The following is a 55,728-nucleotide window of genomic DNA, read 5'->3' as shown; positions in this document are numbered from 1 at the left end:
CCGCCGAAGGAGACGGGCAGCGAGCCGTCGACCTTGAAGACGAACGGGATGTCCTGGAGGGCGAAGGACTCGATGCTCTGCGGGAGGTCGCTGTTGGCGACCTCCATCACCACGGGCCTGCGCTGGAGTTGCCAGGTGGCGGCCATCCGCTGGACGGCGTGTACGGCGTCCTGGGCGGGGGTGAGGGAGCGGGCCGTGTCGGGGATTCCGGCCCGGCGGCGGCGCAGGAGTTCGCTGGTCCAGGGCCCGGGGAGGGTGAGGGTCCACTCGACGGGGAAGCTGGCCTCGCTGGAGGCGAGCCAGATCCCGCTGGCCTGCTGGCAGTTGGCGGTGCGGCCGAGCTGCGGGACGAACTGCCGGCCGACGCCGACCGAGCGGTCGCCGGCCTTCTCTATGACCATGGGCTGGAGCACCCAGGCCAGCGGGCGCTGCGCGGTGCGTTCGAGGTGCTGCGCGAGGGAGCGGCGGACCGGGGTCCAGTCCCAGGGGGACTTGCTGATGAACTGCTGAAGGCTCTGCTCTACGGAACTGGCTCCGGTTCCGGCGATGTTGCGGATTGTTTTCTTCCCTTTGGTCCGCACGAGGCCGTTGAGATAAACGCGGGCCCAGTTTCGCTGGTCCCGCCGGGGTAAGGACTCGAAGAGAAGAGAGATCAGGACATCGATCAATTCGGAGATTTCCTTCGTGGAATCCTCCGGCAGGACAACGCGAGCCATCTGGGCCTCCCCCGCGACCAGCAGCTAGATCCAATACCCTACTTGACCGCGGAGAACGGCCGTAGGCCCCGGCGGCTACTTCCTGAGGTCGCTGGCAGATTCGAGCCGCTCTTCCTCTACCACGAGGGGGATGGGGATCTGGTTCGCCGCATAGTAGATCGCGATCAGGAAGTGCGCGACAAGGGTGAGCGGTGCGGAGAAGAACGCCAGGACGACGGTCAGCGGATAGGCGATGGCACCGAGCCCGAAGCGCACCCTCGTCGCGCGGGCGCCTTCCTTGTCGACCTGCTCGTGGAAGAGGTGCCCGACCCGGGTGACGTACCACCAGAAGGCCAGGAACGCCAAGGCGTAGGCCACGGTGACGAGGCTGTAGAGGACGGCGGCCTGATTGGCCGAGCCTTCTTCCATGAGGTGTTCCGCGAGGACGTTGGTGGTGTAGGGAATCACCGATACCACCATGAGCACCAACAGATTCAGGAACAACAGCGGACGGTCGACCCGCTTGAGGTGACTGAAGATGGTGTGGTGGTTCACCCACATCACGCCGATGATGAGGAAACTCACCACGTAGGCGGCGTAATGCGGCCACTGTTCCCGGACTCCGTGCCAGAACTCGGATCCCGTTTCCTCCGGAACCTTCAATTCCAGGACGAGGATCGTAATGATGATGGCAAATACACCATCACTGAATGCCTCGACCCGCCCGGTTTCGCGCTCCATGGCCTCCCCTTCACCACTTCTTGCATATATCTACTTGCATATATCTACGGCGTTCCACACATACGGGGAGGGCGTACATTACCCGCCCTCCCCGCACACGCTACCCAGATTTCTGCGATCAGCCGCCGAACCCGGCCGTCTGCCGCCAGATCCGGCCATCGCGAACCACAAGTGTCCCGAACGCGTGCTCCGGTTCGCCGTTGAGGTTCATGATCGCCCGGTAGAAGATGGTGTCGTCCGTCTCGATGTACTCCTGGAGTTCCACCAGGGTGGGCTTCACGGTGAGATAGCCCGTGAACGTCTCGCGCACGGCGTCGATGCCCACCGAGACGCCTTCGAAGCGCAACAGCACCGCGTCGTCGGTGTAGTTCTTCATGACCGCCTCGATGTCCAGGGCGGCCAGGGCTTCCATCTGGCGCACGAACACCGGGTGCAGCGTGGAGATGTCGTACTTGGCCATGTCGACTCCGTTCGTTCAGCTGGTGGAGGTGGGTACGTCGGGTGGTGCGGCAGGTGGGGCGCAGGACTGCGTGTTGCCGGCGAAGGGCAGCCGGACCACCATCCGGGTCTCGCCCGGACGCGAACGGGCCGTGAGGGACCCGCGGTGGCGCTGGGTCACGATGCGGTAGCTGAGGTGCAGCCCCAGGCCCGTGCCCTTGCCCACGTCCTTGGTGGTGTAGAAGGGTTCGAAGATCCGCGGCAGGGATTCCTCCGGGATGCCGCGTCCGGTGTCGGTGATCTCCACGACCATGCAGACGCCCTCGGCCCGGGCGCGCAGGGTGAGGGTTCCCGAGCCCTCCATGGCCTCGGCCGCGTTGTCGACCAGGTTGGTCCACACCTGGTTCAACTCGCTCGGATAGCCCGTCAGTTCGGGCAGACCGGATTCGTACGCCCGCACGATGCTGATGCCGGCGAGCTTGGCACGCAGCACGACCAGCGTGTTCTCCAGTCCGTCGGTGACCTGGAAACGCTGCTCGGGGGCGCGGTCGAGATTGGCGTAATCCCGGGTGGCGGAGACCAGTTGGGAGATCCGCGGACCGGCCGCCCGCAGCTCCGCGGCGAGCGAGCGGACCTCCAGGAGGGCCGCCAGGTGGTCGAGTGCGACCGGAAGGGACGACTCCCCCACCCCCTGCAGCCGATCCAGCAGCCAGCCCAGCTCCAGGCCGAGGTCCGAGACGCCCGAACCGAGCAGGCCGGGCCGCTCCGTGCCCGCCTCCTCGGCCCAGTCGGTGATCTCCTCCTCGGCGTCGGCCTGGGCGAGCGGGTCGGTGGTCACCGGCGGCGGCAGCTTGTCCAGTTCGTCCGTCAGCCGGTCGAGGGCGGAGCGCTCCGCGCCGGTGGCGGCGGCGCCCCAGGCCTGGGCGGTGCGGGTGAGCCGGTCCAGGGCGGGGGCCAGTTCCTGCGCCGCCCGGGCCACGGCGGCCGCCGGGTTGTTCAGCTCGTGGGCGAGGCCGGCGGCCAGGGTGCCGAGCGCCTCCACGGTGGCCCGTTTGCGGGCCTGCACCTCGGAGGACTTGATCCGCCAGGCCAGCACGGGGATCAGGACGGCGGCCACCCCGTGGCAGCGGGTGAGCATCTCGAAGAACACCGGCTTCGTATACGCCACGACGGTGGTCGACGGCCCGCTCGCGGCCGCGGTGGCCACGTAGGCGCCGTCGGTCAGCAGGGGCAGCTCACCGGTGAACCGGTGGGCGGCGGACGGTTTGCCGTCGTGGTCCTCGGCGGCGGCGCTCTCCTCCTCGGTGGAGTGCCGGGTGAGCACCTCCTCCCGTCCGTCGACCACCTTGGTGACGACCAGCCCGCCCGAGAGCAGGACGTGGAACCCGGTCGCCTCCTCCCCGTCGCGGAAGAGGACCTCCCCCTCGGCGAGGACCCGGGGCTCGGAGACCGACACCAGCCAGTCCAGCTGTTCCTCGGTGATCCCGGCGAAGATCTCCAGCCCGCGCAGGGCGGACCTCAGCTCCGCCCGGTCGGTGTCCGCGGCGTTCACGCGGAGCTCCCCTCGGTCCGGGTACGGGCGGCCAGCCGCACGGTGGCCACCAGGGCCAGCGCGCACACCGCGGCGACGGCCGCCATGAAGCCGACGGAGGTGCGGTGCAGGCCGTGGACGTTGGTGAGCATCCCGGCGAGGACCGCCGGCACGCTCATCGCCAGGTACGCGAACACGTAGACGGCGGCGGTCAGTTCGCCGCGGCGGGCCGGGTCGGCGAGGCCGCTCAGCGCGCGGAAGGAGCCGAGGAACGCGGCGCCCCAGCCGCTGCCGAGCACCGCGGTGGCCACCAGGAACACGGCGGCCGAGCCGACGCCCAGGGCGAGCAGCACCAGGCCGAGCCCGGCGAGCAGACCGCACAGCCCGAGCACGGCGGTGCGCAGGGCCCCGGCGCCGCCCAGCATCAGCTGGGCCGCGGTGGCCGCGCCCGCGAGCAGCGCGACCGTGCCGCCGCCGACGAGGTAGTTGGCGGACTCCAGGAGCGAGAGCGCCAGGTGCGGGCCGAGGGAGAGGTAGAAGCCGCCCACCGACCAGACCGCGACGATGGTCAGGATCAGGACGGCGAACGTGCCGCGGGAGCCGGCCGGCACGTGGATCCGGTGCGGGACCACCCGGAAGCGGCCCCCCGCCCCCGGTGCGCTCTCCCGCATCCGGGCCACGCCCACCAGGGTCACGGCGAAGGCCCCGATCAGCAGCAGGTAGCTCAGGACGGTCGGCGCGGGGGCGTACTGGACGAGGAGGCCGGCCCCGATCCCGCCGAGCCCGATGCCCACGGTGGGCCCGGCGCTGTTGACCTGGGCGCCGAGCGCGGGCCGGGAGGCGGGGCTGAGCTCCAGCAGGGCCGCGCCCATCGCTCCGGTGGCCAGGCCCACGGCCAGGCCCTGCACGGCGCGGGCGGCGAGCAGCAGCCCCAGCCCCTGGGCCCCGGCGAACAGTGCCATCGAGACGATCGCCAGGACCAGCCCGGCGGCCAGGACCGGCCGCCGGCCGAGGGTGTCGGACAGCGACCCGAACAGCAGGAGCCCGGCGAGCACGGTGACCGCGTACAGCGCGAACACCACCGTGATCACGCCGGAGGACAGCCCCCACTTCTCCTGGTAGAGCACGTACAGGGCGGAGGGCACGGAGGAGGAGAGCATCAGCAGGACGAGGACCGCGCCCACCACCCAGAAGCCGGAGCCTCTGGGTGCGCCGGCCGCTGGTGCGGCTGGGTGCACGCCGACCCCCGTGGTCGTCTTCGATGTGTCGGCCACTGCTTGTTCAACTCCCCCGTGATGGGCCCCTGAGAGGGCCCGTGATGTGCGGGTCAGGCGAGGGCCTGGGCCCTTGCCAGCGCGCGGGCCGTGAGCACCCCCGCGAGGTGGCCGAGGTACTCGGCCGAGGTGCCGCGCCCGGGGACGAACAGCTCCCGGGGCTCGGCGCGGAAGGCCGCGAGGACGGCGTCCGTGGTGTACGGACCTGCGCGCAGCCTGTCTTCGACTCCGCGCAGGCGCAGCGGGCGGGCGGTGGCGCCGGTGACGGCGATGCGCGGCCCGTCGGCTGTGATCCGTACGGCGGTGGCGCACACCGGGTAGCGGGTGGCCCGGTCGGCCGTCTTCTCGAAGGCGCCGGCCCGCCCGCCTTCGGACACCAGCAGCGCGGTGACGACCGTGCCCGCGGGTGCGCCGGAGGCCGCGAACTCCTCGGCGGGTACGGTCGACGGTCCGCCGGGGCCGGCCAGTTCGACCAGGGCGCCGGCGGCGATGGCGGCCACCGGCAGGTCGGTGGCCCGTCCGCCGGCGGCGAGGTTGCCGCCGACGGTGCCGAGGTTGCGGACCTGGGGGTCGCCGTTGGCGCGGGCCGCGGCGGCCAGCTCGGGTGCCCCGGCGCGGACCAGCGGGTCCGCGGAGAGCTCGGCCAGGGTGGTGAGGGCCCCGATCCGCAGCCCCCCGGGGCCGCGGGCGGTCCCCCGCAGCTCCTCGAGCCGGCGGATGTCGACCAGCAGCCGGGCCCGGTCGGCCCCGGCGCGCAGGTCGGGCAGCAGGCTCTGGCCCCCGGCCAGTACCCGGGCTCCGGGCGTCCCGGCCAGCAGGGTCAGCGCCTCTTCGAGGCCGACGGGCCGGACGTAGTCGAACTCGGTGAGGATCACTGGGCTTCCCCTCTCAGGCGGCGCCAGACCTTCTCGGGGGTGAGGGGCATGTCGATGTGCCGGACGCCCAGGTCGGACAGGGCGTCGACGACGGCGTTGACCACGGCCGCGGCGGGCGGGACGGTGGCGATCTCGCCCGCGCCCTTGGCGCCGAGCGGGTTGTGCGGGCTGGGCGTGACCGTCTTGTCGAGGTCGAAGAACGGCACGTCCGCCGCGCGCGGCAGGGCGTAGTGGCCCAGGTCGGAGCTGATGAGCAGCCCGTTCCCGTCGTACTCGGCGGCCTCCATGAGGGCCTGGCCGAGGCCGTGCACGATGCTGCCCTCGATCTGCCCGAGGACGACCTTGGGGTTGCCGATGTGGCCGGCGTCGTCGACGGCCGTGTAGGACACCACCTCGGTCTCGCCGGTCAGTTCGTCGACCTCGACGACCGCGACGTGCGTCCCGAAGGGGTAGTTGAAGTCCGGCGGGTCGAAGTGGGTGGTCTCGTCGAGCGCGGGCTCGATCTCCGGGGGCAGGCCCCAGCCGTACCACATGGCCATCGCCAGCTCGGCGAAGGTCTTGGCGTTGGCCTCGTTGCCCTCTTCGTGGACCTTGCCGCCCGCGTAGACGACCTTGTCCTCGGGGACGCCCAGGAAGACGGCGCCGGCCTTGACCAGCTTGCTCTTGATCTTCCGGGCGGTGAGCGCCACGGCGGGCGCGGCCATGCTGTAGGAGCGGGAGCCGTAGGTGCCCTGGCCGTAGGGGGCCTTGAGGGTGTCGCCCTCGTGGACCTGGACCTGGGCGGGGTCGATGCCGAGCTCGTCGGCGGCGACCTGGGCGAAGACGGTGCCGTGGCTCTGGCCGGTGGAGGCGGAGCCGACGGTGACGGTGACCTCGCCGGTCGGGTGGACGCGGATGTTGGCGCTCTCCCAGGTGCCGCCGAGCATGCCCTCCTGGGACATCCGGGTGGAGGGGCCGACTCCGCAGATCGCCACGTAGGTGGCCAGGCCGACGCCGAGCCGCTTGCCGCGGGTGCGGGCCTCGGCCTTGCGGGCGGCCATGCCGGCGTAACCCGACAGCTCGATCGCCCGGTCGAAGTTCAGCTGGTAGTTCCCGGAGTCGTAGGTCCAGCCGAGACCGTTGTCGTACGGGAACTTCTCCTTCGGCACCAGGTTCTTTCGGCGCACGTCCGCCGGGTCCATGCCGATCTCGCAGGCGTACCGGTCGACGAGCCGCTCCATCAGGAAGGCCGCCTCGGCGCGCCCGCTGCCGCGCTGGGCACCGAGCGGGACGGTGTTGGTGAAGACGGCGTAGACCTCGCAGAAGGCGGCGTCGATGTCGTACATCCCGCTGATGGAGCGGCCCATGAGGGCGGTGGCCACTCCGGGGCCGATCGTCGACGGGTAGGCGCCGAGGTTGGCGTGGCTGGTGCAGCGCACGGCGGTGATGCGGCCGTCGCGGGTACCGGCCAGGGTGACGTGCTGGCGGTGGTCGCGGCCCTGGACGGTGGAGTTCATCAGCCCGGTGCGGGTGTCCACCCACTTCACGGGGCGCCCCAGCGCCTTGGACATCAGCAGGACCAGCGGCATGTCGGGGTAGAGGTAGCCCTTGGTGCCGAAGCTGCCGCCGACGGTCGGGGCGATCACCCGGAGCTTGTTGAAGGGGATGCCGAGGACCAGCGCGGAGAGCAGGAAGCGGTGGTTGTGCGGGCCCTGGGTGGAGGCGTAGAGCGTGTACTCGCCGGTCGCCGCGTTGTAGTCGCCGACCGCGCCGCGGGGCTCGATGGGGCTGTTGATGGTGCGCTGGTTGACCAGGTCGAGCTCGACGGTGACCTCGGCCTCGGCGATGGCCGCGTCGGTGCGGTCCTTGTCGCCGCAGGTCCAGTACGCGTTCAGGTTGCCCGGGACGGCCTCGTGGAGCTGGGGCGCGCCGTCTGCGAGGGCCTCGTCGGCCCGGGTGACCACGGGCAGCGGCTCGTACTCGACGTGGATGGCGGCCAGCGCCGCGGCGGCCTGCCGCGGGGTCTCGGCGACGACCACGGCGATGGGGTCGCCGACGTGGCGGACGGTGTCGCCGGTCAGGACCGGGCGGGCGCCGGGAAGTCCGTAGGGGTGGGGCGGGAAGTGGCTCTCGACCCCGCCCGGTATCCAGATGCAGGGCAGCGGCATGACGTCGGTGAAGTCGGCCGCCGTGGCCACCTTCAGCACTCCGGGCAGCTGCTCGGCCGCCTTGGTCGCGATGGACAGGATCTTCGCGTGGGCCACCGGGCTGCCGAGGATCGCCATGTGGGCGGTGCGGGGCAGGTCGATGTCCGCGACGTACGTGGCCTCGCCGCGCAGCAGCTGCGGGTCCTCGCGGCTGTCCAGCGGCTGTCCGAGGACGCCGTTGCCGGGGAGGGAGGCCTCCCCCGTCACTGTGGTCATGTCCCTCACGCCTCCTGTCCGACAGCGCTGGGCGCGGAGGTGCCGGCGGGCGTTTCGGCGAGCGCGGCGGGCGCTTCGGCGCGGGCGGCGGCGCAGGCGCGCTGCACCCCGCGTACGACGCTGTGGTAGCCGGTGCAGCGGCAGAGGTTGCCGGTGAGCCACTCGCGGATCTCGGGTTCGGTGGGGGCCTCGCCGCCGGCGGTGGTGTCGACGAGCTCGCCGAGGGCCATGACCATGCCCGGGGTGCAGAACCCGCACTGGGTGCCGTGCTCCTGGCGCAGCGCCTCCTGCAGGCCGGTCAGTTCCCCGCCGGGGACGGTGACGCCCTCGATGGTGGCCACGTCGGATCCGGCGGCGGACGCGGTGAGGACCAGGCAGCTCTTGACGGACCGGCCGTCGAGCCGGACGACGCAGGAGCCGCACTGGCCGGTGTCGCAGCCGACCTTGGTGCCGGTCAGTCCGAGGCCGTCGCGGAGCCGTTCCACGAGCAGTTCGTTCGGCTGCGCCGAGAACTGCTCGGGTCTTCCGTTCACGTTCAGTGTGATATCCATGCCAGCGCCTGCGCTTCCGTGAGCGGCCGGTTGAAGAGGGGCCCGCCGGGCTGCTGGAGAATTCCCCCGGAGTGCAGCGGGCCGGTGTCCACGGGTGCGAATCCGAGATCCGTGATGATTCCCGCGACGATTTCCTTCGATTTCCCGTCGTCGCCGGCCGTGTAATGCGCCAGGCGCTCACCGGATGCAGTACCGGCGACGGCGAGGGTTTCGAAGTGCATGGTGTTCAGGGATTTCACGACCTGGGCGCCGGGATACCACTCGGCGACCAGGTCGCTGGAGCCGCGCCCGCCGAGGTTCGCGGGGGCGCCGGCGGTTCCGGTGAACGCGTTCGTGGCGTCCACCAGCACCTTGTCCTGCACCACGTGCGGCGGCAGGAGCCCCCGCACGCTGTCGAACGGCACCATCAGCACCAGGAGTTCGGCCTGTCCGGCGGCCTTGGCGGGGTGCGCCGCCGAGGCCGCCGGTCCCAGCTCGGCCACGAGCGGGCCGAGGGCGTGCGGGCCCCGGGCGCCCGCGAGCACGACCTCGTGGCCCGCCGCCACGAGGATCCGTGCGAGGACCGTACCGATCCGCCCGGTGCCGATGATGCCTGTCCGCATTGACGCTCCTCAGTTTCCGGTGCCGGTTCCGAGCAGGGGTCAGTCCATGCCGATCCAGACCGACTTGGTCTGGGTGTAGCTCTCCAGGGATTCCGGTCCGCACTCGCGGCCGTAACCGGAGGCCTTGTAGCCGCCGTAGGGCACGGAGGGGTCGTACTGGTTGTAGCAGTTGACCCAGACCGTGCCCGCCTTGATCTGGGAGGCGACCCGGTGGGCGCGCCGCAGGTCCTTGGTGTGGACACCGGCGGCGAGGCCGTACGCGCTGTCGTTGGCGATGCGCACGGCGTCCTCCTCGGTGTCGAAGGGGATGATCGACAGGACCGGGCCGAAGATCTCCTCCTGGGCGATCCGCATGCCGTTGTCGACGCCGGTGAAGACGGTCGGCAGGAAGTACAGGCCCTGGCTCGAGGCGCCCTCGGGGGTCCACCCGGTGCCGCCGGTGCGCAGCATCGCGCCTTCCTTCTCGCCGATCTCGATGTAGGAGCTGACCTTGTCGAACTGGCCGCGGTGGGCCAGCGGCCCGAACAGCGTGGCCGGGTCCCGCGGGTCGCCCGGCTTGAGGGCGGCGGCCCGGCGGACCAGGCGTTCGACCATCTCGTCGTGGATGGGCCGGTGCAGGAGCAGGCGGGAGCCGGCGGTGCAGATCTCGCCCTTGTTGTAGTAGATGCCGAAGAAGGCGAGTTCCTCGGCCGCGTCGAGGTCGGCGTCGGCGAAGACGATGTTGGCGGACTTGCCGCCGAGTTCCATCGTCACCTTCTTCAGGGTGCCGGCCGCCTTGCGGATGATGGACTGGCCCACGGAGGTGGATCCCGTGAAGGCGATCTTGTCGATGTCCGGGTGGTCGGTGAGGGTCTCCCCCAGTTCCACGCCGGGGCCGGTGATGACGTTCAGCACGCCGTCCGGGATCTCCGCCTCCTGGAACAGCTCGGCGATCTTCAGGGCGGTGAGCGGGGTCGCCGGGGAGGGCTTGTGGACGACCGTGTTCCCGGCCGCCAGCGCCGGTGCGATCTTCGTCATCGACAGCAGCAGCGGGAAGTTGAACGGGGTGATGGCGCAGACCACGCCCAGCGGTTCGCGCAGGGTGTAGGCCAGCTGTCCGCCGGCCGGGGCCCGCGAGGAGCCGTCGACGCGGGTCACCGCGCCGGCGTAGTAGTGCATGAGCTGTGCGGCCATGGGGGCGTCGACCGTGCTGGAGAAGGCGAACGGCTTGCCCATGTCCACGGTCTCCAGCATGGCGATCTCTTCCAGGTCGCGCTCGATGAGCTCACCGACCCGGTTCAGCCGCAGCGCACGCTCCTGCGCGGAGAGTCTGCTCCACGGACCTTCTTCGTAGGCCTTGCGGGCCGCGGCGACGGCCGCGTCCGCGTCGGCCGCGGTGGCCTGGGCCACCGGCACGATCTCCTGGCCGTCGACGGGGCTGATGTCCGGCTCGGTACGGCCGTCCTGGGCGGAGACCCATGTGCCGCCGATGAACAGCTTCCCGGGGTTGGCCAAGGGCTGGTCGCTGAGCGCGCGCTTGGTCATGGCTGCCTTCCGGTGTCGGATGCGGGGGCGGAACTAGCCCTTCGCGAGCTGCGTTAAGAACGTCTCCGCGAGGGCTTTGGAGGAGTACGGGTTCTGGCCGGTGGTCAGCTTGCGGTCCACGACCACGTGCGAGTCCCAGATCGCCTCGGCCTTCTCGTAGCGGGCGCCGAGCCGGGTGAGCTCGACCTCGAGGATCAGCGGGAGCCGGCCGGCCATGTTGGTGACGAGCTCCTCGGCGTGCGAGAAGGCCGTCATCCGATAGCCCTCGAAGGGCCAGCGGCCTTCTGCGTCGCGCAGGGCGAGCAGGGAGGTGTGGCCGTGGCACACGGTGGCGAGCGGCTTGTCCTGGGCGATGACCCAGCGCAGGATCTGCGCGAGTTCGTCGGACTTGGGCAGGTCGCCGATGGCGCCGTGGCCGCCGCTGACGTACACGCCGTCGTAGTCGGCGATGTCCTTCTCGGTCAGGGACTCGAGGGCGAGGGGCGACCCCAGCTGCGGGGTGTTCTCGATGACGCGGACGTATTCGGCCGCGTTCGCCGCGTCATCGTCCGGGGAGCCCTCGGGGCGGACCCACTGGAGGAACTGGGGGTCGATGCTCGTCCGGTCGACGGTCGGCGCCCGGCCCCCGATCGTCGCCACGTCCACGGTGTGGCCGGCGGCCTTGAACAGCTGATAAGGAACGACGAATTCCTCGGCCCAGAATCCCGAGGGGTGCTGTTCGCCGTCCAGCAGATGGAGCGTGGCCTTGGCCGTCATGACGACGAGAATCTTCATGATTCTCTCCTTGTTCTGGATTCGCTGCCGATTCAACACGGCCCCTCCTGGGGGGCGTAAGGGGGCGGCGTCAGGCACGCGATACTTCGTCACGTGCGTCCAACGCCGAGATGATGGTGCGGAATTCACCGACCAGGGGATGGTCGGGATGGGCTTCTGCGAAAATGCGCTCTCCGTACAGCGCCGCCATTTCCGGTGAGTACGGAAGGATTCCGGCCAGTGGAGCGCCGTAGACCTCCTCGGTGCGCCGCCGGGCCTCGTCCCGGTCGATGCCCACGGGTGCCATGCTCAGCACCAGGGTCCGCCGGCAGGCCAGCCGCCCCGCGAGGGCGATGGTCTCCTCGACCCCGGAGAGGTCGATCCGGTCGGCCCGAACCATGATCATCAGTACGTCGGCGCTCGCCATGGCGGTCACCGACTCGTTGTTGAGCCCGGCGTGGGTGTCGAGCAGCAGCACGTCGAGGGCGTAGTGCCGGGCCAGCCGGTCGAAGCCCTCCGGGAGCAGCCCCACGTCGTACCCGCTGGCCATGATCTCGCGGAGGGCGGCGGTGCCGGTCCGGGCCGGGACGACGTACAGCCCCCCTTTCAGCAGGGAGCCGTCGCCCACTTGCTGGGCCGCTGTCTCGATCTCGCAGCGGCCGAGCAGGTAGTCCGCCAGCGAGGCGCCCGGCCCGAGCCGGAACAGCAGGTCCAGGGTGGGTGACTGGATGTCGGTGTCCACCACCCCCACCCGGCGCCCCTCGGCCGCGAGGAGTAGCGCGAGGTTCGCCAGTACCGAGGACTTCCCGGTGCCGCCGCGGTGCGAGTGCACCACGATGGTGCGCGCCACCTAGGCCACCACCTGGTGGGCGGCGCCGTCCACGTGCGGCCCCCGCGCCGCGCGTGGCCGGTGCAGGGCCAGCATGGTGACGTCGTCGTGCTGTTCGGCGGTGCCGGTGTGCTCGCGCACCGCCAGGTCCATCCGGTCGACCACGTCCTTGCCGCTCGCCGGGGTGCCGGCGAGCAGTTCCAGCATCCGTTCGTCACCGAGGAAGCTGCCGTTCGGGCAGCGGGCCTCGGGGACCCCGTCGGTGAACACGAAGAGCGTGTCGCCGGGGTTCAGCTGGGCGTAGCCGAGGGTGTAGACGCAGTCGGGCAGCACCCCGACGGCGGGCCCGGTGACCTCGAGGGCGACGGGCGGGCTGCCGTCGGCGGGCAGCAGGAGGGGCGGGTTGTGGCCGCCGTTGATGTAGACGAGGCTGCCGGTGACCGGGTCCAGCACCCCGAAGAAGAGGGTGGCGAAGTAGCCCTGTCGCAGGTGGTTGCGGGTGAGGTAGCCGTTGGTGGCGGTGACCGCGTTGAGCAGCGGGGTGGCGCCGACCACCGGAATGCGTCTGCTGCCGCCCGTGCGTCCGGCGGCGACCAGGTGCTGCAGGCCGCTGTTCTCGGCGGTGTGCCGCAGCAGCGAGCGGATGAGGGCCATGAAGAGCGCCGCGCCCACCCCCTTGTCGCAGACGTCGGCGACGACGAGGGCGAGCCGGCGGCCGCGGGAGATCTCGAAGACGTCGTAGAAGTCCCCGGCGACCTGCCGGGCCGGCCGGAACCGGACGTCGATCTCCCATCCTTCGGGGACCGGCAGCGACTCGGGCAGGAACCCGGCCTGGATCTCCCGGCCGATCTCCAGTTCCTTCTCGTATCCCATGAGTTCGGCGCGGGCGTCGGCTTCGCGCAGGGTGCGGCCGAGTCCGGCGCGCTCCGAGCAGCTGTGCAGCCGGGCCCCGACGAGGGCGGGCAGGAAGGGCGGTACGAGGTAGTCGTGCCCGATCCGGACGTGTTCCTCCAGGGCGGTGAACTCGGTCACCGTCCACACGACGACGATGGGGGCCCCGGCCCAGCGGCGCAGCCGGCGTACGGCCATCCGTACGGACTCCCCGTCGGTCTCGGCCGGGGCGAGCAGGACGTCCGCGACGGGCAGCAGCTCCTGCGGGCCGTCCCGGAGCTCCGCCAGCGTGCGGGTGACGAGTTCCGCGTCCATGGTCCGCAGCGCCGCGAACAGCTCGGGCGGCGGTGGCGGGTACTCGTCGAGGATGATCACGGTCGTGGAGGGCATGGGTCCGTCCCCTCAGCCTTCACAGTCAGTGTGCTGATGTTGCGGCCGTCCCTGTGCACGTATCTGAACTCGTCCACGCTGGTCAGGGCCAGGTGGATGCCGAGGCCGCCGATCCGCCGGTCCTGCGGGGGAACCCCCGGGGCGGGTGGAAGGCGGCCGGCGACGGGGTCGAAGGCGGGTGCGGCGTCTTCGATGGTGATCCGTACGCGGCCCGGGCCGGAGCGGCCGCGGACGGTGATCCGCCCGTCGCCGCCCCGGTACCCGTGCATCACGATGTTCGTGGCCAGTTCGTCCACGGCCAGCCGGAGCCGGTAGGCGGAGCCCTTGTCCAGGCCCGCCCGCCCGGCCAGCCGCAGGACGAACGCGGCGATGTCGCCCAGTGCCCCCACCGTGGCGGGCACCTCCAGTACGCAGGACGTCCTCGCCAGTTCGACCATGTCAGTCACGGTGGTCACTCATCGGAGAGGACGATGCTGCGGTCGAGCCCGGCCGTCCGGATGGTCCGGGAGACGGGCTCGATGGCACCGACCACCTTGATGGTGACGTGGTTCGCGACCTTCTGCTGGGCGAAGACCAGGGAGCGCAGTCCGGCGCTGGCCATGTAGCCGACGCCCGCCATCCTGATCTCGACGGTGTGGGTGCCGTGGCCGGCGGCCTTCTCGATGGTCTGGTGGAACTCCGGCGCGGTCTTGGCGTCCAGTTCGCCCGTCAGCTCGATCACGGTGGTGTCGCCCTCGATGCTCAGGGACACGGAAAGCGGCATGTCAGGTCTCCTTCGGTCAGGGCGTGTCGAGGCGCTCGGGGTCGTTGGTCCGGCCCACCAGGATCACGACCGAGCGCGGGCCGATCAGGTACTTCCCGGCGTTGTCCAGCTCCTGTTCGGCGCCCGGGGTGCGGATGTCGTACGGGGCCTCGGCTCCCGTGTCGGCGAACAGGTGCCAGCTGCGGCCGCCGGGGAGGGCGGGCAGTTCCAGGTCGTGCGACTCCCAGTGCGTGTTCATGGCCACGTACACCACATCGTCGTCGCCGGTGCCGCAGCGGGCCACGGCCAGCAGCCGGCTCTCGTCCGACCAGTCGGGCTGCCAGGCCCGCTCCCCGTGCCAGCTGATGTCCGGCAGGCCGAGGTTCTCGCGGACCTGGCCGGTGGGGTGGGCGGTGGAGCGCAGCTCGCGGTGGTGCTTGCGGAAGGCGATCATCTCCCGCGTGAACCGCAGCAGTTCGGCGTTGTCGTCGACCTGGTCCCAGTCGAACCAGGAGAGCTCGTTGTCCTGGCAGTACGTGTTGTTGTTGCCCTGCTGCGTCCTGGCGACCTCGTCCCCGGCCAGCAGCATCGGGATGCCCTGGCTGGTGAAGAGGATGGCGAGGGCGTTCTTCATCTGCCGGGTCCGCAGCGCGTTGATCCCGGGATCGTCGGTCGGCCCCTCGGCGCCGCAGTTCCAGCTGTTGTTGTCGTTGGCGCCGTCGTTGTTGTCCTCGCCGTTGGCCTCGTTGTGCTTGTCGTTGTACGAGACCAGGTCGGCGAGGGTGAAACCGTCGTGTGCGGTCAGGAAGTTGACCGAGGCGGCGGTGCCGCGGCTGGAGTAGAGGTCGGGCGAGCCGGCGATGCGGGTGGCCAGGTCGCCGGTGACGCCCGGGTCGCCCTTGAGCCAGCGGCGCACGGTGTCGCGGTACTTCCCGTTCCACTCCGCCCAGCGGCCGTACGCCGGGAAGTTGCCGACCTCGTAGAGCCCGCCCGCGTCCCAGGCCTCGGCGATGAGCTTGGTGTGCCGCAGGACCGGGTCGTAGGCGAGCAGCTCCAGCAGCGGCGGGTTGGGCAGCGGGGTACCGTCCAGGGCCCGGCCGAGGATGGCTGCGAGGTCGAAGCGGAAGCCGTCGATGTGGTAGTCGGCGACCCAGTGGCGCAGGCAGTCGAGCACGTAGTTGCGCACGACCGGGTGGTTGCAGTTGACGGTGTTGCCCGTGCCGCTGAAGTTGAAGTAGTACCCCTCCGGCGTGAGCATGTAGTACGTGGAGTTGTCGAGTCCCTTGAAGGAGATCGTCGGCCCCTGCTCGTTGCCCTCCGCGGTGTGGTTGAAGACGACGTCGAGGATGACCTCGATGCCCGCCGCGTGCAGGTCCTTGATCAGGGTGCGGAACTCGTCCCCCTGCATCCCGTACCGCCCGGTGGCCGCGTAGCCGGCCTTCGGCGCGAAGAACGAGACGGTGTTGTAGCCCCAGTAGTCGAAGAGCTTCTCGCCGGTCTCCGGATTGGAGCGCGGGTTGTCGCTCTCGTCGAACTCGAACACCGGCAGCAGTTCGACGCAGTTGACGCCGAGTTCCTTCAGGTACGGGATCTTCTCGCGCAGCCCCGCGAAGGTGCCGGGGGCGGTGACCCCCGAGGAGGGGTGCCGGGTGAAGCCGCGCACGTGGGTCTCGTAGACGACGAGGTCCTCGGCGGGTATGCCCAGCGGGGTGTCGTCGCCCCAGTCGAAGTCCTGGAGGCACACGCGGGAGCGGTACTGGTAGCCGCGGCTGTAGTCCGGCTCCACGCCCCACACGTCGCGGCCGGCGATCAGCCGGGCGTACGGGTCGGACAGGACCTGCCGGGCGTCGAAGCGGTGGCCGCTGACCGGGTCGTAGGGGCCGTCGGCCCGGTACCCGTACTCGATGTTCTCGTGGTCGAGGCCGAAGACCGTCATGGCGAAGACGCTGCCGGTGCGGAATTCCTCGGGGAACTGCAGCTCGGCCATCGGCTCGGGCTCTCCGCGCTTGTAGATGACCAGGGTCATGGAGGTGGCCTGGTCGGAGAAGACGGAGAAGCTGACCCCGCCGGGGACCACATTGGCCCCGAAGGGGAACGGTTTGCCGGCGCGGACGCGGTACCCGCCCACCTCGTGGGTCGGGTACGCGTCCACGCGCAGCACCTGCTCGGACCGGGTCTCGCTCATCGCGCGGCCTTGGCCTTGGTCTTGGCGGCCGCGGCCGCCGCCTGGCCTGTCTCGAAGAAGTCGAGGAAGCCGGTCGCCGACATGACGAACCGGACTTCCTCGCTCACCCCGTAGAGGGTGACGGCGACACCGGCGTGCTGCGCCTCGCGGTACACGACGAGCAGGGTGCGCAGGCCCGCGCTGGAGACGTAGCCGACCGCGGTGAGGTCGATGCGCAGCGGCTTGCCCTCGCGGACCAGCGGCAGCAGGGCCTGGAGCAGCGCTCCGGATGTCTCGCTGTTGATCTCGCCGGTGGCGACGAGCACGGTGCCCGTCTTGTTCCGGCGTTCCTTGACGTTGAGAGTCATTGCCTTCCCCTCTGGTTGGGGCGCCCCCCGTTGAGCGCTACTTCGTGGCCACTGGACGCAGCCGGACCTTGACCTTCACCCGCCCCTGGACGTCGGGCAGCCGCACGGTCAGGGCGTCCGCGTCGAAGTCCGTGTACGGCTTCTCGTCGATCTCCACGGATGCGACCGTCACCGAGCCGGCCGGGAGCAGGTCGGGCGAGACGCGCAGGACGCGTCCCGGCAGGTTGGTCGGGTCGGGCTGGAAGTGGAAGTCCATCTCCCGGCCGTTGATGAGCAGGTTGTTGTAGACGGCGGAGAGGTAGCAGAGCTCCGCCGAGTGGTACATGGACATCGAGTGGCTGCCCTTGAGCCGCTCGGTGCCGAGCAGGTACGGCGTACCGCTCGCGAGCACGTTGAAGTAGACGGCACCCTCGTCGTGGTCGAGGAAGAAGGTGTTGTAGAAGGCCTGCGCCTGCCGGGCCTCGCGCAGGTTCGCCTCGCCGCCGACCGTGCCGCCCAGGATGAGGTAGGCCAGGATCGCCTGCTCCTGCTGCCACCAGGCCTTGCGGTCGTGCCAGGCGAAACGATACGTCTCCTCGTCACCGGACTTGGTGCGCTCGACGACGTCGTACCAGCCGCCGCGCTGCAGGTCGCTGCCGACGGCCGGCATGATCTCGCCGATCTTCCGGGCGAGCTCCTCGTAGGCCGGCTTGGCCTTCAGCGAGTTCATCCGCATCAGGTTCCAGGCGATCTTGAGGTTGTGGCCGACCACGGCCCGGTCCTGCTGCCAGCTGTGCGCCTTGTCGTGCGACCAGTCGCGGTGGAAGCGCTCCTGGACGAAGGGGCTGTTCTTGTAGTCCGGGAACTTGTCCGCGATGGTGTCGAAGGTGTACTCGAGGAAGTCGGCGTACTTCTGTTCGCCGGTCGCCAAGTACAGGTTGATCAGGTAGGCGGGGGCGTGGTCGCCGACCGAGTTCCAGTTCTTGCGCTCCGCGTTCTCCCCGAGGGACTCGTGGTCCGCGCTGAAGAGGATCGGGTCGATGTGCGAGTAGTAGCCGCCCTGCTCCGGGTCGAAGAAGAACTTGTCGAACAGCCGGATGGTGGCGTCCGCGTCGTTCTTGATCCGGACGTCGCCGGTGACCCGGTAGGTCTGGATGGGCCCGGCCAGCGCGTAGATCTGCTCGTACATCGGGATCGCGTCGTAGTCGTCGGAGAACTCCGAGGTGAACAGCTTGCGTTCGCTGTCCCCGTCGACGCTGATGCCGTGGTACCAGAAGACCACGTCCTCCTCGCTGTCCACGACCCGCATGTGCTTGCGCAGGTACTCGGTGCCGCGCTCGGCGACCTCCAGGTACTCGTCCTTGCCGGTGAGCAGGTAGGCCGAGGCCATGCCGTAGACCAGGCGGGAGATCGTGTCGGTCTCCTGGACGTGGCTGGCGGTCTTGTCACCGCCGAGCCGGATCTCGGTGCGGTACTCGGTGAAGTCCACCGGCCCGTCGCCGAACTGCGCCCGCTTGTAGAAGTCGGCCAGCGACTCGATCTGCTTGATCCACCAGCTGGGCTCCTCGAAGCGGTAGTCCTCGGCGCCGCGGCCCAGGAACACCAGGCGCTTGGCGTCGTAGCGCCCGCCCCGCTCCGGGTAGTGGATGCCGTAGACGAAGAGGAAACGGCCCGGGGAGAGCATCTCGTCGATGTGCCCGGAGGCGTCGATGTACGGCTCGTCCAGGTTGCGGACCAGTTCGGCGCTGGGGCCGCCGGCGAGCGAGACGTCGAACCCGCGGCCGTCGGGCGTCTTCAGGCGCAGCAGGCGCGTGGCGGAGTCGAAGCGTTCGACGTAGCCGGCGATCGTGTCGGAGAAGGAGAAGCTCACGGCGTCCGCCATGTCATGCACCGTCCTTGTCGTGAGAGCCCTCGTGAGTGCGGTCGTCCTCGAATCCCTGGCTGACCTCGACGATCACCCCGTCGGGATCGCGGACCCACACGGTCCGCCATCCGCAGATGAAGTCGTCGAAGTCCAGCGGCCCCAGGGTCACCTCGGCCGCGTCGCCCAGCGATGCCAGGAACGCGTCCACGCTGTCGGTCTGGAAGGCCAGGTGGCGCATCCGCCCCGGGGCCTGCGGCCCGTCTCCCCCGGCTACCGCCGGCGGGACCCCGAGGGCCGGTTCGGCGTCGCCGGCCGCGAAGAGCTCCAGGTACGCGTCCCCCTTGCGCAGGAACACGATCCGGGCCTCCCCGAGGTCGACCACCCGGGCCCGGGTGAAACCGAAGTACCGGGTGTAGAACTCCTCGGTGGTCTTCTGGTCCACGCAGTTGAGCCCCACGTGCGACCAGGCCATCGGGCGGTCCCCGGCGCCGGCCATCAGCCGGCCCCCCGGCCCCGCCCGGCCGCGATCAGCTCGATGATCCGGCGGGCGAAGAGGTGGTGGTGGGCTCCGGTGCGGCCGGTGACCAGGTCGCCGTCGACCACCACGTCCTCGTCGACGTACTCCCCGCCCATGTTGCGGACGTCGCCGATCAGGTTGTTGTGGCAGACCACCTTGCGGCCGCGGATCTTGCCGGGGATCGAGGACGCCAGCCACATGCCGTGGCAGATGATCCCCTTGAGGACCGATCGCTCCTCGAAGGCCCGGCGCAGCAGCTCGGTCGCCGGGGCCAGGACGTCCACGTCCTCGGTGTAGCGCAGCCGGTCGGCCACCATGCCGGAGGGCACGATGAGCGCCGAGTAGCGGCGCAGGTCCTCGTCGCTCAGCCCCTCCAGGGACTTGTCGGCGGTGAACGGCGCCCGGTACTCGTGCCCGGAGAAGGTGAGGGAGTCATTGCCCCACAGCCGGGTCAGGAAGTCGACCTCGGCGCCCTCCTCCGCGAACCGGTGCTGGTAGTAGAAGATCTCCGGCTCGTAGAAGTCGCTCTCGACGAGCACCGCGATCCGGGTCCCGGTCAGCGCGCCCTCGCGCAGCACGGCGTCAGGCACGGGAGGCCCCCTTCAGGAAGTCCGCCGCGCGTTCGGCGATCATCGCGATGGCGGTGTGGCAGTTGCCCGACGGGACGGCGGGCATCACGCTGGCGTCGACGACGCGCAGGTTCCGTACGCCGTGCACCCGCAGCTCGGGGTCGACGACGGAGAGGTCGTCGATGCCCATGCGGCAGGAGCCGGCCTGGTGGTGGTAGCTCTCCGACTTCTGTTTCACGAAGGTGCGCAGCTCGTCGTCGGACGCGTAGCCGGGGCCGGGCTGGAGCTCCTGCTTGTACCAGGGCGAGAAGGCGGAGGTCGCGAAGAGCTCGCGGGCGGTCTTGACGCCCTGCACCATCCGCTCCAGGTCCCACCGGTCGCCCAGGTAGTTCGGGTGGATCAGCGGGTGGGCCAGCGGATCGGCGCTCGCCAGCCTGATCCAGCCGCGCGAGACGGGGCGCACCACACCGGGGAGGATGGACACCGTGTTGGGGTGGTCCTGGCCGACGATCACGTCGAAGGGCACGTGGACGAAGGCGATCTGCAGGTCCGGCGCGGGCAGCCCGGGCCGTGAGGACAGGAACAGGGCGCTCTCCGAGAGGTTCTGCGCCGGCGGCGGGAGCTCCTGGGTGACCTCGGCCATCAGCCCGGTCAGCACGTGGTTGTGGAAGTTCTCGCCGACGCCGGGCAGGGCCGCGGTGACCTCGATGCCGTGCTCGCGCAGCTGCTCGGGGTGGCCGATGCCGGAGAGCAGCAGCAGCTTCGGTGACTCGATCGCACCGGCCGCCACGATCACCTCGCGCCGGGCCCGTACGGTGTGCGTCCCGGGCGCCGCGGGGCTGCTGTGGCCGTCGCGCACGGTCCGGCCCGGGAACTGCGCCGGGGGCCGGAGCTGGGCGTACTCGACGCCCGTGCACGTGTCCCCGTCGAAGAGCAGCCGGGTGGACTGCGCGTTGGTGCGCAGGGTCAGGTTGGGGCGGTCCAGGGCGGGCTCCAGATAGGCGGCGAGCACCCCCTGGCGGCGGCCGTCGGCCACGTCGATGTGGTGCCAGCCGGTGCCGAACAGGCCGCGCCGCGGACCGTCGGTGTTGAAGTCGGCGATCTCCTCGTGGCCCAGCTCGACCGCGGCGTCGATGAAGGCGCGCGAGACCGGGTTGGGGCCGTGCCGGCCCGCGTGGGTGATCCGCTGGGGGCCGCGGGTGCCGGTGGTGGCGGCGGTGACGTCCTCCTGGCCCTCCAGCAGTGCGAAGTACGGGAGCACGTCCTCGTACGCCCAGCCGGCGGCGCCCTGGTAGGCCCAGTTGTCGAAGTCCGAGGCGTGGCCGCGGATGTGCATCATGATGTAGAGGTTGCTGCTGCCGCCGGGGGCCTTGCCGCGCGGTTCGTAGGTGCGGCGGCCGTCCAGGCCGGGCTGCGGGATGCTGGTGTAGCCCCAGTCCACGGGCCCGCCGAGCAGCTTGTACCAGGAGGACGGGTCGTCCACCTCGGGCGGGATCCGGGAGCCGCCCGCCTCCAGGACGAGGACGGAGACGTCCGGGTCCTCGGAGAGCCGGCCCGCGAGGACGCTGCCCGCGGTACCGGACCCCACGATGACGTAGTCGTACTCTTCCACGCTCATCGGCCCCCCTCAGTCCTGGCCCAGCACCTGGAAGGGGACGGTGTCGTGGTAGTTCGCCATGTAGGCGATCTTTCCGTCCACGATCCGGAAGAAGTTCATGACGCGGGCCTCGACGTCCTCGCCCGAGGCGCTGACCGCGGTCAGGTGCGAGACGGCGGCGGCCTTCTCCCCGTCCGCGTCGACGATGAAGTGCACGGGCTCGTTCCGGAAGACCCGGTACATGGTGCCCATGCCCTTCATCATCGAGCGCAGGACCTCGAGGCCCTCGATGTGGCCGGCGAGCTGCTCGTCCATGACCTGGTCGTCGGCGAACAGGTCGCACCAGCGGTCCCAGTCGCCGGCGTTGGCGTACTCGTAGTACTTCTCAAGGATCTGCTTCGCTTCCATCGCGCTCATCCCCCTATCGGTCCCTGCGGGTTCCGTCCGGCGCGAACGGCGCCCAGAACTGGCTGAAGGCGGAGGCCGTGTCGCCGAAGAGCCCGTCGCGGCCCTCGACGATCCGGCCGTCCCGCCACCGCATGAAGTGGAAGACCGGGTAGTCCATCCGCTCGTACGGGGACCGGCTGTCCTGGTCGGCGCCGTCGCGCAGGGCGACGTTGCGGCAGACGTCGGCGGAACAGTCCTCGCCGACCAGGACGGCTTCCAGGTCCATCCGGAAGGTGCCGCCCGTGAGCTTGTGGGTCTGCCCCATCAGCTCCAGGAAGGCGTCCAGGCTCTCGTACCAGCCGGCGAGCGGATGGTTGCCCGGCACCAGCCAGCGCAGGTCCTCGGAGTAGTACTCGAGGATGCGCGCCCGGTCTCCGGAGCCGAGCGCGGCGTAGGCCGCCCGGACGCGCTCCCGTGTCACTTCGGTCATCGTCGCTTCTCCTTCGCCGGGGCGCTCAGAGGGAGCCGGAACCGGGCATCGGAGCCAGGTCGTTGACGGTGTACTGCTTGATCAGCGGTCCGTCGGGACCGGCCACCACGGTCCAGGTCTGGTCGGCGTCGAAACCGAGCCACTCGCTGCGGGCGGCCGGCGGGTCCCACACCTTGGCCTGCCAGTTGACGAGCACCCGGACGATCGCCCGGTCGCCCTCGATGACCGGCTCCACCTTGGTGACGGTGTGCACCTCGTCGAAGAACCGGTGGGTGACGGCCTCGTACCAGCGGCCGAAGCCCCGGTGCCCGAGGAAGACGTCCTCGGGGACCTTGAACTCCAGGTCCTCGGTGATCAGGGCGAGCACCTGGTCCAGCGGTACGTGCTGGTCCAGCGCCACGTACCAGTCCTCGGCGAACCTGCGGATCGCGTCCTCGGTCAACTGCCGCTCGGCGGGCATGCGGTCTCCTCCTGTTCCCTGCTGCGTGACTGCTCTGGTCAGATCTGGATGTCGACGAGGAACGGACCGGGGTGGGCCAGCATCCGGCCCACGGCGGCGGCCGCCTCGTCCGGCTTCTCCACCCGCGTCCCGCCGGCGCCGAGCGAGCGGGCCAGCCCGGCGAAGTCGATCTCGGGGCGGGAGAGGTCGAACGAGCCCGGGAACCCGTGCTCCGGGATGTCCCGCTCCCGCCAGTACTGGGCGATGTTGTCGTCCAGCAGCCGGTACTTGCGGTTGTTGCAGACGACGAACTTGGCGTCGATGCCGTGCCGGGCGGCGGTCCACAGCGCCTGGTACGTGTACATCGACCCGCCGTCGCCCGCGAAGCCGACGACGAGCCGGTCCGGACGGGCCAGCTTGGCGCCGACCGCGCCCGGGAAGCCCACGCCCAGGGAGCCGCCCCGGGTGAGGTGGTAGTCGCCGGGCCGCTCCGCGGGCAGGTACTTCGTGACCAGCGGGGAGGTGGTCAGCGCCTCGTCGAAGACGATCAGGTCCCCGCCGGTGCGCTCGGCGAGGGTCCGCAGGAAGACCTCCATCGGCGTGCCGCCGTCGGTGGCCGACCGCGCCTCGCGGGCCCGTTCGCGGGCCCGTACGTCGATCCGGGCGGCCGCGGCGGCCCGCTGCTGCGGGGTCAGCCGGTGCTCCAGGACCCCGGCCAGTGCGCGCAGCGCCTGCTTGGGGTCGGCGGCGAGGCCCAGGTCCACGGGGTGGTTCTTGGCGATCTCATAGGCGTTGAGGTCGATGTGGACGACCTTGGCGCCCGGCCGGAAGGGGCTCTCCAGTTCGGGGAACACCTCCGGGAAGACGTAGGTTCCGACGATCAGCACCCCGTCGGCGTCCCCGACGAGGTCCTTGCTGTGCGGGCCGAACATGTGGCCCGTCTGGCCCCGCCGCAGCGGGTGCGAGGCCGGGATGTTGACCTCGGAGGAGTCGACCTCGTACACGTCGGCGCCCAGCAGTTCGGCGACGGTGACCAGTTCGTCCTGTGCCCCGGAGAGCGAGACGCCGTCCCCGATGAGGACGAGGGGCCGCTGGGCGGAGGCGAGCAGCTCGGCCGCCCGCCCCACCGAGGCCGGCGAGGGCGCCACGTCCGTGAGCGGCACCGTGGCGGGCAGGACGGGCTCGGAGTTGAGCTCGTCCAGCACGTCCATCGGCAACGCCACGAACACGGGTCCGCGGGGCGGGGTGAGCGCGATCTTCACGGCCCGCCGGACGGTGCGCAGCACGGAGTGCCGGTCGGTGACCCGGGTCGCGTACTTCGTCACCGGCTTGGCCATCGCCACCAGGTCCGACGCCATCTGCGCGTCCATGGCGTCGTAGCGCACCCCGGCGTCACCGGCGACCACGACGAGCGGGGTGTGGCCGCGCAGCGACTGGTAGAGCATCCCGATGCCGTTGCCCAGCCCCACCCCGGAGTGCAGCTGGAGGAGCGCCGCGCCGCCGGTCGCCCGGGCGTATCCGTCGGCAATACCGGCGGCCACGGTTTCCTGGAGGGCGAGGACGTACTGGAAGTCCTCTGCCGCGTCCACCGCGTCGAGGAATCCCTGTTCCACCGTCCCCGGATTTCCGAACATCACCTTCAGGCCGTCGGCCTTGAACTGCTCGATCAGCCTTTCCCGTCCGGGAGTGGCTCCGGTATTCATCGAACTCCCCCTCATTCCCACGAGTTTCCGGCCCACTGGATTCCAGGACTACCAGCCGTATCGGGTGAGGCCGTCCTCGAGCACTTCCACGATCTTCTGTCCGGTGAGGTACGAGTCCGGGGTGGACCGTCCGGTCACGAACGGGAAGTCGACGATGACGGACACGGGCTTTCCGAAATTCCCGTGGTACGCGCCGCGCGGGCCCGTCGCGTCGCGCAGGATGTACTCCAGCGGGTAGGGCGGCGGCCCCATGTTGAAATCGGTACCGAGGAATCCGGTGCCGTCCTTGTAGTCGTACTCCTTGCAGTGGCCGGTCACGTGCTTGCCCCAGATGATGCTCTTGCGGTCGCTCCAGTCCCGGGCGAAGGCCAGGCAGGCGACCCCGTAGCACTCCGCGGCCACGACCTTGCCGGCCCTCTCGAAGGCCAGGATCAGGGCGTGCACGCGCTCGTTGTTGGCGAGGTCGGCGATCGGGCCGCTGCCGCCGACGATGAGGATCGCGTCGTAGCCGGCGATGTCGGCGTCGAGCTTGTCCAGATCGCGGTGGTACTGCTCGAGCTTGCGCAGATACCCCTCGTCGCTCGTGTACGGGCGCTCCGGGACCCACGCCTCGATGTCGAGCGGCGAGTCGAGCCGGCTCGACTGCTCGAACTCCCGGCCCAGCCGGGCGTTCTCCTCGGTGGTGACCGAGCGTCCCAGTGGAGGGTCGATGTAGTTCGCGTCGAGGCTCGGCGGGAGAGCGTGTGCACGCTTTCCGGTCGGCGTGGCGAATATGACCTCGTAGCCCCGCTCATCGAACTTCGATACGGGGCCTATCAGTTCTTCGGCCCAGTAACCGTGTTCGGAGACAATGACCAGAATCTTTCTGCTCACGTATTCCTCCAGGCGCCGCCTGTTGTCGTTGGCGTCCCCCACACTGGCCGCGCCCGGAGGCTTCGTCAAAGCGCCCGTGTGCGACTTCGTGAGGTAGCGGCCCAGGTCATGGGGTCACCTCAGGAAGTCGTCCCCCGACGTCATGAAGTAGCTTCAGGACTACCTGACTTCGGCCGAATCACTGAACCATTACGAGGGCCGCGATCTATGGTCTGGACGCGCCGTGAATCAGGGGCGTGCGGCTGTGTTGGTGAACGAGCGTGAGCACGAGGAGAGGGACGGGGACGATGACGATGGACCTGTTGTGCACGCACATCGATCGGATACGTCCGGTGAAGCCCGGAACCGAGGGCTGCGAGGAGTGCCTCATCGCCGGTGACAGCTGGGTGCACCTGCGGATGTGCCTCAGCTGCGGGCACGTCGGATGCTGTGACTCCTCGAAGAACCGTCACGCCACCCGGCACTACCGCACGACCGAGCACCCCATCGCCGCGTCCCACGAGCCCGGCGAGGACTGGGCCTGGTGCTACGCCGACCAGCTGATGCTGGACCCGGCGTGAGCGCGGCCCCCGAGAGCGCCGCCGCCGTGACGGCCGCCGCGACCGAGCGCGCGGAGAACCGCAAGCCCGTCATCCTGGCCGTGGACGACGACCCGCAGGTGCTGCGCGCGGTGCGCCGCGACCTGCGCAGCGCCTACGGAGACCGCTACCGGGTGCTCGGCGCCTCCTCGGCCGCCGACGCCCTGAAGATCCTGGACTCCCTGGACGAGCGCGGCCACGACCCGGCGCTGTTCCTCGTGGACCAGCGGATGCCCGACGTCACCGGCGTCGAGTTCCTGCTGGAGGCGGTCAGCCGCTTCCCGGACGCCCGCCGCGTGCTGCTGACCGCCTATGCGGAGACCGACGCGGCGATCACCGCGATCAACCGGGTCCGGCTGGACTACTACCTGCTCAAGCCGTGGGACCCGCCGCACGAGAGGCTCTTCCCGGTCCTGGACGACCTGCTCTCCGACTGGCTGGCCACCTACCGGCCGGCGTACGACGGGATCATCGTCGCCGGGCACCTGGTCTCCCCGGGGACCCACGCCGTGCGGGACTTCTTCACCCGCAACGGCCAGCCCTTCCGCTTCCTCAACGTGGAGCGGGACCCGGAGGCGCTGACCCTGATCGCGGGCCAGCCCGACGCCGCCCTGCCCCTCGTCCGCTTCCCGGACGGAGCGGTGCTCTCGGCGCCGACCGACACCCAGCTCGCCCAGCACCTGGGGCTGGCGACCACCGCTTCCCGCCCGCACTACGAGTGCGTCATCGTCGGCGCCGGCCCGGCGGGTCTGGCGGCCGGGGTCTACGCGGCCTCCGAGGGCCTGTCGACGCTGATGCTGGACGCCCGCGCACCCGGCGGCCAGGCCGGCACCTCCAGCCTCATCGAGAACTACCTCGGCTTCCCGTCCGGCCTTTCGGGCGGCGACCTGACCCGCCGCGCCACCATCCAGGCCTCCCGGTTCGGCGCCGAGATCCTGCACCCGGTGGAGGTCGTCTCGCTGACCCGCGACGACCCGGCGAAGATCCTGACGCTGGCCGACGGCACGGAGATCAGCGCGGAGACGGTACTGCTGGCCACCGGGGTCTCGTACAACCGGCTCGAGGCCCCGGGCGCGGACCGCTTCGAGGGCGCGGGGCTGTACTACGGCGCGGCCACCACCGAGAGCTCGGCCTGCATCTCGCAGCACGTGTTCATCGTGGGCGGGGCCAACTCGGCCGGCCAGGCCGCCGTCCACTTCGCCAAGTACGCGGCCCGCGTCACGATCCTGGTCCGCGCGGCCTCCCTGGACGCGAGCATGTCCCGCTACCTGATCGACGAGATCGACCGCACCCCGAACATCGAGGTGCGGGTGCGCACGACCGTGATCCGCCTGGACGGCGAGGAGCACCTGGAGCGGCTGACCCTCCACGACGCGGACACCGGCGAGGACACCGCCGTCCCGGCCCGGTTCATGTTCACCTTCATCGGCGCACGCCCGCACACCGACTGGCTCTCGGGCGTCGTCGAGCGCGACGAGTACGGCTTCGTCCTCACCGGCTCGGACCTGATCGCGAACGGCGGTGAACTGCCGGCCGAGTGGAGCCTGGAACGCGCCCCCTACCCGCTGGAGACCAGCGTGCCCGGCGTCTTCGCCGCGGGCGACGTCCGCGCCCACTCGGTCAAGCGGGTCGCGTCGGGCGTCGGCGAAGGCGCGATGGCGGTCTCCCTCATCCACCGCTACCGGTCGATGGGCTGAGAGCGAACGCCCGGGCCTTGCGATCACGACGAGACCGGATGCAATGTTGATTACATGATTACAGCCGAACAGAGCGAACAGCTCCGCACGTGGTTCGCCGAGCGCCTGCCGGTGGACGTGTACGAGTCCCTCGTGTCGGTCACGGCCGATCGCGAGGAGATCACGGTCATCGGCACCGTCCCGGCGACCGAGTCGGTCAAGGCGTTCCGCGAACGCACCCGCGAACAGCGCATCGAGGTGGCCCGCGAGGCCGAGGAGCTCTACCGGCGCAAGGTCGCCTGGGGCGTGCGGGTGGGCGAGGAGACCACCCTCTTCACCCACCTCGCGGTCCCGGTCATGACCCGCCTGCGCCAGTCCGAACGCCAGGTCCTCGACACCCTGGTCGCCGGCGGCGTGGCCCGCAGCCGGGCCGACGCGCTCGCCTGGTGCGTCCGCCTGGTGGGGCGCAACACCGACACCTGGCTGACCGAGCTGCGCGATTCCCTGGACAGGGTCCAGCAGGTCCGCTCGCACGGTCCGGACGTGGCACAGGACGCGGACTCCAGGAAGTCCGGGTCCGAATAGCGCAATCCCCCCACGGGCACGCATGATCCCGTAAGGCTGGCCACGACCACCATCCAGGGAGGGGCACGCACCATGACCACCACCGTCGAATACATCCGCTACCGGATCGCATTGGACGACCAGCAGGCCTTCGAGGACGCGTACACCAGGGCGGCAGAGTCCCTGGCCGCCTCGCCCGAGTGCATCGACTACGAGCTGGCCCGCTGCGAGGAGGAGAAGGAGCGCTACATCCTGCGCATCCGTTGGACCTCGGTCGACGCGCACCTCAACGGCTTCCGCAAGGGCGAGCACTTCCCCGCCTTCTTCAGTGCGATCCGGCCGTACGTGACGGCCATCGAGGAGATGCAGCACTACCTCGTGACGTCCGTCGCCGGAACGGGAAAGGCCGCAGCGTAGCCATGAGCACGACACCCACCATCTACGAGTGGATGGGCGGCGCGGAGGCGATGAACCGCCTCACCGACGCCTTCTACGCCCACGCCCTGCGGGACGAGGTCCTGGCCCCGGTCTTCGCCGGCATGGACTCCGAGCACCCGCAGCACGTCGCGGTGTGGCTGTCGGAGGTCTTCGGCGGCCCGTCGGACTACTCCGCCCACCACGGCGGCCACCAGCACATGGCCACCAAGCACCTGGGCCGTGCCATCACCGAGAAGCAGCGCCGCCGCTGGGTGGACCTGCTCATGGACACGGCCGACGAGGTCGGCCTCCCGACGGACCCGGAGTTCCGGGCGGTGTTCTCCTATTACATCGAGTGGGGCACCCGCATGGCCCTGATCTACTCGGGCCCCAACCCGCCCCCGGTGGACGCGGCCAAGATCCCGGTCTGGTCCTGGGGCCAGACCCCGCCGTGGATCCCGAAGACCCCAACGACCTGACCCCCGAAGGGGACAAGGCCCCCTTGTCCCCTTCACCGCCCCTCCAGCCCGAGCGGCACACTTCCAGCCCCGCCGGCGTTTGAGGCGCGGGGTCCGGGGCGGAGCCCCGATCCTTCAGCCCTGCCGACGCCCGGCGCCCGGAGCCCCCGCGGCCCCCGACTCCGCAAGCAGAACCCTCAGCACCGGCCCGTCCCCCCGCTCCCGCCAGAAGTCCACGGCTTCCTCCAGGACCTCCACCAGGACCTCCCAGTCCCGCGGCCGCGCCCCCGCAAGGCCCTGCCAGGAGGTGACGGCGACCAGCCGCCCGGCCTGCGGCAGCCACGACAGGTCCCGCAGCGCGTCCGCGAGCGCGTCCCAGTTCCCGCCGAACCACTCGGGCACCCGCACCGCGTCCCCGCAGCGGCGCATCAACTCGGCCTTGCCGCGTACGCCGTCCAGATCCAGCCGCAGGATCGTCCAGCCCGCCTTCTCGGCGGCGGCGAGCGCAGGGGCCAGCGGCTGCGGGTCCAGGGTCATCGGAGAACCGCCTTGAAGGTCTGGTAGTGGTCGTCCGTGTAGAAGAACTCCCCGCCCTCGCCCGTCACGATCCGCCGGGCCCCGCGGTCCCGCTCCCCCGGCGTCCTCACCGTGAACTCGTGGTAATAGCCGCGCTTCTGCCGGGGCAGGATCTTCTCGAAGTTCCCGAAGACCGCCCCGTCCTGCCGGTACGGGTACGGCCCGCCCTTGTCGATGAGCGCGAGCACGTCCCGGGCCTGCTGCGGCAGGGCGTCGGCCCGTACGGACGCCATCCCCTTCGCCCACCCGGGAGCGGGACTGGGTGCGGCACTCGAAGACGCGGCGGCGGAACTGGCCGCGGCAGGCGGCGCGGCATCCTTCCCGCCGCACCCCACCGCACCACCGACCAGTGCGGCGCACAGGAAAACGGCCCCCAGCACACGCAACAGCGATCGGGGCACGTTCCGAAAGATCATGCACCGATCGTGTCAAATATCCGATTCGCTCGCGAATCGCCCTAGGGTTTCAGAGCGCGGACATCTTGGTGTACGGACTCAGGACCCGTTTCTGGACCGAACCGAAGTCGACGAGAACAGCGATCCCCTCCTCGATTCCGACGACACGGCCGAGGCCGTGCTCGTCGTGGGAAACCCGGTCGCCGACGCTGAACTGCCGGATGGGCTGTTCCACGGGGGCCTTGAACGGGCTGGACGGCAAATGGCGGCGAGGTACTGCTGACTTTGTCATTGTCACCAGTATGCGCCCAGCAGGCCGCCGCGCGGTCCGCCGTTCGGATCTCAATTCCGGCACCATCCGCACCGGCAGCGCCTACAGGTCGTCCGGGTCCGCCCGCTCGAGCGCCGGACGCAGCCCCGGGGCCGACTCGGTCAGCAGGTAGTCGGCGACCGCCGTGTCGGTGACCAGGCTGGTCACCAGCCCCGAGCGCAGCACCGCTCCGATCGCCGAGGCCTTGCGCAGCCCGCCGGCGATCGCCACGACCTCGGGGATCCTCCGGAGCCGGTCGGCTTCGACGGTGATGCACCGCTCGCCGAGGTCGCGGCCGACCCGGCGCCCCTCGGAGTCGAACAGGTGCGCGGACATCTCGGCCGCCACGCCCAGCGAGGCGTAGTGCGCCCGCTCCTCGTCCGTCAGCATGTCGTGGACGGTCGAGATGCCCGGCTCCCAGGACCCGATGGAGACGGCCGCGACGGTCACCTTGTCGAAGTACTCGAAGGCGCGGGCGATCCCGGTCTGGCTGCGCAGGGCGGCCGCGGTCGCCGGGTCGGGCAGCAGCATCGGCGCGTAGATGGGGTGGGCGTCGCCGCCCGAGACCTGCGCGGCCCGCCGTACGGCCTCCACGGACCCGCGCTCGGCGGTCCCCGCGTCGTACACACCGGTCAGCTGGACCACGGTGCAGGGCGGCAGCCGGTGCAGGGAGGCGGCCATGTGAATGGTCGACCGGCCCCACGCCAGGCCCAGCACGTCGCCCTCGTTGACCAGCTCGCCCAGCAGATCGGCGGCGACCGCGCCCAGGTTCTCCGGATCGGGCGCGTCCTCGGTGGCGTCGGCGGGCGACTCCACGACGACGGCGTGCCGCAGTCCGTAGCGGGCCCGGAGCGCGTCCGACCGCTCCGCGTCCAGTTCCGCCGGCACCCGGATCTCGATCCGTACGAGGTCGCGTTCGAGGGCGGTCTCCAGGACCCGGGCCACCTTGAAGCGGCTCACGCCGAACTCCTCGGCGATCTGGATCTTGGACTTGCCCTCGAGGTAGAAACGGCGCGCCATGGCCGCCGCCTGCACCAGCTCCGCGGGTCCCATCCGCAGGGCTGACCGTCCCGCCGACATTGCAGACACCGCGTTCTCCTCACTGCTGTTCACACTCTCGTGTTCACACTCTCGACTCGCCGTTCATCCTGTCAGATCCGACGGCCGTTGATCAGCCTGGACAGCACCCGTTCACCGAGCCGTCCACCAGCGCTCGGCTCAGTGGTCGCACGCCCACGGCGCCACGGCGATCGCCGCGTCCGCCTGCTCACGCAGCGTGCGTACGGCGGCGGACGGATCGACCGCGCCGTAGACCGCGCTGCCCGCGACGAACACGTCCGCGCCCGCCTCGGCGCAGCGCTCGATGGTCGAGGCCGAGACCCCGCCGTCGACCTGGAGCCACAGCTCCAGTCCGTGCTTGGCGATCAGCTCCCGGGTCCGGCGGATCTTGGGGAGCATGATGTCCAGAAAGGGCTGGCCGCCGAAGCCCGGCTCGACCGTCATGATCAGCAGCATGTCGAGCTCGGGGAGCAGGTCTTCGTACTGTTCGATCGGCGTGGCGGGCTTGAGCGCCATGGACGCCCGCGCGCCCTTCGCCCGGATCTCGCGGGCGAGGCGCACCGGTGCCGCCGCGGCCTCGGCGTGGAAGGTGACCGACCCGGCCCCGGCCTCGACGTACTGCGGCGCCCAGCGGTCCGGGTTCTCGATCATCAGGTGGAGGTCCAGCGGGATGTCCGTGGCCCTGCTCAGGGACTCCACGACCGGCACCCCGAGGGTGAGGTTGGGGACGAAGTGGTTGTCCATCACGTCGACGTGCAGCCAGTCGGCCCCCTCGACCGCCTTCGCCTCCTCGGCGAGTCGGGCGAAGTCGGCGGACAGGATGCTGGGAGAAATCTGAGCGGCCATGCCCCAAGCGTGCCATGCCCCCACACGGTTCCGGCCACGACCCCGTAACTCGCATGCCGTGTAGCGCAGCTGGAGTGATCACGGAGAAGATGTCAGTCGTCCTGCGAGGTCACCTCGGCACGGTTCTGTCCATGACATCCATGCCCGCTGAACGGCCGGGGCGGCACCCCGAGGCGACTTCCGCCCGGGGCGCGGGGCCCGCCCCTACGCCGTGCGCCTCAGCAGCGCCAGGTACATCGCGTCCGTGCCGTGCAGGTGCGGCCACAGCTGGACGTCCGGGCCGTCGCCCAGGCCCGGTACGCCGCCCATGAACGGCCTGGCGTCGACGAGTTCGGCCGCCACCGGGTTCGCGCCGGCGCCGCGGCCCTTCAGGACGTCGTCCACGACCACCCGCGTCTCCGCCAGGTGCGGCGAGCACGTCGCGTAGCCCACGACGCCGCCCACGCGCACCGCCGACAGCGCCTCCCGCAGCAGCGCCCGCTGGAGCGGCGCGAAGCCCTCCAGGTCCTCCGGGCGGCGCCGCCACCGGGCCTCCGGGCGGCGGCGCAGCGCGCCCAGACCGGAGCACGGGACGTCCATCAGGACCCGGTCGAAGGAACCGGGCAGCCACGGCGGCCGGGTGCCGTCCGCCGCGATGACCTGGTACGGACCGGGGTTACCCGCCAGCGCGCGCTCCACCAGGCGTGCCCGGTGCGGCTGCTTCTCGGAGGCCAGCAGGAACGCGCCCCGCTGCGCCGCCAGGGCCGCGAGCAGCGCCGCCTTGCCGCCGGGGCCCGCGCAGCCGTCCAGCCAGCGCTCGTCGCGGCCTTCGACCGGTACCGCCGCCAGGGCCATCGCCACCAGCTGGCTGCCCTCGTCCTGGACACCGGCGCGCCCCTCGCGCACGGCCTCCAGTGCTCCCGGCTCACCGCCCTCGGCCATCCGCACCGCGTACGGGGACCAGCGTCCGGGCAGCGCCGACTCCTCGCCCACCGCCTCCAGCAGCTCCTGCGGGGTGGACCGGCCCGGCCGCGCCACCAGCGTGACCTCGGGCCGCTCGTTGTCGGCCTCCAGCAGGTCCTCGATCCCGGCGCGACCGCCGCCCAGCGCGTCCCACAGGGCGCTGACGACCCACCGCGGGTGGGAGTGGTACACCGCGAGGTGCTCCTCGGCGTCGTCCTCGTACGGCGGTGCGACCCGCTCCAGCCAGCCGTCCAGGTCGTGCGCGGCGATCTTGCGCAGCACGGCGTTCACGAACTTCGCGCGCCCGTCCCCGAGCACCACCCTGGCCAGCTCCACGCTCGCCGACACGGCCGCGTGCGTGGGGATGCGGGTCCCCAGCAGCTGGTGCGCGCCGAGCGAGAGCACGTCCAGGACCGGCGGGTCGACCTCCCGCAGCGGGCGGTCGATGCAGGCCTTGATGACCGCGTCGTAGGTGCCCTGCCGGCGCAGCGTCCCGTAGACGAGCTCGGTGGCCAGCGCCGCGTCCCGCGCCTGGAAGCTCTCGTCCTGGCGGGCCTTGCGCAGCAGGGGCGGCAGCACGAGGTTGGCGTAGGCGTCGCGCTCGTCCACCGCCCTCAGCACCTCGAAGGCCAGCATCCGGACGGGGTCCTTCTGCGGCCGCCGGTAGGGCTTGGCCGGCTTGTTCTGCCTGCCGCCCGCGCCTGCGGCGGGACGGCGACGGGGCTGTTCGCTCACGTGAAAGGTGCTCCGGATGTACGAGGTGCAGGGGATCGAGGCGCCGGCGGCCGGTCGCGGCAGCGGGCGCGCCCGGGTGGGGCTCGGGGGACGGATCGGGCTGGATTCAGCCTACGTCGGCGCCGCCGAGGCGCTCGCCGGGAGCGATCCGCACCCCGCGGGCCCAGTCGGCACCGCGCATCGGCTTCTTGCCCTGGGGCTGGACCCAGAGCAGTTCCACGGCGTGCGAGCCGGTGCCCACGTAGACGTTGTTCTTGGCAGGGGCCAGCACGCCGGGCGCAAGGTCCGTACGGTCGTGCACGAGGCCGAGGGAGATCAGCTTGAGCCGCTCCCCGCGGAAGACGGTCCACGCGCCCGGCGCCGGGGTGCAGCCGCGCACCACGCGGTCGGCGCGCATCGCGGGGGCCGTCCAGTCGATCCGGGCGTCCTCCACGGTGATCTTGGGCGCCAGCGAGATGCCGTCGACGGGCTGCTCGACGGCCCGCAGCGTGCCGTCCTCGATGCCGTCCATGGTGGCGGCCAGCAGTCCGGCGCCGGCGAAGGCAAGCCGGGTGAGCAGGTCGCCGCTGGTGTCGGTCGGCCGGATCTCCTCGGTGAGGATCCCGTAGACCGGTCCGGAGTCGAGCCCTTCCTCGATCCGGAACGTGGAGGCGCCGGTGACCTGGTCCCCCGCCATGATCGAGTGCTGTACGGGTGCGGCGCCGCGCCAGGCGGGCAGCAGCGAGAAGTGCAGGTTGACCCACCCGTGCCGGGGGATCTCGATGGCGCTCTTGGGGATCAGCGCCCCATAGGCGACGACCGGGCAGCAGTCCGGGTCGATCTCGCGCAGCCGGGCCTGGAATTCGGGGTCGCGGGGGCGGGTGGGCTTGAGCACCTCGATCCCCTCCTCCTCGGCCCGCTCGGCGACGGGGCTGGCGACGAGCCGGCGCCCGCGTCCCGCGGGTGCGTCGGGCCGGGTGACGACGGCCGCGACCTCGTGCCGCCCGGAGGCGATGAGGGCGTCCAGGGCGGGCACGGCGACCTCGGGGGTGCCTGCGAAGACGAGCTTCACTGGGGTCCTACCTCGCTATCTCGGCTGTCAGCAGCGCACCAGTCTATGGGGCGTGGGCCGGGCACCCCACCCGTGACCGGAAGGGGGCGTACGCACACACACGCGCCTCTCGCATATGCCGACACGCCCCCAGAGCGTGACCTGGGCGCCAGGTGGCGCGTTGGTCAAGAGAGATTGACCAAAACGGGCCGCGTCGCGAACGGTTTCTGCGGCCCGCTCCGCCCTTCAGCACCGGTTCGAGAGGCTTCTTCATGGCCGACCACGCCACCCACGACGCCCAAGCCCGGGCCAGCCTGCACCTGCTGGTGCGGGACATCGAGCGGGTTCGCCGGCAGGTGGATGCCCTGCGTACGCTCACCGCCCAGCTGGGCAATGTGTACCGCCCCCGCCGCTCCGGACCCTCCACGGGCTTCGTCGTCTACGGCCGGGCGCCCGCGCCCACCGTCCGCCTCGCCCAGGAGCTGCGGGACAGCGTCGAGACCCTGGTCACCGCCGCGGTGGACTTCGACCGCTCGCTCGGCTTCTCCTGGGACGCGGTCGGCTCGGCGCTGGGTGTCACCAAGCAGGCCGTGCACCGGCGTTACGGTGCCCGGCGCGCGCAGGCCGCCGAGTCCGCGGAGGCGCCGGCCGAGGGGACGGCCACCCGGACCATGGGACCGCTGCCCACGATCCCGGCGGCCCGCTCGGTGCCCCCGCAGCCCCTGCGCGAGGAGCCCCAGGCCGTGGCGGCCCCCCGCTCCCCCGCCTTCCCGGGCCCCCGCAACGGCTGACCGCCGCCCGCCGCCGGGACGCCGACCCCCGACGGCCCCAGTCCGATCCCCCCGACCCCGGCGGAGCGCCCCCACAGGCGCCCCGCCGGGGTCGTCCGGCGTAATGGACGACCGCCCTGGGGGATGCCGGACCGGCGCCGTCCACCGGCCCCGGGCCGGTGGACGGGCGGGTGGGGGACGGGCCCCGCGCAGGGCCCCGCATCCGGCCCGTCAGCCGATGTCCGGTGGGTCGATGCGTACCCGGACCGCCTCCGACGCCGGAACCCCCCGCGCCATGCGCGCCGCCTGCGCCGACTTGAGCGCCGCCGCCAGGGCCGCGCCGCTGCCCGGCGGGACCCGCACCAGCGCCCGCTCCCCGGCACTGGCCTCGCCCCGCCGCCCCGGCAGCGGCACCGGCCCCAGGATCTCCGCATCGGCCGGCAGCCCGGCCCCGGCCAGGAAGGCCTCCACCGCCTCACCGCGCCCCGCCACCGCCGCCATCCGGGACACCGGCGGGAACCCGAGCTGGGCCCGCTCGGCGAGCTCCCGCACCGCGTGCCCCACGGGGTCCCAGCGCACCAGCGCCTGCACCGGCCGCAGCGTCGGCTCGGCGACCACGACGACCTGCCCGTCGCCCCGTACCAGCGAGGCGGCGGCGATCCAGCGCCGCAGCGCGTCCTCCCCGGCCCGCAGGTCGGGCCGGGTCAGCATGGCCCAGCCGTCGAGCAGCAGCGCCGCCGCGTACCCGGCGCCGGACGCGACGGGTTCCGCCCCGGGGGTGCTCACCACCAGCGCGGGCCGGTCCGGCACCTCGTCCAGGACGTGGTCGCGTCCGGAGGTCCGTACGGGCACGGCCGGGAACGCCCGCCCCAGTTCCTCGGCCGTCCGCCGCGCGCCGACCACCCGGGCCCGCAGCCGGAAGGACCCGCACTCCTCGCAGTGCCAGGACGGTTCGGGCCGCCCGCACCACCCGCACTGCAGGTCCCGCTCGTCGGGGGCCTCCAGCGGCCCGGCACAGACCGTGCACCGCGCCGGCGTACGGCACCGCTCGCACGCCAGCCTTGGCACGTAGCCGCGCCGCGGCACCTGGACCAGGACGGGCCCGGTCTTGAGCCCTTCCCGTACGGTCTCCCACGCCAGGCTCGGCAGGCGCGCGGCCCGGGCCGCCTCGTCGCGGGCCAGCAGTTCGTCGCCCACCGTCCGGATCCGCGGGGCGCACTGCCGCACCGTCTCCCGGTCGGCGGCCAGCGGCCGCGCCCACCCGGACTCGACCAGCTGGGCGGCCTCCACCGTGCAGCTCGTGCTCCCGGCGAGGAACCCGCAGCCGTCGCTGACCGCGCGCAGTTCCAGGACCTCGCGGACGTGCGGGAAGGGGGCGTGGTCGTCGCTGTGGCTGGAGTCCCCGTCGTCCCAGACGGCGACCAGCCCGAGGTCGCGCACGGGGGCGAACATCGCCGCCCGGGTGCCGACGACGGCCCGCACCGAGCCCCGGCTCACGGCGAGCCACTGGCGGTAGCGCTTCTCCGGCCCGGACTCGGCGGTCAGCAGCGCGTGCCGCCCTTCGCCGAGCAGGGCGGTGAGGGCCGCGTCCACGCGGGCGGCGGTGCGCCCGTCCGGGACCACGGCGAGGGCGCCGCGTCCGGAGGCCAGCGTGGCGGCCATCGCCCGGGCCAGCTCGTCGGCCCAGCCGGGGCCGGGCAGGGCGGTCCAGACGGCCCGCGGGGAACCTCCGGTGGCCAGCGCGCGCAGGAAGGCGGGCCCGGAGCCGTACCGCTGCCAGCCGCCGGGATCGGGGGCGGCGGGCGGGGGCAGCGGATCGGGTGAGGGCTTCGCCTCGGCGCGGGCGCTGCGCGCGGGCAGGGCGAGCTGGAGCACGTCGGCCAGGCTGCCGGCGTACCGGTCGGCGACGGCCCGTGCGAGCGCCAGCATGCGCGGGCCCAGCACCACCTCGGGCGAGACGACCTGGGCGAGGGCGGCCAGTGCCCCGTTGTAGTCGGACTCGGCACAGCGCTCGACGATGAATCCGTCGATGAGCCCGCCCCCCTCGCGGCGCCCCCCGTGCACCCGGTGGGAACCGGCGCCGAAGCGGACCCGGACGCGCACGCCGGGCTGGGCGGCTTCGGAGAGTTCGGCGGGAACGGCGTAGTCGAAGAGGCGGTCGAGGTGGAGCACACCCTTGTTCACGAGGACGCGGGCAACGGGCAGTTCCTCGGCGACGGCGGCCCCGCGCCAGGTACGCGGCTTCGCCTTGGGCGCCTTGGCCTTCGCCTCGGCGACCATCTCCCGGATCAGCGCCAGCTGCTCCGGCGGGGAATCGTTCGCGCTGCTCACACCAGCATTCTTACCAAACCCCACCGACAGGCCGGGCATGCGAACGGCCCCGGACCACGGGGTCCGGGGCCGTCCGTCACGAACGGTGCCGCTTACAGACCGGCGGCCGCGCGCAGCGCGTCCACGCGGTCGGTGCGCTCCCAGGTGAAGTCCGGCAGCTCGCGGCCGAAGTGGCCGTAGGCGGCGGTCTGGGCGTAGATCGGGCGCAGCAGGTCGAGGTCGCGGATGATCGCGGCCGGGCGCAGGTCGAAGACCTCGCCGATGGCGTCCTCGATCTTCTGGGTCTCGACCTTGGCGGTGCCGAAGGTCTCGACGAACAGGCCGACGGGCTCGGCCTTGCCGATCGCGTAGGCGACCTGGACCTCGCAGCGCGAGGCGAGGCCGGCGGCGACGACGTTCTTGGCGACCCAGCGCATCGCGTACGCGGCCGAGCGGTCGACCTTGGACGGGTCCTTGCCGGAGAAGGCGCCGCCGCCGTGGCGGGCCATGCCGCCGTACGTGTCGATGATGATCTTGCGGCCGGTCAGGCCGGCGTCGCCCATCGGGCCGCCGATCTCGAAGCGGCCGGTCGGGTTGACCAGCAGCCGGTAGCCCTCGGTGTCCAGCTTGATGCCGTCCTCGATGAGCTGGGCCAGCACGTGCTCGACGACGAACTCGCGGATGTCGGGAGCGAGCAGCGAGTCCAGGTCGATGTCGGAGGCGTGCTGCGAGGAGACGACCACGGTGTCCAGGCGGACGGCCTTGTCCCCGTCGTACTCGATGGTGACCTGGGTCTTGCCGTCGGGGCGCAGGTACGGGATGGTCCCGTTCTTGCGGACCTCGGACAGGCGGCGCGAGAGCCGGTGCGCGAGGTGGATCGGCAGCGGCATCAGCTCGGGCGTCTCGTCGCAGGCGTAGCCGAACATCAGGCCCTGGTCGCCGGCGCCCTGCTTGTCGAGCTCGTCCTCGTCACCCTCGACCCGCTTCTCGTAGGCGGTGTCGACACCCTGCGCGATGTCCGGGGACTGCGCGCCGATGGACACCGAGACCCCGCAGGAGGCGCCGTCGAAGCCCTTCTTCGAGGAGTCGTAGCCGATCTCGAGGATCTTGTCGCGGACGAGCTGCGCGATCGGCGCGTAGGCCTTCGTCGTCACCTCTCCCGCGATGTGCACGAGACCCGTGGTGATGAGGGTCTCCACCGCGACACGCGAAGTGGGGTCCTCGGTGAGGAGCGCGTCGAGGATCGTGTCGCTGATCTGGTCAGCGATCTTGTCAGGGTGGCCCTCGGTGACGGACTCCGAGGTGAACAGACGACGGGACACAACGCTCCCTGGGGTTGCAGCGGCTGCTGGCTGATCATTTGTTGGAACCACACCAGAGGCTGCGCCTGATCACGTTCCGACTGCAGTTTATCGGTTGCCACCGTTCGCCGGTCCACCCGTCTCGCCTTATGGGAGCCGTGTGACCTGCGGCACTCCATTCTGGCGTACGGACGTGGCGAGGAGAAGGGAAGCGTGTCAGGCGCGTCGCGCCGACAGGCGGGCTCCCACCTGGTCCCACACCAGCTCCGCGAGGGCTTCCTTCGGACCGTAGGGGACCGCGGTCTCCGAGCCGTCGGAGGCGAGGATCACAGCCTCGTTCTCCTCCGAACCGAAGGTCTTGGTTTCGCCCACCTCATTGACGACGAGGAGGTCACAGCCCTTGCGCCGGAGCTTGGCCCGGCCGTTGGCCAGGACGTCGTCGGTTTCGGCGGCGAAGCCCACGACGACCTGCCCCTCCCGGGCCCGGTCCGCGGAGATCTCGGCGAGGACGTCGGGGTTGCGCACGAGGGCGACCGGCGCCGGTTCCAGGCCGTCCTTCTTCTTGATCTTCCCGCTCGCGTACTCGGCGGGCCGGAAGTCGGCCACGGCGGCGGCCATCACCACGGCGTCGGCGTCCGCCGCCGCCTTGAGGACCGCCTCCCGCAGCTGCACGGCCGTCCCCACGCGCACGACGTCCACCCCGGCCGGGTCGGCCAGCGCGGTGTTGGCCGCGACGAGGGTGACCCGGGCTCCGCGCGCGACGGCGGTGCGGGCGAGGGCGTACCCCTGCTTGCCGGAGGAGCGGTTGCCGAGGAAGCGGACCGGGTCCAGGGGCTCGCGGGTACCGCCCGCGCTGATCACCACGTGCCGTCCGGCGAGGTCCGGCCCGCCCGCCCCGCGGGCCAGGACGCTCCGGCACACCTCGAAGATCTCCTCGGGGTCGGGCAGCCGGCCCTTGCCGGTGTCCTTGCCGGTCAGCCGGCCCACGGCGGGCTCGATGACCACTGCCCCGCGCCGCCGCAGCGTGGCGACGTTCTCCTGGGTGGCCGGGTGCTCCCACATCTCGGTGTGCATGGCGGGCGCGAAGACCACCGGGCAGCGGGCGGTGAGCAAGGTGTTGGTGAGCAGGTCGTCGGCAAGCCCGTGGGCGGCCTTGGCCAGCATGTCGGCGGTGGCCGGGGCGACCACGACGAGGTCGGCGGCCTGCCCGATGCGCACGTGCGGCACCTCGTGGACGGTCTCCCAGACCTCGGTGGAGGCCGGGTTCCCGGACAGCGCGGCCCAGGTGGCCTCGCCGACGAAGTTCAGGGACGCCGCGGTGGGCACCACCCGGACCTCGTGCCCCGACTCGGTCAGCCGGCGCAGCAGCTCGCACGCCTTGTAGGCGGCGATCCCGCCGCTCACCCCCAGCACGACCTTGGGCTTACCCATTCCGCACACATTCCCTTCAACCGGCGCGACAAGCTCGACGAACGAGCCCGACAGTACCCATGACACACCACAGGCCCGGCAGACGTTCTGCCGGGCCTGTGGTGAAAAAGGATTCTCGGTGCCCTACTGGGCCGGGGCCTCGATGGCCTCGGAGGTCAGCAGACCCGCGTTGATCTCGCGCAGCGCGATCGAAAGCGGCTTCTCGTGGACGTGGGTGTCCACCAGCGGGCCGACGTACTCGAGCAGGCCCTCACCGAGCTGCGAGTAGTACGCGTTGATCTGACGCGCGCGCTTGGCCGCGTAGATCACGAGGCTGTACTTCGAGTCCGTGGCCTCGAGCAGCTCGTCGATCGGCGGGTTGATGATGCCCTCGGGCGCAGTAATGGAAGAGGACACGCTCTACCTTCCGAAGATGGGGGAAAGATCGTAACGACCGGGTACTGATCGGCTCAGGAACACCGACCGACGATCAGACAACGTTCATCAAGGCTAGCAGCTCACGGGCTACATCCTCGACGGAGGTGTTGACAAGGGTGGAGTCGAACTCGGATTCGGCAGCGAGTTCGACCTTCGCCGTCTCGAGCCTGCGCTCGATGACCTCGGCCGATTCGGTGCCCCGCCCGGTCAGCCGGCGGACCAGCTCGTCCCAGCTCGGCGGAGCCAGGAAGACCAGCTGGGCGTCGGGCATCGACTCGCGGACGAGCCGTGCGCCCTGGAGGTCGATCTCCAGCAGTACCGGCTCGCCGTTGTCCAGGCGCTCCAGCACCGCGCCGCGCGGTGTGCCGTAGCGGTTGCCCGCGAACTCGGCCCACTCCAGCAGCTCGCCGTTGGCGATCAGCTTGTCGAACTCGTCGTCGTTGACGAAGAAGTACTGGACTCCGTGTCGCTCACCGGGCCGCGGCTTGCGGGTGGTGGCCGACACCGAGAGCCAGACCTCGGGGTGGACCTTGCGCATATGCGCGACGACCGTGCTCTTGCCGACCCCCGAGGGGCCGGAGAGCACGGTCAGCCGCGGACGAACCTCTGCTGCCATAGAGCGATTATCCAGGTTCCAGAGACTGCCTGAGAACGCCGGAAGGACTTAGGGCGGCGCGTCAGCCGGCAGGAGTGCCGAACTCACGCTCCAGAGAGGCGATCTGGTTGGAGCCGAGACCTCGAACACGCCGGGACTCGGAGATGCCGAGGCGCTCCATGATCTGCTTGGCGCGCACCTTGCCCACGCCAGGCAGGGACTCCAGCAGGGCGGAGACCTTCATCTTGCCGATGACGTCGTTCTCCTGGCCCGTCTTGATGACCTCCTGCAGGGAGGCGCCGGAGTGCTTGAGTCGATTCTTCACCTCGGCCCGCTCCCGGCGAGCCGCGGCGGCCTTTTCGAGCGCGGCTGCGCGCTGTTCAGGGGTAAGGGGCGGAAGAGCCACGCCTACGTCACCTCGGATGTCGAACTGTCGGATACGGACCGGTGGGCAACCCGAGGGCACCCCACCTGGCAAGCTCCCGAACAGCGGTATTGCTCGTTCGCTGCTCGTTCACTCTGCTCGGAGACTAGCGGCCACGGCCGCTCCAGTCAGCGAGAACGGACGAAAAGTCCTGGTCAGCCTCCACTGAACCGTACATCACGGACAAAATACCCCCGTTTTGTCCGGTGAAAGACGTTCGAATTTCGTCAAACCTTCCGACGTTCCTGTCCGACGGGCCCCCGGAGTGACGCACGTCACCGCGCGCAGAGGCCGAAAAGCCCCCGACTACGCGGACACCGCCGCGCGGATCTCGTCCGCGAAGGCCGCCGCGGCGGCGCGGAGGGCGGCGACGTCCGGCCCGTGCTTCAGCACGCCCCGCGACACGTTCGGCACGACGTTGCGCACGGCCTTGCCGAACACCGCCGGCAGGTCCGCCGCCGTCGCCCCCTGCGCCCCGATCCCCGGCGCCAGCAGAGGCCCGTTGATGTCCAGGTCGAAGGAGGACAGGTCGCCCAGCGTGGCACCGACCACGGCCCCGAAGGAGCCCATGGGCTCGGCGCCCTCGTTCTCCGCCGCCAGGTGCGCCAGCATCGTCGCCCCGACCGAGCGGCCGTCCGCGCGCAGCGCCCGCTGGACCTCGGCCCCTTCCGGGTTCGAGGTCAGGGCCAGCACGAAGAGCCCCGCCCCCGACTCCCGCGCCAGCGCCACCGCGGGCTCCAGCGAGCCGTAGCCCAGGTACGGGGACACGGTCAGCGCGTCGGAGAAGAGCGGGGAGGCCGGGTCGAGGAAGGCCGCGGCGTACGCCGCCATCGTCGAGCCGATGTCGCCCCGCTTCGCGTCCATGACGACCAGCGCGCCCGCGGAACGGGCGTCCGCGACGGTCTGCTCCAGCACGGCGACGCCCCGCGAGCCGAACCGCTCGAAGAACGCGGCCTGCGGCTTGAAGACCGCCACCGACTCCGCCAGCGCCTCGACGACCGTGCGGGAGAAGCGCTCCAGGCTCGCCACGTCGTCGGCCAGGCCCCACTGCGCCAGCAGCGCCGCGTGCGGGTCGATGCCCACGCACAGGGGGCCGCGGGAGTCCATCGCCTCGCGCAGTCGGGTGCCGAACGGGGTCACAGTGCTCACTTCGCGGCCTTTCGGGTCTCGGCGCCCACCGCATCGGCGAGCGTCGCGTAGGGGCTGTTGGCCAGGCGCGCCGCCAGGCCCTTGTGGATGGCGCGGGCGTAGAACGGGCCCTCGTAGATGAAGGCGCTGTAGCCCTGGATCAGCGTCGCGCCGGCCAGGATCCGCTGCCAGGCGTCCTCGGCGTTCTCGATGCCCCCGACGCCGACGAGGACCAGCCGGTCCCCCACGCGGGCGTACAGGCGGCGCAGGACCTCCAGCGAGCGTTCCTTGACCGGGGCGCCGGACAGGCCGCCCGTCTCCTTGACCAGCTCCGGGGAGGAGGTCAGGCCGAGGCCCTCGCGGGCGATCGTGGTGTTCGTCGCGATGATGCCGTCCAGGCCGAGCTCCAGGGCCAGGTCCGCGACCGCGTCGACGTCCTCGTCGGCCAGGTCCGGGGCGATCTTGACCAGCAGCGGGACCCGGCGGTCGGACACGACCCGGTCCGCGGCCTCGCGGACGGCCGACAGCAGCGGGCGCAGGGACTGTGTCGCCTGGAGGTTGCGCAGGCCCGGGGTGTTCGGCGAGGAGACGTTCACGACCAGGTAGTCGGCGTGCCGGGCGAGGCGCTCGGTCGAGGCGACGTAGTCCGCCACCGCGTCCTCCTCGGGTACGGCCTTGGTCTTGCCGATGTTGACGCCGACGACGGTCTTGAAGACCGGCGTACGGGTCGCCAGGCGCTCCGCGACGGCCGCCGAGCCCTCGTTGTTGAAGCCCATCCGGTTGATCAGCGCACGGTCCGGCACGAGCCGGAAGAGGCGCTTCTTCGGGTTGCCGGGCTGGGCCTGGGCGGTGACGGTGCCGATCTCGACGTGGTCGAAGCCGAGCATCGACATGCCGTCGATGGCGACGGCGTTCTTGTCGAAGCCGGCCGCGAGCCCGAAGGGGCCGTGCATCCGCAGTCCGAGGGCCTCGGTGCGCAGTTCCTTGTAGCGAGGGGCGAGGGCCGCGGCGACGAAGGTGCGCAGCACGGGGGTGCGGGCGGCGAGGCGGATCCAGCGGAAGGCCGTGTAGTGGGCCCGTTCCGGGTCCATCCGCTTGAAGACCAGGTTGAAGAACAGTTTGTACATCGTCCGGAATATCCCTTTGGCGCTCAAGAAAGGGGGACACCGGTCGCTGTCGCCGGTGCCCCCCTTTCGTACGGGCTGTTAGTCGCGGGCCGCGGTCAGGTGCTCCGCGTGCTCCTGGAGGGAGCGGACGCCCACGTCGCCGTGGCCCAGCGCCTCGATGCCCTGGACGGCCGCGGCGAGTGCCTGGACCGTGGTCAGGCACGGGACGCTGCGCGCCACGGCCGCCGTGCGGATCTCGTAGCCGTCGAGGCGGCCGCCGGTGCCGTACGGCGTGTTGACGATCAGGTCGACCTGGCCGTCGTGGATGAGCTGGACGATGGTCTTCTCGCCGTTCGGGCCCTCGCCCTCGCTGAGCTTGCGCACCACGGTGGCGTTGATGCCGTTGCGGCGCAGCACCTCGGCGGTGCCGGAGGTGGCGAGCAGCTCGAAGCCGTGGGCGACGAGCTCGCGCGCCGGGAAGATCATCGAGCGCTTGTCGCGGTTGGCGACGGAGATGAAGGCGCGGCCCTTGGTGGGCAGCGGGCCGTAGGCGCCGGCCTGCGACTTGGCGTACGCCGTGCCGAAGACGGCGTCGATGCCCATGACCTCGCCGGTGGAGCGCATCTCCGGGCCGAGGACGGTGTCCACGCCGCGGCCGTGGATGTCGCGGAAGCGCGACCACGGCATGACGGCCTCCTTGACGGAGATCGGCGCGTCGATCGGCAGGGTGCCGCCGTCGCCGGTCTTCGGGAGCAGGCCTTCGGCGCGCAGCTCGGCGATGGTGGTGCCGAGCGAGATGCGGGCGGCGGCCTTGGCGAGCGGGACGGCGGTCGCCTTCGAGGTGAAGGGCACGGTCCGGGAGGCGCGCGGGTTGGCCTCCAGGACGTAGAGGATGTCGCCGGCCATCGCGAACTGGATGTTGATCAGGCCGCGTACGCCGACGCCCTTGGCGATGGCCTCGGTGGAGGCGCGCAGGCGCTTGATGTCGAACCCGCCGAGGGTGATCGGGGGAAGGGCGCAGGCCGAGTCGCCGGAGTGGATGCCGGCTTCCTCGATGTGCTCCATGACGCCGCCGAGGTAGAGCTCGGTGCCGTCGTAGAGGGCGTCCACGTCGATCTCGATGGCGTCGTCGAGGAAGCGGTCGACCAGCACGGGGCGGGTCGGGGAGATCTCGGTGGACTCGGCGATGTACGCCTCCAGCCGGGCCTCGTCGTAGACGATCTCCATGCCGCGGCCGCCGAGCACGTACGAGGGGCGCACCAGGACCGGGTAGCCGATCTCGTCGGCGATGGCCTTCGCGCCCGTGAAGGTGGTGGCGGTGCCGTGCTTGGGGGCGGGCAGTCCGGCGTCGGCGAGGACCTGGCCGAAGGCGCCGCGGTCCTCGGCGGCGTGGATGGCCTCGGGCGAGGTGCCGACGACGGGTACGCCGTTGTCCTTGAGCGCCTGGGCGAGGCCGAGGGGGGTCTGGCCGCCGAGCTGGACGATGACGCCGGCGATCGGGCCTGCCAGCGTCTCGGCGTGGACGATCTCCAGCACGTCCTCGAGCGTCAGCGGCTCGAAGTACAGGCGGTCGGAGGTGTCGTAGTCCGTCGAGACGGTCTCGGGGTTGCAGTTGACCATCACGGTCTCGTAGCCGGCGTCGCTGAGCGCGAAGGAGGCGTGGACGCAGGAGTAGTCGAACTCGATGCCCTGGCCGATGCGGTTCGGACCGGAGCCCAGGATGATGACCGCGGGCTTCTCGCGCGGGGCGACCTCGCTCTCCTCGTCGTAGGACGAGTAGAAGTACGGGGTCTTCGCGGCGAACTCGGCGGCGCAGGTGTCGACCGTCTTGTAGACCGGGCGGACGCCGAGCGCGTGGCGCACCTCGCGGACGACGTCCTCGCGCAGGCCGCGGATCTCGGCGATCTGGGCGTCGGAGAAGCCGTGGCGCTTGGCCTCCGCGAGCAGCTCGGGATGGAGCTTGTCGGCGGCGGCCAGGTCGTCCGCGATCTCCTTGATGAGGAAGAGCTGGTCGACGAACCAGGGGTCGATCTTCGTGGACTCGAAGACCTCCTCCTGGGTGGCGCCGGCGCGGATGGCCTGCATCACGGTGTTGATGCGGCCGTCGGTCGGGCGGACGGCGGTGGCCAGCAGCTCGTCCTTGTCGCCGGGCTCGCCGACGAAGGTGAACTGCGAGCCCTTCTTCTCCAGGGAGCGCAGGGCCTTCTGGAGCGCCTCGGTGAAGTTGCGGCCGATGGCCATGGCCTCGCCCACCGACTTCATGGTGGTGGTGAGGGTGGCGTCGGCGGCCGGGAACTTCTCGAACGCGAAGCGGGGGGCCTTGACGACGACGTAGTCGAGGGTCGGCTCGAAGGAGGCCGGCGTCTTCTCGGTGATGTCGTTGGGGACCTCGTCGAGCGTGTAGCCGATGGCCAGCTTGGCGGCGATCTTGGCGATCGGGAAGCCGGTCGCCTTCGAGGCGAGCGCCGAGGAGCGCGAGACGCGCGGGTTCATCTCGATGACGATGACGCGGCCGTCGACCGGGTCGATCGCGAACTGGATGTTGCAGCCGCCGGTGTCGACGCCGACCTCGCGGATGATCGCGATGCCGATGTCGCGCAGCCGCTGGTACTCGCGGTCGGTCAGCGTCATGGCCGGGGCGACGGTGATCGAGTCGCCGGTGTGGACGCCCATCGGGTCGAAGTTCTCGATGGAGCAGACGACGACCACGTTGTCCTTGGTGTCGCGCATCAGCTCGAGCTCGTACTCCTTCCAGCCGAGGATGGACTCCTCCAGGAGCACCTCGGTGGTCGGGGAGAGCGTGAGGCCCTGGCCGGCGATGCGGCGCAGTTCTTCCTCGTCGTGGGCGAAGCCGGAACCGGCGCCGCCCATGGTGAAGGAGGGGCGCACGACGACGGGGTAGCCGCCGAGGGTCTCGACGCCGGCGAGGACGTCCTCCATCGAGTGGCAGATCACCGAGCGGGCGGACTCGCCGTACCCGATCTTGGCCTTGACGGCCTCGACGACGCCCTTGAAGAGGTCGCGGTCCTCGCCCTTGTTGATGGCCTCGACGTTGGCGCCGATGAGCTCGACGCCGTACTTCTCCAGCACACCCTGCTCGTGCATGGAGATCGCGGTGTTGAGCGCGGTCTGGCCGCCGAGGGTGGGGAGCAGCGCGTCGGGGCGCTCCTTCGCGATGATCTTCTCGACGAACTCGGGGGTGATCGGCTCGACGTACGTGGCGTCGGCGATCTCCGGGTCGGTCATGATCGTCGCCGGGTTGGAGTTCACCAGGATCACCCGCAGGCCCTCGGCCTTGAGGATGCGGCAGGCCTGGGTACCGGAGTAGTCGAACTCGGCGGCCTGGCCGATGACGATCGGGCCGGAGCCGATGACCAGGACGGACTGGATATCGGTGCGCTTAGGCACGCTCGGCCTCCATCAGGGATACGAAGCGGTCGAAGAGGTAGGCGGCGTCGTGCGGACCCGCTGCGGCTTCGGGGTGGTACTGGACGGAGAAGGCCGGCTGGTCGAGCAGCTGGAGGCCTTCGACGACCTGGTCGTTCAGGCAGACGTGCGAGACCTCGGCGCGGCCGTAGGGGGTCTCGGAGACCTTGTCGAGGGGCGCGTCGACGGCGAAGCCGTGGTTGTGCGCGGTGACCTCGACCTTGCCGGTGGTGCGGTCCTGCACCGGCTGGTTGATGCCGCGGTGGCCGTACTTCAGCTTGTAGGTGCCGAAGCCGAGCGCACGGCCGAGGATCTGGTTGCCGAAGCAGATGCCGAAGAGCGGGGTCTTGCGCTCCAGGACGCCCTGCATGACGGCGACGGGGCCGTCGGCGGTGGCCGGGTCGCCGGGGCCGTTGGAGAAGAACACGCCGTCCGGGTTGACCGCGTAGACCTCTTCGAGGGTGGCGGTGGCGGGCAGGACGTGCACCTCGATGCCGCGCTGGGCCATCCGGTGGGGGGTCATGCCCTTGATGCCGAGGTCGACGGCGGCCACGGTGAAGCGCTTCTCGCCGATCGCGGGGACGACGTACGTCTCCTTGGTGGCGACCTCGGCGGAGAGGTTCGCGCCGCTCATCTCGGGGGCCTGGCGGACCTTCGCGAGCAGCGTGCCGTCGTCGGCGATCGCATTGCCGGAGAAGATGCCGACGCGCATGGCGCCGCGCTCGCGCAGGTGGCGGGTCAGGGCACGGGTGTCGACGCCGCTGATGCCGACGACGCCCTGGTGGACGAGCTCCTCGTCCAGCGAGCGCCGGGAGCGCCAGTTGGAGGGGACGCGCGCGGGGTCGCGCACCACGTAGCCCGACACCCAGATCCGGGAGGATTCGGGGTCCTCGTCGTTGACGCCGGTGTTGCCCACGTGCGGGGCGGTCATCACGACGACCTGGCGGTGGTACGACGGGTCGGTGAGGGTCTCCTGGTAGCCGGTCATACCGGTGGAGAACACGGCCTCGCCGAAGGTCTCCCCGTGGGCGCCGTAGGCGCGGCCGCGGAAGATCCGACCGTCCTCCAGGACAAGTACGGCGGGAGTTTTGGCTGCTCCCCTGGTGGAGGTCGTCATCGTTCGGCGCCTTCCGTCGTGATGAATGAGTCGGATGAGTTCATGAGGTTGATCGCCTCGACCCAGGCGGCGTGCTCGGCCGCGCGGTCGGAGCGGAATCCGGAGTCGATCAGCTTGTCACCGTGCGCCCAGGTGACGACGAGCAGACCGCCCTCGGTGAGTACCTTGCCCGCGATTCCCTTGTCGAGGCGGGCGCCGCGCAGCTGCGCGGCCGGTACGAAGAAGTCATTGGCCCCCGGACGGACCACGTCCAGGCCCGCGTCGGTGAGCGTGAGCTCGACCCGGCTGCGCAGGCCCAGCCCGTGGGCGACGATCCGGTCGAGCCACTGCCCGGCGGTGGTGGACCCGTGGTACCGGCCGGTCAGGGCCAGCCGGTGCTCGGGGAGACCGTCGGGGGCGGCGGGCAGCTCCGGCAGATCGTTCTGCAGAGCGCCGCGCCACTTCCAGCCTTGCCGCATCAGCCAGTACACGAAAGCGACGAAGACGGCCAGACCGACGACCCACGCCATGCGCGCGCCGAAACTGGTCACCTCCGCCGACTGTCGTTCGGCGGCCTGGGCGGCCAGTTGGATCACTGCAGGTGTCACGCCAGTTTCCCGTCCACGACCGTTGCCCGGCCCCGCAGGAAGGTGTGAGTGACGCGCCCCGGCAGCTCACGGCCCTCGTAAGGCGTGTTGCGGCTGCGGGAGGCGAAGTGTGCGGGGTCCACGACACCACGGTACGAGGTATCGACCAAGGTCAGGTTCGCGGGTTCACCTGCCGAGACGGGACGGCCGTGGTTCTCCAGGCTGCCGATGCGCGCCGGTGCGAAGGACATCCGCTCCGCGACACCGGCCCAGTCGAGCAGTCCGGTCTCCACCATCGTCTGCTGGACGACGGAGAGCGCGGTCTCCAGGCCGACCATGCCCATGGCGGCGGCGGCCCACTCGCAGTCCTTGTCCTCGTGCGGGTGGGGGGCGTGGTCGGTGGCGACGATGTCGATCGTGCCGTCGGCGAGCGCCTCGCGCAGGGCCATGACGTCGCGCTCGGTGCGCAGCGGCGGGTTGACCTTGTAGACCGCGTTGTACGAGCGGACGAGCTCGTCGGTGAGCAGGAGGTGGTGCGGGGTGACCTCGGCGGTGACGTCGATGCCGCGGGACTTGGCCCAGCGGACGATCTCGACGGAGCCGGCGGTGGAGAGGTGGCAGATGTGCACGCGGGAGCCGACGTGCTCGGCGAGGAGCACGTCACGGGCGATGATCGACTCCTCGGCGACGGCCGGCCAGCCGCCGAGCCCGAGCTCGGCGGAGACGACGCCCTCGTTCATCTGGGCGCCCTCGGTCAGGCGGGGCTCCTGGGCGTGCTGGGCGACGACGCCGCCGAAGGCCTTCACGTACTCCAGGGCGCGGCGCATGATCACGGCGTCGTCCACGCACTTGCCGTCGTCGGAGAAGACGGTGACGCGGGCGGCGGAGTCGTGCATGGCGCCCAGCTCGGAGAGCTGCTTGCCTTCGAGGCCGACGGTGACGGCGCCGATGGGCTGCACGTCGCAGTAGCCGGACTCCTTGCCCAGGCGCCACACCTGCTCGACCACGCCGGCCGTGTCGGCCACCGGGAAGGTGTTCGCCATGGCGAAGACGGCGGTGTAGCCGCCGGAGGCGGCGGCGCGGGTGCCGGTCAGGACGGTCTCGGAGTCCTCGCGGCCGGGCTCGCGCAGGTGGGTGTGCAGGTCGACGAGGCCGGGGAGGAGGACCTGGCCCTCGGCCTCGATCACCTGGGCGTCTGCGGCTTCGAGACCGGTGCCCACCTCGGCGATGGTCTCGCCGACGATCAGGACGTCCTGCGCCTCGCCGCCGAGTACCTTCGCGCCACGGATCAGGATCTTGCTCATCGTTACTTGGTCTCCTCGGTACGGGCGGCGGTGGTGGTGACGGCGGGCTCGGATCCGCCCAGCAGGAGGTACAGGACGGCCATCCGGGTGGAGACGCCGTTGGCGACCTGCTCGACGGCCGTGCAGCGGTCGGAGTCGGCGACCTCGGCGGTGATCTCCATGCCGCGGTTCATCGGGCCGGGGTGCATCACGATGGCGTGCTCGGGCATCTTCGCCATGCGGTCGCCGTCGAGCCCGTACCGGCGGGAGTACTCGCGCTCGGTCGGGAAGAAGGCGGCGTTCATGCGTTCGCGCTGCACACGCAGCATCATCACAGCGTCGGACTTCGGCAGCACCTCGTCCAGGTTGTACGAGACCTCGCAGGGCCAGCTCTCGACGCCGATCGGGACCAGGGTCGGCGGGGCCACCACGGTGACCTCGGCGCCCAGGGTGTGCAGCAGCTGGACGTTGGAGCGGGCGACGCGGCTGTGCAGGACGTCGCCGACGATGGTGATGCGGCGGCCGTCCAGGTCCTTGCCCAGGCCCGCGTCGCGGCCGACGAGGCGGCGGCGCATGGTGAAGGCGTCCAGCAGGGCCTGGGTGGGGTGCTCGTGGGTGCCGTCGCCGGCGTTGACGACGGCGGAGTCGATCCAGCCGGAGGTCGCGAGCCGGTAGGGGGCGCCGGAGGCGTGGTGGCGGATGACGACGGCGTCGGCGCCCATGGCCTCGAGGGTCAGGGCGGTGTCCTTCAGGGATTCGCCCTTGGAAACCGAGGAGCCCTTGGCGGAGAAGTTGATGACGTCGGCGGAGAGCCGCTTGGCGGCCGCCTCGAAGGAGATCCGGGTGCGGGTCGAGTCCTCGAAGAAGAGGTTGACGACGGTGAGGCCGCGCAGGGTGGGCAGCTTCTTGATCGGCCGGTCGGCGACGCGGGCCATCTCCTCGGCGGTGTCGAGGATCAGGACGGCGTCGTCGCGCGTGAGATCGGCGGCCGAGATGAGGTGGCGCTTCATCTGGATGGCTCCGTAGGTCAGGAGGGCAGGCAGGGGTCGGGGCAGGGCAGGCTGCGGCCCGGGCCCCGCGCGGGGCCCGTCCGTCCGTTCGGGCTACTGCCCGGCTGCCTGGGGGGTCCGCTGGCCGAGCAGCACGGCGTCACGGCCGTCCTCCTCCTGGAGCTGGACCTTGACGGTCTCCCGCAGCGACGTGGGGAGGTTCTTGCCGACGTAGTCGGCGCGGATGGGCAGCTCGCGGTGGCCGCGGTCGACGAGGACGGCCAACTGCACGGCGCGGGGGCGGCCGAGGTCGCCGAGGGCGTCGAGGGCGGCGCGGATGGTGCGGCCGGAGAAGAGGACGTCGTCGACGAGGACGACGAGGCGACCGTCGAGGTCGTCACCGGGGATCTCGGTGCGGCCGATCGCGCGGGCGGGCTTCATCCGCAGGTCGTCGCGGTACATGGTGATGTCGAGCGAGCCGACCGGGATCTTCGTACCGGTGATCTCTTCGAGCTTGGCGGCCAGCCGGCGGGCGAGGTACACACCGCGGGTGGGAATGCCGAGGAGCACCACGTCGTCGGCGCCCTTGGCGCGTTCGACGATCTCGTGGGCGATGCGGGTCAGGACCCGGGCGATGTCCTGCGCCTCCAACACGGGGCGCACCGCATCGGCGCTGTCGGCGGGCTGGACCTGCGCGTTCTGAGCGTCCATGAAAAGGACCTCCTTCTCCGCCTCACGGGACGGACCTTAAAGGACGTCTGATGTACGCGTCCCACCGTACCAGGGGGCGGGTGGTGAACCGCACCGGGCCCGGGTGCGCGCGGCTCCCACGGGGCCGCCGCGGGCCCTCGCGAGGGGGCGGTGGAGAGCATTCGGCTTGACGCATCCAAGTAACGCTGCGTAACCTCACAGTGAGTTACCAACCGCGCGGCGGAGCCGCACGTAGTTACGTAGTCGCAGTGTCCAAGCAGTCACAGCGTCACAGCGTCCGGGAGCGTTATGTCCAGCGAATACGCCAAACAGCTCGGGGCCAAGCTCCGTGCCATCCGCACCCAGCAGGGCCTCTCCCTCCACGGTGTCGAGGAGAAGTCCCAGGGCCGGTGGAAGGCCGTGGTGGTCGGTTCCTACGAGCGCGGGGACCGCGCCGTGACCGTCCAGCGCCTTGCCGAGCTGGCGGACTTCTACGGGGTGCCGGTGCAGGAACTGCTGCCGGGTACGACTCCGGGCGGAGCGGCCGAGCCGCCGCCGAAGCTGCGTCTCGACCTGGAGCGCCTGGCGGGCGTGCCCGCCGAGAAGGCCGGTCCGCTCCAGCGCTACGCGGCGACGATCCAGAGCCAGCGCGGCGACTACAACGGCAAGGTGCTGTCGATCCGCCAGGACGACCTGCGCACCCTGGCCGTCATCTACGACCAGTCCCCCTCGGTGCTGACCGAGCAGCTGATCAGCTGGGGCGTGCTGGACGCGGATGCGCGTCGCGCCGTGGCGCACGAGGACATCTAGTCCCCCCAGCCCCAGCAGAAACGTTTACCGGCGGGTGCCGGGAGCCCAGGAGGCTCCCGGCACCCGCCGTTTCGCATGGTCGCCCCGGCTGCCCCGGGGCCGCCTGGACCCCCGGGGCCGCCCGGACCCCCCGCAGGCAAAAGCGGAGGGGCCGCAGCGCCCGCTGCGGCCCCTCCGCTCACCGAATACCGCCGGCGGTCACTGGCGGCGCAGGTTCGGCTTCAACTCCTTGAAGCGCGCCAGCAGCCCGTTCACGAACGACGGGGAGTCGTCCGTCGAGAACTCCTTGGCCAGCTGGACGGCCTCGTCGATCGCCACGGCGTCCGGGGTCTCGTCCACCCAGATCAGCTCGTACGCGCCGAGCCGCAGGATGTTGCGGTCCACGACCGGCATGCGGTCGAGTTCCCAGTCCACGGCGTAGGTGACGATCAGGTCGTCGATGCGGTTCACCTTGTCGGCGTACCCCTCGACGAGGTCCATCGTGAAGGCGCTGACCGGCGGCTGCCGGTCGTCCGACCGTGCGTGGCGGATCCAGTCCGCGAGGACCTCGCGCACGGGGACCCCGCGCTGGTCGGCCTCGAAAAGGATCTGGAAAGCGCGCTTGCGCGCGTTGCTCCGGGCAGCCACGGTTAGCTGTTCACCCGGCCGAGGTAGTCGCTGGTGCGGGTGTCGACCTTGACCTTCTCGCCCGTGTTGACGAAGAGGGGGACCTGGATCTCGTGACCGGTCTCCAGGCGGGCCGGCTTGGTGCCACCGGTGGAGCGGTCGCCCTGGACGCCCGGGTCGGTGTGCTCGATGACCAGCTCGACGGCGGCCGGGAGCTCGACGTAGAGCACCTCGCCCTCGTGCTGGGCGACGGAGGCGGTGAAGCCCTCGATCAGGAAGTTGGCGGCGTCGCCGACAGCCTTCTTGTCGACCATCAGCTGGTCGTAGGTCTGCATGTCCATGAAGACGAAGTACTCGCCGTCCATGTACGAGAACTGCATGTCACGCCGGTCGATCGTGGCGGTCTCGACCTTCGTGCCGGCGTTGAAGGTCTTGTCGACGACCTTGCCGGAGAGCACGTGCTTGAGCTTGGTGCGCACGAAGGCCGGGCCCTTGCCGGGCTTGACGTGCTGGAACTCGACGACGGACCAGAGCTGGTCACCGTCGAGCTTGAGCACCATGCCGTTCTTGAGGTCGTTCGTGGAAGCCACGGTTGCGGAATCTCCTGCACTGGAAGACCACGGGTGCGCGCACAGCCCGGCGACGGACTAGAGCGCGAGCAGCTCCTTGGTCGTAATGGTGAGTAGCTCGGGACCGCCGTCCGCCTCGGGGCGCACGACGAGCGTGTCATCGATCCGGACACCTCCCCGGCCCGGGAGGTGAACCCCCGGTTCGACGGTGACCGGCACGCAAGCGTCCAGTTTACCCATTGCCGTAGGTGCAAGCTGCGGGTCCTCGTCGATTTCGAGGCCCACCCCGTGTCCGGTCCACGGGGCGAGCGCTTCACCGTGGCCCGCGGAGTCCAGTACGGAGCGTGCGGCGTGGTCCACGTCCCGGTACGCGGCGCCCGGTACGAGGGCCTCGCGCCCGGCCCGCTGGGCGGCGAAGACCAGGTCGTAGAGCTGGATCTGCCAGTCCGCGGGCGTGGTGCCGATGACGAAGGTGCGGCCGATCTCGCAGCGGTAGCCGCGGTAGCCGGCGCCGAGGCAGACCGTGAGGAAGTCGCCCTCCTCCACCCTCCGGTCGGAGGGCCGGTGCCGGGAACGGCCGGAATGCGGGCCGGTGCCGACGGAGGTCGGGAAGGCGGGCCCGTCCGCCCCGTGGTCGACGAGCCGCCGCTCCAGCTCCAGGGCGAGGTGGCGTTCGGTGCGCCCGACGAGGATGGACTCCAGCAGTTCCCCAAGGGCCTGGTCGGCGATCTCGGCGGCGATCCGCAGGCAGGCGATCTCCTCCTCGTCCTTGACGAGGCGCTGCTGCTCCACGGCGTTGCCGAGGTCGCTGAGGCGGAGCGCGGGAGCCACGGAGCGCAGGGCCCGGTGCCGGGCCACGGTGAGGTGGTGCTCCTCCACCGCCAGGGAGTCGGCGCGCACGGCCGCCGCCAGGTCCCCGGCCGCGACGGCCGGGTCCCCGCCGGAGCTCGCCAGCACGGACACCTTGAGGTGTTCGTCGAGGCGCCCCTCGTCGACCTCACCGGTGGGGGCGTTGGCGCAGAACAGGACGTCCTCGGTGGGTCCGACGAGGAGCACGGCGCCCAGCGGGGACGCCCCGGAGAGGTAGCGGACGTTCGCCGGACGCGTGATCAGCGCGGCGGCGTTCCCCGCGGCGGCGCAGCGGTCGCGGAGCGTGCCCCGACGGGCGGCGTACACGTCTGACATGTCTTCGAGCGTACGAGCGTGGAGCGCCTGCGGCCTGGCGAGCGCGTCCAGACGTGCGGATCGGCTGTCGACGGCAGGCCCCCGGCCCCCGCGCACGCACCGGGCCCCACCGGCCGGGCGGGACGCTGACGACACTCCCTAGGGGGTGTCTGACGGAGGTCCGTGGTGAAGGAGCGGTGTCCGGTGCGTGCTCTCGGCGTGCCGGCCGGATGCCCCCGTACTGGACGTACT

General features: G+C 71.1%; 57 protein-coding genes (1 of these 57 only partly in view). 7 read left to right on the top strand and 50 right to left on the bottom strand.

Annotated features, from left to right (window positions below; translation table 11 throughout):
* The 26 genes from AB0D44_RS17410 to AB0D44_RS17285 all read right to left on the bottom strand — a co-directional run.
* Positions 1 to 716: the 5' portion of a transposase gene (locus AB0D44_RS17410; protein ID WP_362591136.1), read on the bottom strand. 580 nt of this gene lie to the left of the window's left edge; the window shows 716 of its 1,296 coding nt (coding positions 1–716); it begins with the start codon at positions 714 to 716; its stop codon lies beyond the left edge, outside the window.
* Positions 717 to 791: 75 nt separating this feature from the next.
* Positions 792 to 1,436: a TMEM175 family protein gene (locus AB0D44_RS17405; protein ID WP_362591133.1), complete on the bottom strand. Its 645-nt coding sequence runs from the start codon at positions 1,434 to 1,436 to the stop codon at positions 792 to 794.
* A gap of 118 nt (positions 1,437 to 1,554) precedes the next feature.
* Positions 1,555 to 1,896: a nuclear transport factor 2 family protein gene (locus AB0D44_RS17400; protein ID WP_362591130.1), complete on the bottom strand. Its 342-nt coding sequence runs from the start codon at positions 1,894 to 1,896 to the stop codon at positions 1,555 to 1,557.
* Positions 1,897 to 1,911: 15 nt separating this feature from the next.
* A complete protein-coding gene (locus AB0D44_RS17395; RefSeq protein ID WP_362591127.1) occupies positions 1,912 to 3,426 on the bottom strand; it encodes an ATP-binding protein in 1,515 nt (504 codons plus the stop codon).
* Positions 3,423 to 4,679: an MFS transporter gene (locus tag AB0D44_RS17390; protein ID WP_362591124.1), complete on the bottom strand. Its 1,257-nt coding sequence runs from the start codon at positions 4,677 to 4,679 to the stop codon at positions 3,423 to 3,425. Before AB0D44_RS17390 ends, AB0D44_RS17395 begins: the two co-directional genes overlap by 4 nt.
* Before the next feature lie 53 nt (positions 4,680 to 4,732).
* On the bottom strand, positions 4,733 to 5,554 hold the full coding sequence (locus AB0D44_RS17385) for an FAD binding domain-containing protein (RefSeq protein WP_362591121.1): 822 nt from the start codon (positions 5,552 to 5,554) through the stop codon (positions 4,733 to 4,735).
* On the bottom strand, positions 5,551 to 7,956 hold the full coding sequence (locus AB0D44_RS17380) for a xanthine dehydrogenase family protein molybdopterin-binding subunit (RefSeq protein ID WP_362591118.1): 2,406 nt from the start codon (positions 7,954 to 7,956) through the stop codon (positions 5,551 to 5,553). The genes AB0D44_RS17385 and AB0D44_RS17380 overlap by 4 nt, the downstream gene beginning before the upstream one ends.
* A gap of 5 nt (positions 7,957 to 7,961) precedes the next feature.
* On the bottom strand, positions 7,962 to 8,507 hold the full coding sequence (locus AB0D44_RS17375; RefSeq protein WP_362591115.1) for a (2Fe-2S)-binding protein: 546 nt from the start codon (positions 8,505 to 8,507) through the stop codon (positions 7,962 to 7,964).
* Positions 8,492 to 9,109 carry an NAD(P)-binding domain-containing protein gene (locus tag AB0D44_RS17370; protein ID WP_362591112.1) on the bottom strand — a complete coding sequence of 206 codons (618 nt, stop codon included), beginning with the start codon at positions 9,107 to 9,109 and terminating at the stop codon, positions 8,492 to 8,494. The genes AB0D44_RS17375 and AB0D44_RS17370 overlap by 16 nt, the downstream gene beginning before the upstream one ends.
* Before the next feature lie 39 nt (positions 9,110 to 9,148).
* Positions 9,149 to 10,633 (bottom strand): aldehyde dehydrogenase family protein, encoded by a 1,485-nt coding sequence (locus AB0D44_RS17365; protein ID WP_362591109.1) that lies wholly within the window; start codon positions 10,631 to 10,633, stop codon positions 9,149 to 9,151.
* A 33-nt stretch (positions 10,634 to 10,666) separates the two neighbouring features.
* Complete coding sequence (locus AB0D44_RS17360) at positions 10,667 to 11,407, bottom strand: type 1 glutamine amidotransferase domain-containing protein (protein ID WP_362591106.1); 741 nt, start codon at positions 11,405 to 11,407, stop codon at positions 10,667 to 10,669.
* Positions 11,408 to 11,477: 70 nt separating this feature from the next.
* A complete protein-coding gene (locus tag AB0D44_RS17355) occupies positions 11,478 to 12,236 on the bottom strand; it encodes a MinD/ParA family protein (protein WP_362591103.1) in 759 nt (252 codons plus the stop codon).
* The gene (locus AB0D44_RS17350) at positions 12,237 to 13,496 is read right to left on the bottom strand and encodes a PP2C family protein-serine/threonine phosphatase (protein ID WP_362591100.1); all 1,260 of its coding nucleotides are present in this window, start codon (positions 13,494 to 13,496) and stop codon (positions 12,237 to 12,239) included.
* Positions 13,478 to 13,951: an anti-sigma regulatory factor gene (locus AB0D44_RS17345; protein WP_362591097.1), complete on the bottom strand. Its 474-nt coding sequence runs from the start codon at positions 13,949 to 13,951 to the stop codon at positions 13,478 to 13,480. The genes AB0D44_RS17350 and AB0D44_RS17345 overlap by 19 nt, the downstream gene beginning before the upstream one ends.
* Positions 13,948 to 14,259: an STAS domain-containing protein gene (locus AB0D44_RS17340; RefSeq protein ID WP_362591095.1), complete on the bottom strand. Its 312-nt coding sequence runs from the start codon at positions 14,257 to 14,259 to the stop codon at positions 13,948 to 13,950. The genes AB0D44_RS17345 and AB0D44_RS17340 overlap by 4 nt, the downstream gene beginning before the upstream one ends.
* Positions 14,260 to 14,275: 16 nt before the next feature.
* Complete coding sequence (glgX, locus tag AB0D44_RS17335) at positions 14,276 to 16,423, bottom strand: glycogen debranching protein GlgX (RefSeq protein ID WP_362591092.1); 2,148 nt, start codon at positions 16,421 to 16,423, stop codon at positions 14,276 to 14,278.
* Positions 16,420 to 16,770 carry an STAS domain-containing protein gene (locus AB0D44_RS17330; protein ID WP_362591089.1) on the bottom strand — a complete coding sequence of 117 codons (351 nt, stop codon included), beginning with the start codon at positions 16,768 to 16,770 and terminating at the stop codon, positions 16,420 to 16,422. Before AB0D44_RS17330 ends, glgX begins: the two co-directional genes overlap by 4 nt.
* A gap of 37 nt (positions 16,771 to 16,807) precedes the next feature.
* A complete protein-coding gene (locus AB0D44_RS17325) occupies positions 16,808 to 18,631 on the bottom strand; it encodes an AGE family epimerase/isomerase (RefSeq protein ID WP_362591086.1) in 1,824 nt (607 codons plus the stop codon).
* A gap of 1 nt (position 18,632) precedes the next feature.
* A complete protein-coding gene (locus AB0D44_RS17320) occupies positions 18,633 to 19,085 on the bottom strand; it encodes a VOC family protein (RefSeq protein WP_362591083.1) in 453 nt (150 codons plus the stop codon).
* Between the two features lie 23 nt (positions 19,086 to 19,108).
* A complete protein-coding gene (locus AB0D44_RS17315) occupies positions 19,109 to 19,720 on the bottom strand; it encodes a DJ-1/PfpI family protein (RefSeq protein ID WP_362591080.1) in 612 nt (203 codons plus the stop codon).
* Positions 19,713 to 21,317, bottom strand: coding sequence for a GMC oxidoreductase (locus AB0D44_RS17310; protein ID WP_362591077.1), 1,605 nt, complete (start codon positions 21,315 to 21,317; stop codon positions 19,713 to 19,715). Before AB0D44_RS17310 ends, AB0D44_RS17315 begins: the two co-directional genes overlap by 8 nt.
* A 9-nt stretch (positions 21,318 to 21,326) precedes the next feature.
* Positions 21,327 to 21,713: a nuclear transport factor 2 family protein gene (locus AB0D44_RS17305; protein ID WP_362591075.1), complete on the bottom strand. Its 387-nt coding sequence runs from the start codon at positions 21,711 to 21,713 to the stop codon at positions 21,327 to 21,329.
* Between the two features lie 4 nt (positions 21,714 to 21,717).
* A complete protein-coding gene (locus AB0D44_RS17300; protein WP_362591072.1) occupies positions 21,718 to 22,173 on the bottom strand; it encodes a nuclear transport factor 2 family protein in 456 nt (151 codons plus the stop codon).
* Positions 22,174 to 22,198: 25 nt separating this feature from the next.
* Positions 22,199 to 22,633 (bottom strand): nuclear transport factor 2 family protein, encoded by a 435-nt coding sequence (locus AB0D44_RS17295; RefSeq protein ID WP_362591069.1) that lies wholly within the window; start codon positions 22,631 to 22,633, stop codon positions 22,199 to 22,201.
* Positions 22,634 to 22,671: 38 nt separating this feature from the next.
* Positions 22,672 to 24,315 (bottom strand): thiamine pyrophosphate-binding protein, encoded by a 1,644-nt coding sequence (locus tag AB0D44_RS17290; RefSeq protein ID WP_362591067.1) that lies wholly within the window; start codon positions 24,313 to 24,315, stop codon positions 22,672 to 22,674.
* 48 nt (positions 24,316 to 24,363) lie between these two features.
* Positions 24,364 to 25,188, bottom strand: a complete 825-nt coding sequence (locus tag AB0D44_RS17285) for a type 1 glutamine amidotransferase domain-containing protein (RefSeq protein ID WP_362591064.1) — start codon at positions 25,186 to 25,188, stop codon at positions 24,364 to 24,366.
* A gap of 287 nt (positions 25,189 to 25,475) precedes the next feature.
* On the opposite strand from AB0D44_RS17285, the gene AB0D44_RS17280 reads away from it, so the two are divergent.
* The 5 genes from AB0D44_RS17280 to AB0D44_RS17260 all read left to right on the top strand — a co-directional run bounded on the left by AB0D44_RS17280 (position 25,476) and on the right by AB0D44_RS17260 (position 28,902).
* Positions 25,476 to 25,748, top strand: a complete 273-nt coding sequence (locus AB0D44_RS17280) for a UBP-type zinc finger domain-containing protein (RefSeq protein WP_362591061.1) — start codon at positions 25,476 to 25,478, stop codon at positions 25,746 to 25,748.
* Entirely contained in the window at positions 25,745 to 27,463 is a 1,719-nt protein-coding gene (locus AB0D44_RS17275; RefSeq protein WP_362591058.1) for an FAD-dependent oxidoreductase, read from the top strand. Before AB0D44_RS17280 ends, AB0D44_RS17275 begins: the two co-directional genes overlap by 4 nt.
* A gap of 54 nt (positions 27,464 to 27,517) precedes the next feature.
* Positions 27,518 to 28,027: a hypothetical protein gene (locus tag AB0D44_RS17270; RefSeq protein WP_362591055.1), complete on the top strand. Its 510-nt coding sequence runs from the start codon at positions 27,518 to 27,520 to the stop codon at positions 28,025 to 28,027.
* A gap of 72 nt (positions 28,028 to 28,099) precedes the next feature.
* Entirely contained in the window at positions 28,100 to 28,423 is a 324-nt protein-coding gene (locus AB0D44_RS17265) for an antibiotic biosynthesis monooxygenase family protein (RefSeq protein WP_362591052.1), read from the top strand.
* A gap of 2 nt (positions 28,424 to 28,425) precedes the next feature.
* On the top strand, positions 28,426 to 28,902 hold the full coding sequence (locus tag AB0D44_RS17260; RefSeq protein WP_362591049.1) for a group II truncated hemoglobin: 477 nt from the start codon (positions 28,426 to 28,428) through the stop codon (positions 28,900 to 28,902).
* Positions 28,903 to 29,016: 114 nt separating this feature from the next.
* Here AB0D44_RS17260 and AB0D44_RS17255 read toward each other — a convergent pair whose 3' ends face one another.
* The 7 genes from AB0D44_RS17255 to fmt form a co-directional block, all read right to left on the bottom strand.
* Complete coding sequence (locus AB0D44_RS17255; protein WP_362591046.1) at positions 29,017 to 29,418, bottom strand: barstar family protein; 402 nt, start codon at positions 29,416 to 29,418, stop codon at positions 29,017 to 29,019.
* Complete coding sequence (locus tag AB0D44_RS17250) at positions 29,415 to 29,873, bottom strand: ribonuclease domain-containing protein (protein ID WP_362591043.1); 459 nt, start codon at positions 29,871 to 29,873, stop codon at positions 29,415 to 29,417. The genes AB0D44_RS17255 and AB0D44_RS17250 overlap by 4 nt, the downstream gene beginning before the upstream one ends.
* A 49-nt stretch (positions 29,874 to 29,922) precedes the next feature.
* Positions 29,923 to 30,144, bottom strand: a complete 222-nt coding sequence (locus AB0D44_RS17245; protein WP_329387870.1) for a CarD family transcriptional regulator — start codon at positions 30,142 to 30,144, stop codon at positions 29,923 to 29,925.
* A gap of 81 nt (positions 30,145 to 30,225) precedes the next feature.
* Positions 30,226 to 31,275, bottom strand: coding sequence for a sugar-binding domain-containing protein (locus AB0D44_RS17240; RefSeq protein WP_208948665.1), 1,050 nt, complete (start codon positions 31,273 to 31,275; stop codon positions 30,226 to 30,228).
* A gap of 105 nt (positions 31,276 to 31,380) precedes the next feature.
* A complete protein-coding gene (rpe, locus tag AB0D44_RS17235) occupies positions 31,381 to 32,067 on the bottom strand; it encodes a ribulose-phosphate 3-epimerase (protein ID WP_362591039.1) in 687 nt (228 codons plus the stop codon).
* A gap of 204 nt (positions 32,068 to 32,271) precedes the next feature.
* Positions 32,272 to 33,744 (bottom strand): transcription antitermination factor NusB, encoded by a 1,473-nt coding sequence (locus AB0D44_RS17230; RefSeq protein ID WP_362591036.1) that lies wholly within the window; start codon positions 33,742 to 33,744, stop codon positions 32,272 to 32,274.
* 106 nt (positions 33,745 to 33,850) lie between these two features.
* Positions 33,851 to 34,795 (bottom strand): methionyl-tRNA formyltransferase, encoded by a 945-nt coding sequence (gene fmt, locus AB0D44_RS17225; RefSeq protein WP_362591033.1) that lies wholly within the window; start codon positions 34,793 to 34,795, stop codon positions 33,851 to 33,853.
* A 251-nt stretch (positions 34,796 to 35,046) separates the two neighbouring features.
* Between fmt and AB0D44_RS17220 the strand changes: the two genes are divergently transcribed.
* A complete protein-coding gene (locus AB0D44_RS17220) occupies positions 35,047 to 35,565 on the top strand; it encodes a hypothetical protein (protein WP_362591030.1) in 519 nt (172 codons plus the stop codon).
* A 210-nt stretch (positions 35,566 to 35,775) separates the two neighbouring features.
* Here AB0D44_RS17220 and AB0D44_RS17215 read toward each other — a convergent pair whose 3' ends face one another.
* The 14 genes from AB0D44_RS17215 to pyrR form a co-directional block, all read right to left on the bottom strand.
* On the bottom strand, positions 35,776 to 37,824 hold the full coding sequence (locus AB0D44_RS17215) for a primosomal protein N' (protein WP_362591216.1): 2,049 nt from the start codon (positions 37,822 to 37,824) through the stop codon (positions 35,776 to 35,778).
* 143 nt (positions 37,825 to 37,967) lie between these two features.
* A complete protein-coding gene (metK, locus tag AB0D44_RS17210; RefSeq protein WP_362591027.1) occupies positions 37,968 to 39,176 on the bottom strand; it encodes a methionine adenosyltransferase in 1,209 nt (402 codons plus the stop codon).
* Positions 39,177 to 39,371: 195 nt separating this feature from the next.
* Positions 39,372 to 40,586, bottom strand: a complete 1,215-nt coding sequence (gene coaBC, locus AB0D44_RS17205; RefSeq protein WP_362591024.1) for a bifunctional phosphopantothenoylcysteine decarboxylase/phosphopantothenate--cysteine ligase CoaBC — start codon at positions 40,584 to 40,586, stop codon at positions 39,372 to 39,374.
* Between the two features lie 123 nt (positions 40,587 to 40,709).
* Positions 40,710 to 40,982, bottom strand: a complete 273-nt coding sequence (rpoZ, locus tag AB0D44_RS17200; protein ID WP_004948662.1) for a DNA-directed RNA polymerase subunit omega — start codon at positions 40,980 to 40,982, stop codon at positions 40,710 to 40,712.
* Between the two features lie 73 nt (positions 40,983 to 41,055).
* Positions 41,056 to 41,619: a guanylate kinase gene (gene gmk, locus AB0D44_RS17195; RefSeq protein ID WP_362591021.1), complete on the bottom strand. Its 564-nt coding sequence runs from the start codon at positions 41,617 to 41,619 to the stop codon at positions 41,056 to 41,058.
* Between the two features lie 61 nt (positions 41,620 to 41,680).
* On the bottom strand, positions 41,681 to 42,004 hold the full coding sequence (locus AB0D44_RS17190) for an integration host factor (protein ID WP_008740406.1): 324 nt from the start codon (positions 42,002 to 42,004) through the stop codon (positions 41,681 to 41,683).
* A gap of 324 nt (positions 42,005 to 42,328) precedes the next feature.
* A complete protein-coding gene (gene pyrF / locus AB0D44_RS17185) occupies positions 42,329 to 43,171 on the bottom strand; it encodes an orotidine-5'-phosphate decarboxylase (RefSeq protein ID WP_362591018.1) in 843 nt (280 codons plus the stop codon).
* Positions 43,168 to 44,277, bottom strand: coding sequence for a quinone-dependent dihydroorotate dehydrogenase (locus tag AB0D44_RS17180; protein ID WP_362591015.1), 1,110 nt, complete (start codon positions 44,275 to 44,277; stop codon positions 43,168 to 43,170). Before AB0D44_RS17180 ends, pyrF begins: the two co-directional genes overlap by 4 nt.
* 78 nt (positions 44,278 to 44,355) lie before the next feature.
* On the bottom strand, positions 44,356 to 47,664 hold the full coding sequence (gene carB, locus AB0D44_RS17175) for a carbamoyl-phosphate synthase large subunit (protein WP_362591012.1): 3,309 nt from the start codon (positions 47,662 to 47,664) through the stop codon (positions 44,356 to 44,358).
* Positions 47,657 to 48,799, bottom strand: a complete 1,143-nt coding sequence (gene carA / locus AB0D44_RS17170) for a glutamine-hydrolyzing carbamoyl-phosphate synthase small subunit (protein ID WP_362591009.1) — start codon at positions 48,797 to 48,799, stop codon at positions 47,657 to 47,659. The genes carB and carA overlap by 8 nt, the downstream gene beginning before the upstream one ends.
* Positions 48,796 to 49,386, bottom strand: a complete 591-nt coding sequence (locus tag AB0D44_RS17165; protein ID WP_362591006.1) for a hypothetical protein — start codon at positions 49,384 to 49,386, stop codon at positions 48,796 to 48,798. The genes carA and AB0D44_RS17165 overlap by 4 nt, the downstream gene beginning before the upstream one ends.
* On the bottom strand, positions 49,383 to 50,669 hold the full coding sequence (locus AB0D44_RS17160; RefSeq protein ID WP_362591003.1) for a dihydroorotase: 1,287 nt from the start codon (positions 50,667 to 50,669) through the stop codon (positions 49,383 to 49,385). Before AB0D44_RS17160 ends, AB0D44_RS17165 begins: the two co-directional genes overlap by 4 nt.
* A 2-nt stretch (positions 50,670 to 50,671) precedes the next feature.
* Positions 50,672 to 51,658, bottom strand: a complete 987-nt coding sequence (locus AB0D44_RS17155) for an aspartate carbamoyltransferase catalytic subunit (protein ID WP_362591000.1) — start codon at positions 51,656 to 51,658, stop codon at positions 50,672 to 50,674.
* 93 nt (positions 51,659 to 51,751) lie between these two features.
* Entirely contained in the window at positions 51,752 to 52,348 is a 597-nt protein-coding gene (gene pyrR, locus AB0D44_RS17150) for a bifunctional pyr operon transcriptional regulator/uracil phosphoribosyltransferase PyrR (protein ID WP_362590998.1), read from the bottom strand.
* A gap of 288 nt (positions 52,349 to 52,636) precedes the next feature.
* Here pyrR and bldD point away from each other — a divergent pair, with 288 nt between their 5' ends.
* Positions 52,637 to 53,137, top strand: coding sequence for a transcriptional regulator BldD (bldD, locus tag AB0D44_RS17145; protein ID WP_007263032.1), 501 nt, complete (start codon positions 52,637 to 52,639; stop codon positions 53,135 to 53,137).
* Positions 53,138 to 53,335: 198 nt separating this feature from the next.
* Here bldD and nusB read toward each other — a convergent pair whose 3' ends face one another.
* From nusB to AB0D44_RS17130, 3 genes are read right to left on the bottom strand one after another with little or no spacing between them, the layout of a single operon-like run.
* The gene (nusB, locus tag AB0D44_RS17140) at positions 53,336 to 53,764 is read right to left on the bottom strand and encodes a transcription antitermination factor NusB (RefSeq protein WP_362297999.1); all 429 of its coding nucleotides are present in this window, start codon (positions 53,762 to 53,764) and stop codon (positions 53,336 to 53,338) included.
* A gap of 2 nt (positions 53,765 to 53,766) precedes the next feature.
* Positions 53,767 to 54,333, bottom strand: a complete 567-nt coding sequence (gene efp, locus AB0D44_RS17135) for an elongation factor P (RefSeq protein ID WP_362590995.1) — start codon at positions 54,331 to 54,333, stop codon at positions 53,767 to 53,769.
* Between the two features lie 57 nt (positions 54,334 to 54,390).
* Positions 54,391 to 55,497, bottom strand: coding sequence for an aminopeptidase P family protein (locus AB0D44_RS17130; protein ID WP_362590992.1), 1,107 nt, complete (start codon positions 55,495 to 55,497; stop codon positions 54,391 to 54,393).
* Positions 55,498 to 55,728 lie beyond the last annotated feature (231 nt).

Source organism: Streptomyces sp. NPDC048349, from assembly GCF_040651925.1.
Classification (GTDB): Bacteria; Actinomycetota; Actinomycetes; order Streptomycetales; family Streptomycetaceae; genus Streptomyces.
The sequence above is the reverse complement of the archived record's forward strand: the minus strand, read 5'-3'. Positions and strand labels throughout refer to the sequence as shown.

What these genes read in the sequence shown, in the direction of transcription:
- AB0D44_RS17310 (WP_362591077.1), bottom strand. Translation starts at nt 21,317, where the DNA reads ATGAGCGTGGAAGAGTACGACTACGTCATCGTGGGGTCCGGTACCGCG.
- AB0D44_RS17375 (WP_362591115.1), bottom strand. Translation starts at nt 8,507, where the DNA reads ATGGATATCACACTGAACGTGAACGGAAGACCCGAGCAGTTCTCGGCG.
- AB0D44_RS17265 (WP_362591052.1), top strand. Translation starts at nt 28,100, where the DNA reads ATGACCACCACCGTCGAATACATCCGCTACCGGATCGCATTGGACGAC.
- AB0D44_RS17380 (WP_362591118.1), bottom strand. Translation starts at nt 7,956, where the DNA reads ATGACCACAGTGACGGGGGAGGCCTCCCTCCCCGGCAACGGCGTCCTC.
- AB0D44_RS17215 (WP_362591216.1), bottom strand. Translation starts at nt 37,824, where the DNA reads ATGGTCGCCGAGGCGAAGGCCAAGGCGCCCAAGGCGAAGCCGCGTACC.
- AB0D44_RS17370 (WP_362591112.1), bottom strand. Translation starts at nt 9,109, where the DNA reads ATGCGGACAGGCATCATCGGCACCGGGCGGATCGGTACGGTCCTCGCA.
- AB0D44_RS17280 (WP_362591061.1), top strand. Translation starts at nt 25,476, where the DNA reads ATGACGATGGACCTGTTGTGCACGCACATCGATCGGATACGTCCGGTG.
- AB0D44_RS17250 (WP_362591043.1), bottom strand. Translation starts at nt 29,873, where the DNA reads ATGATCTTTCGGAACGTGCCCCGATCGCTGTTGCGTGTGCTGGGGGCC.
- rpe (WP_362591039.1), bottom strand. Translation starts at nt 32,067, where the DNA reads ATGGCCGCTCAGATTTCTCCCAGCATCCTGTCCGCCGACTTCGCCCGA.
- glgX (WP_362591092.1), bottom strand. Translation starts at nt 16,423, where the DNA reads ATGAGCGAGACCCGGTCCGAGCAGGTGCTGCGCGTGGACGCGTACCCG.
- AB0D44_RS17155 (WP_362591000.1), bottom strand. Translation starts at nt 51,658, where the DNA reads ATGAAGCGCCACCTCATCTCGGCCGCCGATCTCACGCGCGACGACGCC.
- AB0D44_RS17320 (WP_362591083.1), bottom strand. Translation starts at nt 19,085, where the DNA reads ATGGCCTGGTCGCACGTGGGGCTCAACTGCGTGGACCAGAAGACCACC.
- AB0D44_RS17300 (WP_362591072.1), bottom strand. Translation starts at nt 22,173, where the DNA reads ATGACCGAAGTGACACGGGAGCGCGTCCGGGCGGCCTACGCCGCGCTC.
- AB0D44_RS17290 (WP_362591067.1), bottom strand. Translation starts at nt 24,315, where the DNA reads ATGAATACCGGAGCCACTCCCGGACGGGAAAGGCTGATCGAGCAGTTC.
- AB0D44_RS17245 (WP_329387870.1), bottom strand. Translation starts at nt 30,144, where the DNA reads ATGACAAAGTCAGCAGTACCTCGCCGCCATTTGCCGTCCAGCCCGTTC.
- AB0D44_RS17180 (WP_362591015.1), bottom strand. Translation starts at nt 44,277, where the DNA reads ATGTACAAACTGTTCTTCAACCTGGTCTTCAAGCGGATGGACCCGGAA.
- AB0D44_RS17160 (WP_362591003.1), bottom strand. Translation starts at nt 50,669, where the DNA reads ATGAGCAAGATCCTGATCCGTGGCGCGAAGGTACTCGGCGGCGAGGCG.
- bldD (WP_007263032.1), top strand. Translation starts at nt 52,637, where the DNA reads ATGTCCAGCGAATACGCCAAACAGCTCGGGGCCAAGCTCCGTGCCATC.
- carA (WP_362591009.1), bottom strand. Translation starts at nt 48,799, where the DNA reads ATGACGACCTCCACCAGGGGAGCAGCCAAAACTCCCGCCGTACTTGTC.
- AB0D44_RS17365 (WP_362591109.1), bottom strand. Translation starts at nt 10,633, where the DNA reads ATGACCAAGCGCGCGCTCAGCGACCAGCCCTTGGCCAACCCCGGGAAG.
- AB0D44_RS17325 (WP_362591086.1), bottom strand. Translation starts at nt 18,631, where the DNA reads ATGGCGGACGCCGTGAGCTTCTCCTTCTCCGACACGATCGCCGGCTAC.
- AB0D44_RS17295 (WP_362591069.1), bottom strand. Translation starts at nt 22,633, where the DNA reads ATGCCCGCCGAGCGGCAGTTGACCGAGGACGCGATCCGCAGGTTCGCC.
- AB0D44_RS17340 (WP_362591095.1), bottom strand. Translation starts at nt 14,259, where the DNA reads ATGCCGCTTTCCGTGTCCCTGAGCATCGAGGGCGACACCACCGTGATC.
- AB0D44_RS17130 (WP_362590992.1), bottom strand. Translation starts at nt 55,497, where the DNA reads ATGTCAGACGTGTACGCCGCCCGTCGGGGCACGCTCCGCGACCGCTGC.
- AB0D44_RS17255 (WP_362591046.1), bottom strand. Translation starts at nt 29,418, where the DNA reads ATGACCCTGGACCCGCAGCCGCTGGCCCCTGCGCTCGCCGCCGCCGAG.
- AB0D44_RS17330 (WP_362591089.1), bottom strand. Translation starts at nt 16,770, where the DNA reads ATGACTCTCAACGTCAAGGAACGCCGGAACAAGACGGGCACCGTGCTC.
- AB0D44_RS17260 (WP_362591049.1), top strand. Translation starts at nt 28,426, where the DNA reads ATGAGCACGACACCCACCATCTACGAGTGGATGGGCGGCGCGGAGGCG.
- AB0D44_RS17270 (WP_362591055.1), top strand. Translation starts at nt 27,518, where the DNA reads ATGATTACAGCCGAACAGAGCGAACAGCTCCGCACGTGGTTCGCCGAG.
- gmk (WP_362591021.1), bottom strand. Translation starts at nt 41,619, where the DNA reads ATGGCAGCAGAGGTTCGTCCGCGGCTGACCGTGCTCTCCGGCCCCTCG.
- coaBC (WP_362591024.1), bottom strand. Translation starts at nt 40,586, where the DNA reads ATGGGTAAGCCCAAGGTCGTGCTGGGGGTGAGCGGCGGGATCGCCGCC.
- AB0D44_RS17350 (WP_362591100.1), bottom strand. Translation starts at nt 13,496, where the DNA reads ATGCCCTCCACGACCGTGATCATCCTCGACGAGTACCCGCCACCGCCG.
- AB0D44_RS17305 (WP_362591075.1), bottom strand. Translation starts at nt 21,713, where the DNA reads ATGAGCGCGATGGAAGCGAAGCAGATCCTTGAGAAGTACTACGAGTAC.
- AB0D44_RS17220 (WP_362591030.1), top strand. Translation starts at nt 35,047, where the DNA reads ATGGCCGACCACGCCACCCACGACGCCCAAGCCCGGGCCAGCCTGCAC.
- AB0D44_RS17405 (WP_362591133.1), bottom strand. Translation starts at nt 1,436, where the DNA reads ATGGAGCGCGAAACCGGGCGGGTCGAGGCATTCAGTGATGGTGTATTT.
- AB0D44_RS17360 (WP_362591106.1), bottom strand. Translation starts at nt 11,407, where the DNA reads ATGAAGATTCTCGTCGTCATGACGGCCAAGGCCACGCTCCATCTGCTG.
- AB0D44_RS17400 (WP_362591130.1), bottom strand. Translation starts at nt 1,896, where the DNA reads ATGGCCAAGTACGACATCTCCACGCTGCACCCGGTGTTCGTGCGCCAG.
- pyrR (WP_362590998.1), bottom strand. Translation starts at nt 52,348, where the DNA reads ATGGACGCTCAGAACGCGCAGGTCCAGCCCGCCGACAGCGCCGATGCG.